The 55,105-nt window shown below is 62.2% G+C and carries 64 protein-coding genes and 1 tRNA gene (2 of these 65 running past the window's edge); 33 read left to right on the forward strand and 32 right to left on the reverse strand.

Features of this window, described 5'->3' with window-relative positions:
* Positions 1-61, reverse strand: partial view of a RidA family protein gene (locus BM045_RS06570; protein ID WP_092181186.1) — the 5' end (the start) only. 320 nt of this gene lie to the left of the window's left edge; the window shows 61 of its 381 coding nt (coding positions 1-61); it begins with the start codon at positions 59-61; the stop codon falls past the left edge of the window.
* A 14-nt stretch (positions 62-75) separates the two neighbouring features.
* Positions 76-160: transfer RNA gene (locus tag BM045_RS06575), tRNA-Leu, on the reverse strand.
* Positions 161-682: 522 nt separating this feature from the next.
* On the opposite strand from BM045_RS06575, the gene BM045_RS06580 reads away from it, so the two are divergent.
* Positions 683-1,228, forward strand: coding sequence for an AAA family ATPase (locus tag BM045_RS06580; RefSeq protein WP_244522914.1), 546 nt, complete (start codon positions 683-685; stop codon positions 1,226-1,228).
* A 5-nt stretch (positions 1,229-1,233) separates the two neighbouring features.
* Here BM045_RS06580 and BM045_RS06585 read toward each other — a convergent pair whose 3' ends face one another.
* Together BM045_RS06585 and BM045_RS18700 are read right to left on the reverse strand one after the other, a co-directional pair.
* Positions 1,234-2,487, reverse strand: coding sequence for a hypothetical protein (locus tag BM045_RS06585; protein ID WP_139198730.1), 1,254 nt, complete (start codon positions 2,485-2,487; stop codon positions 1,234-1,236).
* Positions 2,488-2,493: 6 nt separating this feature from the next.
* Complete coding sequence (locus tag BM045_RS18700) at positions 2,494-2,706, reverse strand: hypothetical protein (protein WP_139198731.1); 213 nt, start codon at positions 2,704-2,706, stop codon at positions 2,494-2,496.
* 178 nt (positions 2,707-2,884) lie between these two features.
* Between BM045_RS18700 and BM045_RS06590 the strand changes: the two genes are divergently transcribed.
* Complete coding sequence (locus BM045_RS06590) at positions 2,885-3,466, forward strand: TetR/AcrR family transcriptional regulator (RefSeq protein ID WP_092181192.1); 582 nt, start codon at positions 2,885-2,887, stop codon at positions 3,464-3,466.
* Positions 3,467-3,554: 88 nt separating this feature from the next.
* Complete coding sequence (locus BM045_RS06595) at positions 3,555-4,532, forward strand: NAD-dependent epimerase/dehydratase family protein (RefSeq protein ID WP_244522915.1); 978 nt, start codon at positions 3,555-3,557, stop codon at positions 4,530-4,532.
* Between the two features lie 9 nt (positions 4,533-4,541).
* On the opposite strand, the gene gpt is transcribed toward BM045_RS06595, so the two are convergent.
* Positions 4,542-5,039, reverse strand: a complete 498-nt coding sequence (gene gpt / locus BM045_RS06600) for a xanthine phosphoribosyltransferase (RefSeq protein ID WP_092181198.1) — start codon at positions 5,037-5,039, stop codon at positions 4,542-4,544.
* Between the two features lie 120 nt (positions 5,040-5,159).
* Positions 5,160-5,930 (reverse strand): competence/damage-inducible protein A, encoded by a 771-nt coding sequence (locus BM045_RS06605; protein ID WP_092183101.1) that lies wholly within the window; start codon positions 5,928-5,930, stop codon positions 5,160-5,162.
* A gap of 122 nt (positions 5,931-6,052) precedes the next feature.
* Between BM045_RS06605 and map the strand changes: the two genes are divergently transcribed.
* The gene (gene map / locus BM045_RS06610; protein ID WP_092181201.1) at positions 6,053-6,886 is read left to right on the forward strand and encodes a type I methionyl aminopeptidase; all 834 of its coding nucleotides are present in this window, start codon (positions 6,053-6,055) and stop codon (positions 6,884-6,886) included.
* Entirely contained in the window at positions 6,886-7,680 is a 795-nt protein-coding gene (gene radC / locus BM045_RS06615; protein WP_092181204.1) for a RadC family protein, read from the forward strand. The genes map and radC overlap by 1 nt, the downstream gene beginning before the upstream one ends.
* Here the strand turns inward: radC and BM045_RS06620 are convergent.
* Complete coding sequence (locus BM045_RS06620; protein WP_092181207.1) at positions 7,672-8,940, reverse strand: GNAT family N-acetyltransferase; 1,269 nt, start codon at positions 8,938-8,940, stop codon at positions 7,672-7,674. The genes radC and BM045_RS06620 overlap by 9 nt on opposite strands.
* Positions 8,941-9,038: 98 nt before the next feature.
* Positions 9,039-9,773 (reverse strand): cytochrome c biogenesis CcdA family protein, encoded by a 735-nt coding sequence (locus BM045_RS06625; protein WP_092181210.1) that lies wholly within the window; start codon positions 9,771-9,773, stop codon positions 9,039-9,041.
* A gap of 317 nt (positions 9,774-10,090) precedes the next feature.
* Here BM045_RS06625 and BM045_RS06630 point away from each other — a divergent pair, with 317 nt between their 5' ends.
* From BM045_RS06630 to BM045_RS06640, 3 genes are read left to right on the forward strand one after another with little or no spacing between them, the layout of a single operon-like run.
* Positions 10,091-10,531, forward strand: a complete 441-nt coding sequence (locus BM045_RS06630) for a hypothetical protein (protein ID WP_139198732.1) — start codon at positions 10,091-10,093, stop codon at positions 10,529-10,531.
* A 36-nt stretch (positions 10,532-10,567) separates the two neighbouring features.
* The gene (locus BM045_RS06635; RefSeq protein ID WP_139198733.1) at positions 10,568-10,918 is read left to right on the forward strand and encodes a hypothetical protein; all 351 of its coding nucleotides are present in this window, start codon (positions 10,568-10,570) and stop codon (positions 10,916-10,918) included.
* A complete protein-coding gene (locus BM045_RS06640; protein ID WP_092181219.1) occupies positions 10,912-11,784 on the forward strand; it encodes a CsgG/HfaB family protein in 873 nt (290 codons plus the stop codon). The genes BM045_RS06635 and BM045_RS06640 overlap by 7 nt, the downstream gene beginning before the upstream one ends.
* A 65-nt stretch (positions 11,785-11,849) precedes the next feature.
* On the opposite strand, the gene BM045_RS06645 is transcribed toward BM045_RS06640, so the two are convergent.
* The 4 genes from BM045_RS06645 to BM045_RS06660 all read right to left on the reverse strand — a co-directional run bounded on the left by BM045_RS06645 (position 11,850) and on the right by BM045_RS06660 (position 15,884).
* Entirely contained in the window at positions 11,850-12,887 is a 1,038-nt protein-coding gene (locus BM045_RS06645; protein ID WP_092181222.1) for a hypothetical protein, read from the reverse strand.
* A gap of 65 nt (positions 12,888-12,952) precedes the next feature.
* The gene (locus BM045_RS06650; RefSeq protein WP_092181225.1) at positions 12,953-13,999 is read right to left on the reverse strand and encodes a hypothetical protein; all 1,047 of its coding nucleotides are present in this window, start codon (positions 13,997-13,999) and stop codon (positions 12,953-12,955) included.
* 712 nt (positions 14,000-14,711) lie between these two features.
* A complete protein-coding gene (locus tag BM045_RS06655; RefSeq protein ID WP_092181228.1) occupies positions 14,712-15,098 on the reverse strand; it encodes a response regulator in 387 nt (128 codons plus the stop codon).
* A gap of 96 nt (positions 15,099-15,194) precedes the next feature.
* Entirely contained in the window at positions 15,195-15,884 is a 690-nt protein-coding gene (locus BM045_RS06660; RefSeq protein ID WP_139198734.1) for a helix-turn-helix transcriptional regulator, read from the reverse strand.
* Positions 15,885-16,087: 203 nt separating this feature from the next.
* On the opposite strand from BM045_RS06660, the gene rpe reads away from it, so the two are divergent.
* Genes rpe through BM045_RS06685 form a run of 5 tightly spaced genes read left to right on the forward strand, consistent with a single transcriptional unit; the run spans position 16,088 to position 19,501 of the window.
* Positions 16,088-16,768, forward strand: a complete 681-nt coding sequence (gene rpe / locus BM045_RS06665) for a ribulose-phosphate 3-epimerase (RefSeq protein WP_092181234.1) — start codon at positions 16,088-16,090, stop codon at positions 16,766-16,768.
* Between the two features lie 30 nt (positions 16,769-16,798).
* Positions 16,799-18,127: an adenylosuccinate lyase gene (gene purB / locus BM045_RS06670; RefSeq protein ID WP_092181237.1), complete on the forward strand. Its 1,329-nt coding sequence runs from the start codon at positions 16,799-16,801 to the stop codon at positions 18,125-18,127.
* Entirely contained in the window at positions 18,124-18,537 is a 414-nt protein-coding gene (locus BM045_RS06675; RefSeq protein WP_092181240.1) for a GNAT family N-acetyltransferase, read from the forward strand. The genes purB and BM045_RS06675 overlap by 4 nt, the downstream gene beginning before the upstream one ends.
* Positions 18,534-19,085, forward strand: coding sequence for an RBBP9/YdeN family alpha/beta hydrolase (locus tag BM045_RS06680; protein ID WP_092181242.1), 552 nt, complete (start codon positions 18,534-18,536; stop codon positions 19,083-19,085). Before BM045_RS06675 ends, BM045_RS06680 begins: the two co-directional genes overlap by 4 nt.
* Entirely contained in the window at positions 19,082-19,501 is a 420-nt protein-coding gene (locus tag BM045_RS06685; RefSeq protein WP_092181245.1) for a GNAT family N-acetyltransferase, read from the forward strand. The genes BM045_RS06680 and BM045_RS06685 overlap by 4 nt, the downstream gene beginning before the upstream one ends.
* Positions 19,502-19,566: 65 nt before the next feature.
* Here BM045_RS06685 and BM045_RS06690 read toward each other — a convergent pair whose 3' ends face one another.
* Positions 19,567-19,890 (reverse strand): DUF1476 domain-containing protein, encoded by a 324-nt coding sequence (locus BM045_RS06690; protein ID WP_092181248.1) that lies wholly within the window; start codon positions 19,888-19,890, stop codon positions 19,567-19,569.
* 222 nt (positions 19,891-20,112) lie between these two features.
* On the opposite strand from BM045_RS06690, the gene purC reads away from it, so the two are divergent.
* A complete protein-coding gene (purC, locus tag BM045_RS06695) occupies positions 20,113-20,877 on the forward strand; it encodes a phosphoribosylaminoimidazolesuccinocarboxamide synthase (protein WP_092181251.1) in 765 nt (254 codons plus the stop codon).
* A 155-nt stretch (positions 20,878-21,032) separates the two neighbouring features.
* Positions 21,033-21,275 carry a phosphoribosylformylglycinamidine synthase subunit PurS gene (gene purS / locus BM045_RS06700; protein ID WP_092181253.1) on the forward strand — a complete coding sequence of 81 codons (243 nt, stop codon included), beginning with the start codon at positions 21,033-21,035 and terminating at the stop codon, positions 21,273-21,275.
* A gap of 153 nt (positions 21,276-21,428) precedes the next feature.
* Here the strand turns inward: purS and BM045_RS06705 are convergent, their stop codons facing one another.
* From BM045_RS06705 to BM045_RS06715, 3 genes are read right to left on the reverse strand one after another with little or no spacing between them, the layout of a single operon-like run.
* Complete coding sequence (locus BM045_RS06705) at positions 21,429-22,883, reverse strand: hypothetical protein (RefSeq protein ID WP_092181256.1); 1,455 nt, start codon at positions 22,881-22,883, stop codon at positions 21,429-21,431.
* The gene (locus tag BM045_RS06710) at positions 22,884-23,573 is read right to left on the reverse strand and encodes a class I SAM-dependent methyltransferase (protein WP_092181259.1); all 690 of its coding nucleotides are present in this window, start codon (positions 23,571-23,573) and stop codon (positions 22,884-22,886) included.
* Positions 23,570-24,553 (reverse strand): glycosyltransferase family 2 protein, encoded by a 984-nt coding sequence (locus tag BM045_RS06715; protein ID WP_092181262.1) that lies wholly within the window; start codon positions 24,551-24,553, stop codon positions 23,570-23,572. Before BM045_RS06715 ends, BM045_RS06710 begins: the two co-directional genes overlap by 4 nt.
* Positions 24,554-24,767: 214 nt before the next feature.
* On the opposite strand from BM045_RS06715, the gene BM045_RS06720 reads away from it, so the two are divergent.
* The 10 genes from BM045_RS06720 to grxD all read left to right on the forward strand — a co-directional run bounded on the left by BM045_RS06720 (position 24,768) and on the right by grxD (position 32,669).
* Positions 24,768-25,841, forward strand: coding sequence for an acyltransferase family protein (locus BM045_RS06720; RefSeq protein ID WP_092181265.1), 1,074 nt, complete (start codon positions 24,768-24,770; stop codon positions 25,839-25,841).
* 202 nt (positions 25,842-26,043) lie between these two features.
* Positions 26,044-26,712, forward strand: a complete 669-nt coding sequence (gene purQ, locus BM045_RS06725; RefSeq protein WP_092181268.1) for a phosphoribosylformylglycinamidine synthase subunit PurQ — start codon at positions 26,044-26,046, stop codon at positions 26,710-26,712.
* On the forward strand, positions 26,712-27,371 hold the full coding sequence (locus tag BM045_RS06730; protein WP_092181271.1) for a Pr6Pr family membrane protein: 660 nt from the start codon (positions 26,712-26,714) through the stop codon (positions 27,369-27,371). The genes purQ and BM045_RS06730 overlap by 1 nt, the downstream gene beginning before the upstream one ends.
* A gap of 41 nt (positions 27,372-27,412) precedes the next feature.
* Positions 27,413-29,647 (forward strand): phosphoribosylformylglycinamidine synthase subunit PurL, encoded by a 2,235-nt coding sequence (gene purL, locus BM045_RS06735; protein WP_092181274.1) that lies wholly within the window; start codon positions 27,413-27,415, stop codon positions 29,645-29,647.
* An 81-nt stretch (positions 29,648-29,728) separates the two neighbouring features.
* Positions 29,729-30,298, forward strand: coding sequence for a hypothetical protein (locus BM045_RS06740; protein ID WP_092181276.1), 570 nt, complete (start codon positions 29,729-29,731; stop codon positions 30,296-30,298).
* An 87-nt stretch (positions 30,299-30,385) separates the two neighbouring features.
* Positions 30,386-30,619 (forward strand): BolA/IbaG family iron-sulfur metabolism protein, encoded by a 234-nt coding sequence (locus BM045_RS06745; protein WP_092181279.1) that lies wholly within the window; start codon positions 30,386-30,388, stop codon positions 30,617-30,619.
* 65 nt (positions 30,620-30,684) lie between these two features.
* Positions 30,685-31,008 (forward strand): DUF6665 family protein, encoded by a 324-nt coding sequence (locus BM045_RS06750; protein WP_092181282.1) that lies wholly within the window; start codon positions 30,685-30,687, stop codon positions 31,006-31,008.
* On the forward strand, positions 31,005-31,634 hold the full coding sequence (locus tag BM045_RS06755) for an HAD family hydrolase (RefSeq protein ID WP_092181285.1): 630 nt from the start codon (positions 31,005-31,007) through the stop codon (positions 31,632-31,634). The genes BM045_RS06750 and BM045_RS06755 overlap by 4 nt, the downstream gene beginning before the upstream one ends.
* A 51-nt stretch (positions 31,635-31,685) precedes the next feature.
* The gene (locus tag BM045_RS06760; RefSeq protein WP_092181288.1) at positions 31,686-32,231 is read left to right on the forward strand and encodes a hypothetical protein; all 546 of its coding nucleotides are present in this window, start codon (positions 31,686-31,688) and stop codon (positions 32,229-32,231) included.
* Between the two features lie 102 nt (positions 32,232-32,333).
* Entirely contained in the window at positions 32,334-32,669 is a 336-nt protein-coding gene (gene grxD, locus BM045_RS06765; RefSeq protein WP_092181291.1) for a Grx4 family monothiol glutaredoxin, read from the forward strand.
* Positions 32,670-32,703: 34 nt separating this feature from the next.
* Here grxD and BM045_RS06770 read toward each other — a convergent pair whose 3' ends face one another.
* Positions 32,704-33,006, reverse strand: a complete 303-nt coding sequence (locus BM045_RS06770; protein WP_092181294.1) for a Dabb family protein — start codon at positions 33,004-33,006, stop codon at positions 32,704-32,706.
* A gap of 148 nt (positions 33,007-33,154) precedes the next feature.
* Here BM045_RS06770 and BM045_RS06775 point away from each other — a divergent pair, with 148 nt between their 5' ends.
* Together BM045_RS06775 and BM045_RS06780 are read left to right on the forward strand one after the other, a co-directional pair.
* Positions 33,155-34,372, forward strand: a complete 1,218-nt coding sequence (locus BM045_RS06775) for an MFS transporter (protein ID WP_348271235.1) — start codon at positions 33,155-33,157, stop codon at positions 34,370-34,372.
* Positions 34,373-34,486: 114 nt separating this feature from the next.
* Positions 34,487-35,740, forward strand: a complete 1,254-nt coding sequence (locus BM045_RS06780; RefSeq protein WP_092183103.1) for a multidrug effflux MFS transporter — start codon at positions 34,487-34,489, stop codon at positions 35,738-35,740.
* 63 nt (positions 35,741-35,803) lie between these two features.
* Here the strand turns inward: BM045_RS06780 and BM045_RS06785 are convergent, their stop codons facing one another.
* Genes BM045_RS06785 through BM045_RS06795 form a run of 3 tightly spaced genes read right to left on the reverse strand, consistent with a single transcriptional unit; the run spans position 35,804 to position 37,112 of the window.
* Positions 35,804-36,427 (reverse strand): ATP-dependent Clp protease proteolytic subunit, encoded by a 624-nt coding sequence (locus tag BM045_RS06785; protein WP_092181300.1) that lies wholly within the window; start codon positions 36,425-36,427, stop codon positions 35,804-35,806.
* A gap of 35 nt (positions 36,428-36,462) precedes the next feature.
* Positions 36,463-36,801, reverse strand: coding sequence for an SRPBCC family protein (locus BM045_RS06790; protein WP_092181303.1), 339 nt, complete (start codon positions 36,799-36,801; stop codon positions 36,463-36,465).
* Positions 36,798-37,112 (reverse strand): ArsR/SmtB family transcription factor, encoded by a 315-nt coding sequence (locus tag BM045_RS06795; protein WP_092181306.1) that lies wholly within the window; start codon positions 37,110-37,112, stop codon positions 36,798-36,800. The genes BM045_RS06790 and BM045_RS06795 overlap by 4 nt, the downstream gene beginning before the upstream one ends.
* Positions 37,113-37,255: 143 nt before the next feature.
* Here BM045_RS06795 and BM045_RS06800 point away from each other — a divergent pair, with 143 nt between their 5' ends.
* Entirely contained in the window at positions 37,256-38,455 is a 1,200-nt protein-coding gene (locus BM045_RS06800) for a pyridoxal-phosphate-dependent aminotransferase family protein (RefSeq protein ID WP_092181309.1), read from the forward strand.
* Here BM045_RS06800 and BM045_RS06805 read toward each other — a convergent pair.
* On the reverse strand, positions 38,445-39,248 hold the full coding sequence (locus tag BM045_RS06805; protein ID WP_092183105.1) for an inositol monophosphatase family protein: 804 nt from the start codon (positions 39,246-39,248) through the stop codon (positions 38,445-38,447). The genes BM045_RS06800 and BM045_RS06805 overlap by 11 nt on opposite strands.
* Positions 39,249-39,259: 11 nt before the next feature.
* Positions 39,260-40,123: a tRNA 2-thiocytidine(32) synthetase TtcA gene (gene ttcA / locus BM045_RS06810; RefSeq protein ID WP_092181312.1), complete on the reverse strand. Its 864-nt coding sequence runs from the start codon at positions 40,121-40,123 to the stop codon at positions 39,260-39,262.
* A gap of 167 nt (positions 40,124-40,290) precedes the next feature.
* On the opposite strand from ttcA, the gene sbmA reads away from it, so the two are divergent.
* The gene (gene sbmA / locus BM045_RS06815) at positions 40,291-41,592 is read left to right on the forward strand and encodes a peptide antibiotic transporter SbmA (protein ID WP_092181315.1); all 1,302 of its coding nucleotides are present in this window, start codon (positions 40,291-40,293) and stop codon (positions 41,590-41,592) included.
* Between the two features lie 113 nt (positions 41,593-41,705).
* Here sbmA and rpsD read toward each other — a convergent pair whose 3' ends face one another.
* From rpsD to BM045_RS06840, 5 genes are all read right to left on the reverse strand, one after another.
* Complete coding sequence (gene rpsD, locus BM045_RS06820; RefSeq protein WP_092181318.1) at positions 41,706-42,323, reverse strand: 30S ribosomal protein S4; 618 nt, start codon at positions 42,321-42,323, stop codon at positions 41,706-41,708.
* A gap of 152 nt (positions 42,324-42,475) precedes the next feature.
* Entirely contained in the window at positions 42,476-43,744 is a 1,269-nt protein-coding gene (locus BM045_RS06825; protein WP_092181321.1) for an MFS transporter, read from the reverse strand.
* 73 nt (positions 43,745-43,817) lie between these two features.
* A complete protein-coding gene (locus BM045_RS06830; protein WP_092181324.1) occupies positions 43,818-44,621 on the reverse strand; it encodes an RNA methyltransferase in 804 nt (267 codons plus the stop codon).
* A gap of 56 nt (positions 44,622-44,677) precedes the next feature.
* A complete protein-coding gene (locus BM045_RS06835; protein ID WP_170848413.1) occupies positions 44,678-45,274 on the reverse strand; it encodes a GNAT family N-acetyltransferase in 597 nt (198 codons plus the stop codon).
* Between the two features lie 113 nt (positions 45,275-45,387).
* The gene (locus BM045_RS06840; protein WP_092181330.1) at positions 45,388-45,969 is read right to left on the reverse strand and encodes a GNAT family N-acetyltransferase; all 582 of its coding nucleotides are present in this window, start codon (positions 45,967-45,969) and stop codon (positions 45,388-45,390) included.
* Positions 45,970-46,063: 94 nt separating this feature from the next.
* On the opposite strand from BM045_RS06840, the gene BM045_RS06845 reads away from it, so the two are divergent.
* Positions 46,064-46,504, forward strand: coding sequence for a GFA family protein (locus tag BM045_RS06845; RefSeq protein WP_170848414.1), 441 nt, complete (start codon positions 46,064-46,066; stop codon positions 46,502-46,504).
* Entirely contained in the window at positions 46,501-46,836 is a 336-nt protein-coding gene (locus BM045_RS06850) for a TfoX/Sxy family protein (protein WP_092181336.1), read from the forward strand. The genes BM045_RS06845 and BM045_RS06850 overlap by 4 nt, the downstream gene beginning before the upstream one ends.
* A gap of 3 nt (positions 46,837-46,839) precedes the next feature.
* Here the strand turns inward: BM045_RS06850 and fabF are convergent, their stop codons facing one another.
* On the reverse strand, positions 46,840-48,126 hold the full coding sequence (fabF, locus tag BM045_RS06855) for a beta-ketoacyl-ACP synthase II (RefSeq protein WP_092181339.1): 1,287 nt from the start codon (positions 48,124-48,126) through the stop codon (positions 46,840-46,842).
* A gap of 179 nt (positions 48,127-48,305) precedes the next feature.
* On the opposite strand from fabF, the gene BM045_RS06860 reads away from it, so the two are divergent.
* Entirely contained in the window at positions 48,306-49,520 is a 1,215-nt protein-coding gene (locus tag BM045_RS06860) for an NADP-dependent isocitrate dehydrogenase (RefSeq protein WP_092181342.1), read from the forward strand.
* 243 nt (positions 49,521-49,763) lie between these two features.
* Entirely contained in the window at positions 49,764-50,888 is a 1,125-nt protein-coding gene (locus tag BM045_RS06865; protein WP_170848415.1) for an OmpP1/FadL family transporter, read from the forward strand.
* Between the two features lie 59 nt (positions 50,889-50,947).
* On the opposite strand, the gene BM045_RS06870 is transcribed toward BM045_RS06865, so the two are convergent.
* The 4 genes from BM045_RS06870 to BM045_RS06885 form a co-directional block, all read right to left on the reverse strand.
* Entirely contained in the window at positions 50,948-52,639 is a 1,692-nt protein-coding gene (locus BM045_RS06870) for a vWA domain-containing protein (protein ID WP_170848416.1), read from the reverse strand.
* A gap of 124 nt (positions 52,640-52,763) precedes the next feature.
* Positions 52,764-53,774 carry a FecCD family ABC transporter permease gene (locus BM045_RS06875; protein ID WP_092183111.1) on the reverse strand — a complete coding sequence of 337 codons (1,011 nt, stop codon included), beginning with the start codon at positions 53,772-53,774 and terminating at the stop codon, positions 52,764-52,766.
* Between the two features lie 55 nt (positions 53,775-53,829).
* Positions 53,830-54,771 carry an ABC transporter substrate-binding protein gene (locus BM045_RS06880; protein WP_092183109.1) on the reverse strand — a complete coding sequence of 314 codons (942 nt, stop codon included), beginning with the start codon at positions 54,769-54,771 and terminating at the stop codon, positions 53,830-53,832.
* A 5-nt stretch (positions 54,772-54,776) separates the two neighbouring features.
* Positions 54,777-55,105, reverse strand: the end of a protein-coding gene (locus BM045_RS06885; RefSeq protein ID WP_092183113.1) for an ABC transporter ATP-binding protein. It continues 499 nt past the right edge of the window; the window shows 329 of its 828 coding nt (coding positions 500-828); its start codon lies beyond the right edge, outside the window; it ends in the stop codon at positions 54,777-54,779.

Consider the following 55,105-nt stretch of genomic DNA (forward strand, 5'->3'; position numbering starts at 1 on the left):
GCACTGCGTCATTGATGGGCGCCGACGAAGGCGCAATTCCGGTCTCGATGCGTTCGATCATTTGGCCTCTTTCGATGGTGCGGGCGACGGGGGTCGAACCCGTACGCCTAGCGGCGAGGGCTTTTAAGGCCCTTGTGTCTACCAGTTTCACCACGCCCGCGTCGCATCGGCGATTAGCATGCTGGCACACCTGTGCCAACGCCGTTCGGCGCGCTATGGACAGCAGAAAACGCCGCCCGGCCCGGAGAGGCGTCGCGGAGACACGAGTAATGGGCGGCCTTTGGACCTACCGAATATATAGAGTGGCCCAAAGGCCGCCCATCACGATCTGAAGTTTCCTCACCGGGTCCGGAACTCGACCAACGCTAGTGTTGCAAGCGTGGTCGCCGACTTTCTGCCCGGCCAAACGGGCGCCCCCGTCTTCAGCCTCCCCGCCCGGCCCTGCGTCGGGGCCGCGTGTATGACGGGAATGGGAGCAGTATGCGGGAGGCTGAAAGGGCGTGGATAGATTTCTGGATTTGTCAGCAGTGGAAAGAGCTTGGCCGCTCCCCGGACCGGAGCGATTTGACGATCTACAGAAAAGACAGCCAGGTGACGGCCGTGGTTCTCCACCGTTTTGAAGCGCCACACGGCCGTTCTTGATTGCTCGCGGGCGCCGTCGTAGACGCCTTGAAGGGGGGGAATGATGCGGATCGCAGTGACAGGGACGCATGGCGTCGGCAAGACGACATTCATCGACGACTTCACAGCCGCTTATCCGGGCTATTACAGCGTGGCGGAGCCCTATTGGCTGCTCGAACAAGGCGTTCCCTTTTCCGATGGCGCGACGATACCCGATCTCGAAAAGCAGCTTGTTGAAAGCTGCAAGCTGATCCTCGGCTATCCTGCTGGCGGGGACGTGATCTTCGACCGCTGCCCGCTCGACTTTCTGGCCTATCTGGAGGTTGTCAGTACCAGTGAAGGCTTCGAGTGGCTGCCGGGTGGCCGAGACCTGGCCAAAATCGGAGAGGCGCTCGCTACGCTCGATGCCGTGATTTTTGTCCCGCTTACCGCCCCCGACGAGATTGCAGTCCAGATCGAACATCCCCGGCTGCGGCGCCAGGTAGACCGTCGCCTCAAAACCATCCTCCGCGACGACGATCTGGGACTATTGCACGACGGACCGCGCATCATCGAGGTCATTGGCACGCGAGCCCAACGAGTGGCCGCGGCCGGCACGTTTCTTTAGCGCCCCTATTTCGTTGGCGTCGCCGACGCATTGATCTGGCTGATACCGGTGGAGAGCAAGGCAATCAGGCGGTCGAGGAGCGAAAAGAAGACGTCGATGCTGTAGCCGACGAGGAAGGCCACGCCGAAGACGTTGAGGCCGATATTGGTAAACTCGGACGTCGAGCCGGAGGGCGCCCAGAACCAGCCGAGAATGACGCCGGCAAAGGCGCCGATGGCGAGGCGATGCAGGATGCGGGGCCAAGAGGGGCTGGGCAGGCGTGGGCTCAGCACCAGCCGCATGTGAAACAGCGCTGCGCCGAGGCCACCATAGAGCGCCGGCAGGATCCACAAGCCGAACATATTGGCGCTGACCTGCAGCTGGTTTTCGAGCGCGTCGAAATTGGGAAAGTCTACCAAGTGAAAGCGCAGGTTGGCGGCGCAGGTCACATACAGCGAGTCGAAAATGTCGAGGATCAAGGTACGGATGATCGGCGGGACCGCAGGGTTCGAATCGACAGCGTTCTGGGCCGTCTGTGCGGCATTCACCAGCTTTGCCGCATCGTTCGCACGAAGACACGGGTTGGGCTGGCTCGCTCCGGCATAGGCGTCGTCCTGGGCCACGGTCGGGGTGACCAGGGGCAGGCTGTAGTGCTGAATGGCGTTGAAATTGGCGACCAGGGCCTGAAATTCGTTGAAGACGGTCTCGACGCGATCGTCGATCGCCTTGATGGAATGAATGTCATTGTGGATAGCCTGCAGCGTGGCTTGCTGCTCGCCTTCCTCGGTGGTGCCACCGATCCGTTCCAGATTTTGCACAATCGTATAGACCGTGGACGTCATCTCGGACCGCACGTTTTCCGTCTGGAATTGTGCCATCTCGGCGATCAGCGTTGTGGTGCGATTATAACCCAGGGTGACCATGGCGGTGAACACCATGATGGCGGCGGTCAGCAGCACGACGATCAGCGTCGGGGCGTCGCCGAGCCCGGCATTGCCGTCGAGCATGACGGCAGGTGGCCGGTTGCGCAGATCATGCAGGTTGACCGGCGCGATCGACAGCACGGTATTGTTGACCGCCGACAGGAGGGCGACGGTTTCTTCGGATTTCCAGCTCTTGTCGGGCGCAGCCTCGAAGCGCGCCACGGCGGTCGGCAGGTCATTGTCCCGCAAAGTGCCGGTCTTGATGCAGTAGAGCGTCAGCAGTTGGGCGTCATCGAGCAGTTGCAGCAAGGGGTCGGCCGGCTGCATCTCTGGGGGCGGCGTCCGAAACGGCCACATGACATGTTATCCCAGCACGCCGGAGGTCGGGCCGGTGGGCGACGGGCAGACGCAGGGCGTCCCCGGATAGCCGGGCGGGTCGGCCCAGCACCAGAATTCGGGCGTCCGGCAGATTGCGCCGGGGACATGGGGCACCTGGGCCATGGTGAACCCTGGCACGAGTAGCCCACCCACGATAACGGCCAACAGGAGACAGCGACGGCTGGTCGATTTGAGCATGATGGCTCTCCCTTCCGCCCGCGAATTGTCCGCCACGCCCTCGGCGCTGTCAATATTTATGCAATGGTATCAATACGTAAGGTCGAATACGCGAGCGGCCCAGGCCACGCCAGCCGTCCACTTGACAGGTCGCCCCAATATTTATAACCATCCGGTCGGAAATAAACGGGGCCGGACCATGGGTAGAACACGCGTCATCGATCAGCAGCAGGTGCTCGACGCCGCCGAACGGGTGGTGGCGCGGGATGGTGCGGCGCGGCTGACGCTGGATGCGGTGGCTGTGGAAGCCGGGATCAGCAAGGCCAGCGTGCTGTATGATTTCAAGTCTAAGCAGGCGCTGGTCGCCGCCCTCGTCAATCGCAGCGTAGCGGCCGACAATGCCTTCAATGCGCAGATGACCGAGCGGCTGGATGGCGCGCCCAATGCAACCATTCGTGGCCGGCTGTTGGCTGCGGCAAAGCCGTTCCCCGATGATTTTCGCGCTGTGGCGCTGAACCTCTGTGCCGCGCTGGCGCAGGATGCGGCGCTGCGCCAGACCATCCAGCGTAACCAGGCCGAGGTGATCGAAACCATTGCCACCAGCTCGGCCAATCCGCGCGGCGCGATGCTGGCCTATCTGGCACTGGAGGGGCTGAAGCTTCTGGAATCGCTCGATTATCACCGCTGGCCCCGAGCGGAGCGGGATCGCATCATCCGCGAGATCAACTGGCTGATCGACGCGGCGCCACGGGACGACCTACCCCTGCCCGATCCGGCCTAACCCTAGTTCACGAACAACCGATCATCTGCCAACCCGACGGAGTTCTTCCGGCGGCGGCGAAGCCATGTCCTCATTCAGGAGACCCAACATGACGCACACCAAGCTCTTCATCACCGGCGGCAGCGGCTATCTCGGCCGCAACCTGATCCGGCACTTTGTCGCCAAAGGCCGCCCGGTCGTCGCTCTCGCCCGCAGCGATGCGGCGGTGGCGACGGTCACCGCGCTTGGCGCCACGCCATGGCGGGGTGACCTGCTGTCACCTGACCTGGCGGATGCCATGGCGGATTGTGCCGAGCTGATCCATGCCGCCGCCGACACCGACCATGGTCGAGCCACCGTGGCACAGCTCGCGGCCAACCGCGATGGCACGGAAAACGTGTTTGCTGCAGCACAGCAGGCCGGGCTGAACCGGGCCGTGCATATCAGCACCGAATCCGTGCTGCTCACCGGGCGGCCGCTGGTCAATGCCACCGAGGAACAGCCAATCCCGCGCCGCGCGGTGGGTGGTTATTCCCGTAGCAAGGCCGAGGCCGAGCGGCTGGCACTGTCGTTCAATGGGGATGGTTTTGCGGTGGTGGCCGTGCGCCCGCGCATGGTCTGGGGCCGCGATGACACGACGGCCATGCCGCAATTGCTGGGCGCGGCACGGTCAGGCCAGCTCGCCTGGATCGACGGCGGCCATTATCGCACTTCGAGCACCCATATCGCCAATCTCTGCGCCGGCGTGGAGCTAGCACTCGCCAAGGGGCGCGGCGGCGAGGTGTATTTTCTGAACGACGGCGAGGCCTGGGAATTCCGCAAGCTGGTCAGCGCCATGCTGGCCGCCAAGGGCGTGGCCGTTCCCGACAAGACCGTGCCGCGTTGGCTGCTGCGCAGCATGGCCATGGTGGGCGACAGGCTGGCCGCGCTGACCAATGGACGCGTCACGCTGCCGATCACGCTGCAGGCCTTTGCCACATCAGCCGTCGAAGTCACGCTGGATATCAGCAAGGCGCGCCAGGAGCTCGGCTATCGACCGGTCATGACGATCGAAGCCGGGCTCGCGGAAATGGCGCAGGAGAACTAACGGAGAGGATCAGTCGGTACCGCCGGAAATCGGCGCGACATAGGCCACGTCGAGATCCCAGGGGAAGAAGATCCAGGTGTCCTGGCTGACTTCGGTGATGAAGGTGTCGACAAGGTCGCGGCCCTTGGGCTTGGCATAGACAGTGGCAAAATGCGCGCCGGGCAGCATTTCGCGGACCACGCGGGCGGTGGAACCGGTGTCGACGAGATCGTCGACGATCAGGATCTTGGCGCCGGACTTGGCGAGGTCGAGCACCTGCTGGCTGATCGGCTTGAGCACCTGGATGCCGCTCTGGCTCTGGTGGTCGTAGCTCTTGACCGCCACGGTTTCGACGGTGCGGATGTTGAGCTCGCGCGCCACGATGGCGGCGGGCACGAGACCACCGCGGGCGATCGCCACCACGGCATCGAAGGTCCCCATGCCGGCGAGGCGCCAGGCCAGGGCCCGGCTATCGCGGTGGAACTGGTCCCAGGTGACGGGGAAGGACTTCTGGTTGGGGTTGCTCAAGATCGTCGCTCCTGCGCGCAGCGCTAGCACGCCGCTGAAAATTCAGAGGTTCGTGCTTAGCAAACCCTTGGCCCTGCGCCAATGTCCCTGCGAAATTATGCCCAGCAAGTGCGGACTTAATCAGTAGACTTCGTCGGGCGGCGTGACGCCGGCCTTCTGATGGGCGGCGGCGACCATGGCACGCACCTTGCCGGCCGCCTCTTCGAGCCGCGCGGGATCGGACGAGCGCAACACCAGCTCGGTCATCACCTTGTCATTGCCCATCTGCGGATAGGAGCCCATTTTCACATCCGGGTATTCGTCCTGCAGCGCGCCAAGCGGACCGCCGACGGTGCCCTCGCCCACCGCCGCCTTGACGGTTACGGAGAGCACCTTTTTGCCCGCTTGCAGCGTCGGCAGGATGGCTTCGAGCATGGCGCGCATGATGATCGGCACGCCGGCCATCACATGCACATTGCCGATGCGGAAACCCGGCGCGGCGCTGACCGAATTGACGATCAGCGTGCCGCCTTCGGGAATGCGCGCCATACGCAAGCGCGCCTCATTGACCTCGGTGCCGGTCTGCTTCCAGCGGGTTTCGAGCATGGCTCGGGCTTCGGCATTGATCGGCAGGGCGACGCCAAAGGCCTTGGCCACAGCATCGGCGGTGATGTCATCATGCGTCGGGCCGATGCCGCCGGTGGTAAAGACATAGGTGTAACGGGCGCGCAGGGCATTGACCGCCGCGACGATGTCGTCGGTCTCGTCGCTCACCACACGCACTTCCCTAAGCTCGATGCCGAGCTCGGTGCAGAATTCGGCGGTGGCGCCGATATTGACGTCCTTGGTGCGGCCCGAAAGGATTTCATCGCCGATCACGATGAGCGCGGCGGTTATGGCGTCTGCAGACATGAGGGTTTCCATCGGCTTGCTGTCCTCCAGCAATGAACCCGCGCGATATCGCCGTCAAGCAAGCGCGGCGCCCTTCCCTTCACGGCTGCGAGCGACTAATTTGGGATCAATTGGAGTCCTGCATGATCACCTATGTCGAAGCCCCCGCCAAAGCCCGCCGCACTGCCGGCGTCATTCCGCTGCATGGCAGCGAGGGTTTTGAGGGCATGCGCAAGGCCAGCGCGCTGACCGCAAGGGCGCTCGACATCATCACCGAATTTGCCGAGCCGGGCGTGCCCACCGCCAAGCTCGACCAGATCGCCTATGAATTTGCCCGCGACAATGGCGCGGTGCCGGCGACGATTTTCTACAAGGGCTATCGCCATTCTCTTTGCACCTCGATCAACCATGTGGTGTGCCACGGCATCCCCGACGAGCGGCCGCTGCGCGACGGCGATATCGTCAATATCGACCTGACGCTGGTGGTGGACGGCTGGCATGGCGACAGCAGCCGCATGTATCCGATCGGCGAGATTTCCCGGAAGGCCGAGCGGCTGATCGAAGTGACCTATGCCAGCCTCGAAGCCGGCCTTGCCGCCGCCAAGCCGGGCAATACCACCGGCGACATCGGCGCCGCCATCCAGGCCGTGGCCGAGGGCGAGCGGATGAGCGTGGTGCGCGATTTCGTCGGCCATGGCGTGGGAAAACTGTTCCACGACGAGCCCAATATCCTGCATTTCGGCCGTGCCGGCACGGGTGTGCCGCTCAAGCCTGGCATGATCTTCACCATCGAGCCGATGATCAACCTGGGCCGGCCGGATGTGAAAATCCTCTCCGACGGCTGGACGGCGGTGACCCGCGACCGGACTCTCTCCAGCCAGTGCGAGCATTCCATCGGCATTACCGAGACGGGCCACGAGATCTTCACCCTCTCGCCGGGCGGACTGTTCAACCCGCTGGCCGCACGAGCCGCCTGATGAGCCAGGGCCCAGACGAACTCGCCGAGGGCCCGTTTGTTATCGAAACCAATTCTGCGACCAGGCCGGTACAAAGTTATACAGAAGTACCCAAGAAACAGGCGAAGCCAAAGAAGGCCAAGTCGGACAATGCCGGCCACCGCGAACGCGTTCGGGAGCGGTTTCTCAAGGTCGGCGGCGATGCGCTGGCAGACTACGAGTTGCTTGAGCTGATGCTGCACATGGTGATCCCACAAAAGGACACCAAGCCTTTGGCCAAGGAACTGCTGCGGGAATTCGGATCATTGTCTGGTGTGTTTGCAGCGAGCCGTTCCCGACTGGAGCAGTTCAACGGCCTTGGCAAAACGACGGTCGCTTACCTCAAGGTCATCCAAGCGACCGCCGCCCGCTTTGCCCGGGACCGGATCGACACCGAACAGCCGATCCTCTCCTCCTGGCCTCAGCTAATCGATTATTGCCGCAGCCAGATGGCTTTCGAGACGGTGGAACAGTTCCGCATCCTGTTTCTCGACAAGAAGAACCGATTGATCGCCGACGAGGTGCAGCAGACCGGTACGGTGGATCACACCCCGGTCTATCCGCGCGAGGTGATCAAGCGGGCGCTGGAGCTTTCGGCTACCGCGCTGATCCTCGTGCACAATCATCCATCGGGGGACCCTGCCCCCTCAGCGGCCGATGTCCGAATGACCAGGGAAATCGCCGATGTCGCCAAGCCGCTGAATATCGTGCTGCACGATCATCTTATCATCGGGAAATCCGGCCACGCCTCGCTGCGCAGCCTGAAGCTACTCTGACGGATCGCTGGGCTTGACCGCGTCGCGCCGCCCGGCGCCGGTGATCTGGTCACCCCAATGCCGGAGGTTGCGGATCCAGGATTTAAGCTTGGGATGCGCCTTGATGGCGGCGCGGGTGCGCTGGAAATTCTGGTGTGCACGAGCGGTTAGCGCACCCAGCGGCGTCAGGCCGATATAGTGCTGCCGCAAGGGCGTCTGCACATTGCACCAATGGCGCTTTTCATCGGTAAAGCCGCTGCCCATGTCAAAGGTGGTAAACCCCTGATCGAACACGGTTTGCATGACATGCAGCAGGCATTGCTTGCCCGGCGAGCCGTGCTGAATCTCGGGATCATCGGTCATCGAGGAGATCAGGCAGAACATTCGCCTATGGTGAACCACATTGTAGCGCACTGCGACGATGTCGCCATTGAGCCGCAGCACATGCAGCCGTACATCGACGCCCGAGCCGGGCTTGGCCGCCTGGTGGTAGAAGCCGATCAGCCGATCATGCACGAAGGGGTCTCGGATACCCATCGCCTCGAAGCGCGCCGAGCGCTGCTGGAACATGGTCTCGATGGCGCAGTCGGTATCGTCGCTGTTGCGCAGCTCGCAAAAGGTGACCTCGCCCATCGCCGCCAGCCGGTCGCCCTGCTGCCGGTCATGCTTGCGGCGCGTTTTGCTACGCTGCAGCGTGTCGCATTCTGCCCAGCTGGAATAATGCGAGCGATACAGCGTCTCGACGGAAATGGTGGAGCCCAATTGGTCGAACAGGCCGGCATGGCCGCCCACTTCTACGGGGATCGAGCGCAGATAGACGACGCCGGCGCCGCTGAGCTTGCTGGTCATCGCCGACCACAGTGCGGCGCGGCCATCGGAGCCCAGCGCAGCGAGGCGGTCCATATCGGCCACCGGCGCATAGCAGCCGGCATTGGCGCCTGGAAACCACGTGAAGATGGGCATGCCATAGACGCGCTTGCGATGCAGCGGCAGCAGCGCAACGGGCTGGCCATCGACCAGGCCGAGCACATAGAATTGCGCGCTTTCCGGCAGTTTCCGGTCGGCAACCCACAGGCGGATGAAATCAAAGCTCTGGCCGGGGGATTCGATCGAGGTCGAAGTCAGCTGCCGCCAGGCCGCCTCGACATCCTCGATGCGGCTGGTGACCAGCACGTCGATCCGGCCATGCAACATTGCCTGCGCCCCTGTCGCCTCGCCACCCAGGCCAGGTGCCTCAAAGGCAATCGCGGCCGATTGAAGAGTATAAATGCTCCCGCTCATGAGGCGCACTCTGGCCGGACGAAGTAAATCAGGCCTGAAGTTCGGCGCCGCAAAATCGGGTTTTTCGGGAAACACCGCGCAAGGTTAAGCGCCAGTTACTAGCCGAAACTGGCAAGAACAGGAAAAGTCTCGAGGAACCAGTAGGATAGCCGGGTGAAATTGCCGGTGAGGAACAATATGCCGGTGATCACCAGCAGCGCGCCCATCACCCGCTCGACGGTGTGGAGGTGCTTCTTAAAGCCCTGGAAGAAGGCGAGGAAAGGCCCGATGGCGATACCGGCCAGAAAAAACGGCACGCCCAGCCCCAGCGAATAGATGCCGAGCAGGCCGGCGCCCTCCCAGGCCGTATCGCGGCTGGCGGCGACCGATAGCACCGCGGCCAGCACCGGCCCGATGCAGGGCGTCCAGCCGATCGCAAAGGCCAGCCCGAGCAAGAAGCCGCCCAATGGCCCACTGGCAACGCCGGGGCCCTGGTGGCGCATCTGCCGATCGAGCAGGCCAATGCGATAGACGCCAATGAAATGCAGGCCCATGGCGATGATCATGATGCCGGCAATCGGCGTCAGGATCGGCAGCGCCTGGCGGAAAGCTTGGCCAAAGGCCGTGGCGGTGGCGCCCAGCGTGATGAAGACGACGGAAAAGCCTGCGATGAAGAACAGCGAGGTCAGCGCCACGCGGCGCTGCAGCGCCGCCGCGCCCCGGCCATCGGCCCGTAGCTGGTCGAAGCTCGCCCCGCTCATATAGGTGAGATAGGGCGGCACCAGCGGCAGCACGCAGGGGCTGAGAAAACTCAGCACACCCGCGCCGAACACCAATGGCCAGGAAAATTCCACGAGGCTGACGCTCCTTGTTGGCGCTGTTCTAGCGCCTGCGCCGGGCAAAGCAATGCACCCGGTGTCGCATCGCCGGTTTGTGAAGCCGGATGCGCGGGCCGCGTTCACATAGGGTTCAACACCATTAGTCGAAACACCTATGATGGGAAATTTTCAAACCGCCTCAACAAATAACCGAAACACAAAGTCGAAATTACGAAGTAAAATACCTAATGTAGAAGTACATATATTTGACGAGATTGAACAGTGTTGCTCAAAAACCCTATTCTTTACAGGACTATAGCGTAGATTCGGAATCAAGATTCGAGGGCCATCTTGTGATTTTCCGACCGACGCTGTTTGCGATTGCCGCGCCCCTCCTCTGCCTGTCAAGTTTTGCCGCGGCACAGGAGCCGGCGGCCCCGGCCTATGACCCAGCACCATTCCTTTCGTCCATGGTGGCGCTGCGCACCGCCGCCGTGACCTGCGAGCCCTTTGTGGCCGCCAGTCCGGCCACGCGCACCGCAGCGATCCCGGCGTTTTTCAAGACGCTCAATCAGGATCTGCCGGATCTGGTCGATGGCGAAACCCAGAAAAGTCTCAACATTTTTGTCGGCGCCCAGGCGGCGCAGCTCTGCCGCGATAAGCTGGACGCGGCCTATGCCGCCTATGGCGCTCAGTCGGCGATTTATCTCAACAGCAAGCCGGCCGACTGGCCGGACCCGCCCGAGATCAGCAATGCCCCATGGTGCAGCTCGGAATATTGCCTCGAGTTCTAGGCGCCATTTGATTGACCATTGACCGAGGAGATCGGTGTGACCAACAAGACAATCCTGCTCGCCGCGCTGTTGCTGGCGTCCTGTACGCCGGCACTGGCCAATGGCCTGGGCGAAAGCCGTTCCTATCAGTTCCGCAGCGACAACCAGCGCCAGGCCAACCTGACGGTGGAGCGCACTCGCCTCGAATTGCTCGACCTGCTCGGCAATGGCACCGGTGGTGGCAGCGGCGGCACCGCGACTGGACAGACCGGCAATACGACCTCGGTCAATGTCAGCGGCTCCAACAATGTGATTTCCATCACCCAGACCAATAACGGCGCCCAGAGCCAAACCCGCGATTGCAACGGCGCCAGTTTCAACGTGACCGGAGGCATGTTCGGATGCTGAAGCTCCTTGGCATGGGCCTTGCCGTCGTCGCCCTGACCGGCTGTACCGCCCTCACCCCGATGACCCGGCCCAAGCCCGAGTTCCACGGGCCGGTGCCGATCGCCAATTCCACCCCGCATGACGAGGCTTTGGTCTGCCTCAGCAAGACCCCCGAAGTGCGCAATTCCGGCATCATGCTGGCCGTGCATACGATTTCCGACCAGACCAACAAGTTCAACACCGACGAGGGCAGCTTTGTGCCGCGCGACGCGGCCGCCATGCTGATCACCGCCCTGCAGAAGGCCGGCATGAAACAGGTCAACCGCACCAATACCGTGGTCAGCGAATGGGAGATTGCCCGCGCCAAGGAGCAATTGCTGGGCGATGGCACGACCACAACGGTCGGCAACCAGACCGTGGAATTCCGTCCCGTCACCAAGGGCAGTATTCGCGGCTCGGATTATGTCATCGATGGCGCGCTGACCCAGCTCGACTTCAACACCTATTCGGGCGGGGCCGAGGCAACGGTGGGCGGCATTGGTGCCGGCGCCCGCGCCTTTGCCCTGACCGCTGCGGCCGATATCCGCGTCACCAATACGCGCACCACGCGGATCGTGCGGGCCGGCTCCTATGCCAAGCAGGCCGTAGGCACCGAAGTGTTTGCCTCTGTGTTCCGCTTCTTCTCCAATGAGATGTTCGACATCAAGATCGGCGACAAATCGCAGGAGGGCCTGCATGCCGGGGTGCGCTGGCTGATGGCCGAAGCGGCCTATGACATTGTGGGCTCGCTGGTAAACCACAATGGCGCCTGCGACAAATACCTGCCCGCCGCGACCCAGGAGGTCCGCGCCGAGGCCAGCGCCAATACCGCCGCGATCAGGCCCTAGACACAGCAAAGGAGGCAGCATGGCTGCCTCCTTGCGAACGGGATAGGCTCATTCTCCAATTGGACCTAACGGTCCACCACCAGCGCATTGCCGGTCTGAGCGCCACCGCCCGAACTGTTGGCCGATTGCGGAAAATCGGCGGTCTGCGCCACAAGGATCGTGGCATCGTCGCCGCCCTCGGCCGGCTGGGTCAGGATGATGACATTGACCGAATTATCCGAGGTCTGGGTGATGCCGCCACCGGTCACCGCATTGCCCTGGGCGTCCAGCACCTCGTTGACGACGCTCTGCGTGCCGACGGAAATCTGCTCCAGCGCGCCGATGCGGCTCGCCATAATGAAATTGGCCATATTGGTGCCATGCTGGGTCACCGATCCAGCCTCGCCTTCGCCCAGCACCACCACATTGTGCACCTTCTGGTCGCCGGCGAAATTGCGCGTCAGGGAATCCACCGTCTCGGAAATCATGATGTTGCCGAAATTCTCGCCGCGCTGCGATATCGCTGCCGAAACGGCCGACATGGCCGCAACCTCCAGCCGGTTATCGACATGCTGGACGGCACCCAGCTCGATGATCTGGCTGGCCGAGCCGATGGCAAGCGTCGCCTCGGCATAGTTGGCCATGTTGATGCCCGACTGGCCGACCGAGCCATAAAGAATGGCGATCTCGGCACTGTTGAGCACCAGCTGTTGTCCATCGGCCCCGAGCAACTGGTCGGCGAATTCGAGGCTGTTGGAGACGGTCGAGCCGGCCAGGTTCTTGCCGCTTTGGCTGATGTCGCCGAAAATATCGACCAATCCAAGGGCCAGCCGATTGTCCACCGACTGCGTACCATCGAAGCGCTGCACGACATTGCGCAGATCGCCCCGATAGACCACGGAATTGATGGCATTCGAGCCGATCTGGGACAGATTGCCGGTCGACGCGAAATTCAGCATCTGGCTCATATAGGCGTCGGTCAGGCTCTCGAGCCGGCCGATATCGATGGCATTCTCGGCGATCTGCGGACCGGTGGCATGCTGGAAGATGCTGGGCAGACCATCCTGCCCGCTTGCCGGTGCGATCAGCGAAGTGGCGATGTAGGCAACAACAAGCCGTCGCATCTTGTGCGCTCCACAGGTTCGAAAAGGGAAAAGAGGCTGCGCCGAAGCGCAGCCTCCAGAGGGGATCAGGGCGTTGGCGTCGGGATGCTGATCGAGTTGGCAATATTGGTTGCCGACTGAACAGTGTTGGTGACGTCGCCCATGGTCGAGAGCAGGTTCTTCGACAGCTGGAACGCATAGGCGTCCTGCTGGATTTCCCAGCCATCATAGCAGGTGCACTTGATGGTCGGATCGATCTCGCCCACCGTAACGCTGTTGATGACATTGGTCGCGGACTGGCCGAAGTCATAAACGTCGGGGTCATAACCGTGGAAGATCGCGGTATTGAGCGCCTGCTGCGGATTGTAGGACACGTCCTGGGTGATGGCGCCCGTCAGCTTTTCGAGGCTGATCAGGTTTGCCGCATTGAGCGCAGCCTGGGTATAGGTCACGTCTTCGGCGTCCCAATCCACGTCGGCACCGATATTGTCGTAACCACCCCAGCCACCGATGATCAGGTTGCTGGCGTTCTGGTCGGCATGAGCCACCTGCTCGATGGTCTTGGACGTGCCGGCCGTAACGGTGTTCACGACATTGGTGGCAGCCTGCTCGAGATCAACGAAAGTGCTGCCATAGGTGCCGATGATCTTGTTCTTGGCGGTCTGGCTACCTTCAGCCGTCTGCTCGACAGCCGTGACGACGTCGCCACTGATCGAGTTCAGGACGTTGGTTGCCGACTGGGTGACATCGGTGAAGTCCGAAGCCCAGCCGTCGCCTTCCAGCTTGTTGAGCGCAAACTGGTAGACATCGCCATACTGATGCACATTGGCCAGGTCGATGGCCGCGGCTTCAGCGTCGCCAACCGAGATCAGGTTGCCGGCATTGATGGCTTCCTGGACGATCGCCGTTGCATCATCGACATCGACGATCAGGTTGATGGCCTTGAACAGGCCCTCAAGCCGCTGGTCGAAGTCAGCTGCATCGGTGCAATAGCTGGTGGTGCACGGAACACCGGGGACCGGAGGGATCGGCGGATGGTAGCCGCCACCGCCGCCGTGATTGCCAGCGTAGGCCGAGCTTGCGCCAAGAACAGTCGTCGTAAGCAAGGCGCCAATAAAGACAGATTTATGCATTTCAGTTTCTCCATTTTCCAAGTTGACGCACTGTCCTCGTCTTTCTTTTGAGACGAGCAACAGCTTCTACACACAAGCGCTTGGCCAATGACGAGCTACCCCGCTCGGAGAAATGACATCTCTCCGACTACACTGTTCCAATACACTTGATAGAGGTCAGCCGACCGCAGCTTGAAGAGGATCGCTCTCCAACTTGAAACTGCGGGACTGAAATTGATTGTTGATCGGCAGGCGGTGCGCAGACAGATCTGTCGCGCAGCTTCGCTCGATTTGGCGACGCCTAGCCCGGTCGGTTAGCGGTGGTCGATGTAGTTCATGCTGCGCGCTCCCTTTGTGTTTTCCGCAGCCTCTTCATGACCACGACTTTGCCACAACTGGGGCAGCCCGTCTAATCACATTTAATATTTGGTTAAGAAATACGTAGTGAAGCGGATTCCCAAGCAAGTAATACGTATGATTCTCGAGGGAAATTACTTATAAAGACCGGATGTTGATCTAAGTAATTATCCATCTATATTCATGTATAGAATCCGGGAATTCTGGATGATTGCCGGCCACGGACCAATGCTGCCCGGCTCAATTGCCAGCTCTTTGCCATAATTTTCCAGACAGGCAGACGCGATTCGGCGCACGGCGAGGAATCGCGCTTAGCGACGAGAAGCAGAGATGAAACGTGGTGATGTTCTGGCTGTGGCAGCCGTATAGCCGCCGGTCAGGCGACCTGGTTGCGCTTGTTCACCAAATCGATCACCACCGCACTCAGCTGACCGGGCCACAGTGGCTTGTTGAGCAGGATGCTGTCGGGCACGCCCTCGGTCTTCCAGGCGGCAGAGCTGTCGCCGGTGATATAGACCACGATGATCTCGGGGCTCTTAAGGCGCGCGTGCCGGGCGACGGCCCAGCCATCGATCGGCGTACCGAGCCTTATGTCGGTCACCAGACAAAAGAACTGTGTCGGATCGCTGTCGATCTCGGCGATGGCGGCGGTGCCGTGCAGGGCCGAGTAGATCTCGAAGCCCGCATCGGTAAATTCGTCCTCGATCTGCAGAACCAGCAGGGCATCGTCTTCGACAAGAAGGGCCACCGGCTGTACCGACATTATGAACTCCGCGTTTCCAAAAATCCGGGGTCTATTCAGGCAGGGCGAACGAGATATTGTTTCAACCCAGTGGGGTAACACATAATACTAGTGTCGTCACATCAAGTTTAGCCGCACGAGGCTGGCCACCGTATGCACCCGATTGCGCGTGCCCAGCTTGCCGGCGACGTTTTCGGTGTGCTGATTGACGGTGCGCTCGGACATGCCGAGGATGCTGGCGGTTTCGGGCGTCGTGTGACCCTGAGCCGTCAACTGCATGACCTGCTTTTCGCGCGGCGTCAGCCGGAAACCCTTGGCATCATTGTCACGCGCATTCTGCCAGGCTGAATACATCAGATGCGCGGCGGTATGCAGCGTTACCAGGCCAGCCTCAGACACCGAAGGCGCGCCGGCGAATTTGACCACGCCGGACAGCTTGGCATGATGCAGGATCGGCACCGCCACGCCTTCCAGCACATCGAGCTCTTCCGCAGCCTGCAGGCAATGCGGATCTTCGGCAAAATAAGATGCATCGAACCGCGACACCGGCGCCCGCTTGGCCAGGGCCGAGGTGAGCGCCACACAACCGACCACGACATGGGTATCGAGCGTTGCTGTCCACTTGGGCCGGCGGCAGGGATCGCTATCAACAACCGAAGCGATCGTTTTGAGGGTCGGGCCGTATTCCAGAATGATCGCCGAGCGGAAACCGTACTCGCCGGCCACCGACTGCAATGCCAGCTCGACATTGGACCGGGCAGCCAGTCCTCTGGCGCTTTCTAGTAAGCTCTGGACCAGTTCGAGCAAGACAACCCCCAGACATAGTCGGGCTAACTTACTGAAGAATCACAAAAGCCCCGCCGACAACTTGGAAGAATATGGTTAACCAAACCTTCCGCCCGCATTTGTTTGGCTGAAAGTGCACCCGCCGCGCAGGGGCCTGCCCTTGCCCCCTGCCCCTTGCCGCCCTATAGCAGCCTCATATCCTTTTCGGCTGAGGTGCCCTGGCCATGACCGCCCGTCCCATCCGCATCGCCCCCTCGATTCTTTCGGCCGATTTCTCCCGGCTCGGTGCGGAGGTGACGGCCATTGTCGATGGCGGCGCCGACTATATCCATGTCGACGTGATGGACGGCCACTTCGTGCCCAATATCAGTTTCGGCGCCGTGGTGATGAAGGCGATCCGCGCCGTTACCGACAAGCCCTTCGACGTGCACCTGATGATCTCGCCGGTTGACGCCTATCTCGGCGAAATCGCCAAGTCTGGCGCCGATATCATCACCGTGCATGCCGAAGCCGGCCCACATCTGCACCGCTCGCTGCAGGCCATCCGCGCCCTGGGCAAGAAGGCCGGCGTGGCGCTCAATCCGGCGACGCCTGTTTCCGCCATCCAGCATGTCATCGACGACGTCGACCTGGTGCTGGTGATGTCGGTCAATCCGGGCTTTGGCGGCCAGAGCTTCATTCCCGAGAGCCTCAATAAACTGCGTCAGGCCAAGGCGCTGATCGGGGCCCGCGACATCGACCTTGAAGTCGATGGCGGCGTCACCGCCGACAATGCCAGGGCCATTGCCGATGCCGGCGCCAATGTTTTCGTCGCCGGCTCGTCGGTCTATGCCGGCAACGACCCCAAAACCTATGCCGCCCGCATTGCCGCCATTCGCGCCGCCGCGACCGGCCGTACTGCCTGAATCAATTTCCGAACCCGAAAGCCTAAGCCCATGATTCCGCGTTACTCCCGCCCCGAAATGGTCTCCATCTGGTCGGCCGAGACCCGCTTCGCCATCTGGTTCGAGATCGAGGCCCATGCCACCACCAAGCTGGCTGAACTCGGCATCGTGCCCAAGGAAAGCGCCCAGAACATCTGGGACGTGATGAATGCCCGCAAGGCCGAGCACGGCGACTATGGCTTTGACGTCGCGCGGATCGACGAGATCGAGCGCACCACCAAGCATGATGTCATCGCCTTCCTGACCCATCTCAGCGAAATCGTCGGTCCCGACGCGCGCTTCGTGCACCAGGGCATGACCTCTTCGGACATCCTCGACACCACGCTGTCGGTGCAGATGGCCCGCGCCGCCGACCTGCTCATTGCCGATGTCGACGCCCTTCTCGCCGCGCTCAAGCGCCGCGCCTATGAGCACAAGGACACCATCACCATCGGTCGCTCGCACGGCATCCATGCCGAGCCGACGACCTTTGGCGTCAAGCTGGCCGAAGCCTATGCCGAGTTCAGCCGCAACCGGCAGCGCCTGGTCAATGCCCGCGCCGAAATCGCCACCGCCGCCATTTCCGGCGCCATCGGCTCCTTCGCCAATATCGACCCGCAGGTCGAAGAATATGTAGCCGAAAAGCTCGGGCTGGCCATCGAGCCCGTCTCGACCCAGGTCATCCCGCGCGACCGCCACGCCATGTTCTTCGCCACGTTGGGTGTGGTCGCCAGCTCGATCGAACGCGTTGCCGTCGAAATCCGCCACCTGCAGCGCACCGAAGTTCTGGAAGCCGAGGAATTCTTCTCCCCCGGCCAGAAGGGTTCTTCGGCCATGCCACACAAGCGCAACCCGGTGCTGACTGAAAACCTCACCGGCTTGGCTCGCCTTGTGCGCGGCATGGTGACCCCGGCCCTGGAAAACGTCGCCCTCTGGCACGAGCGCGACATCTCGCACTCGTCCGTCGAGCGCATGATCGGCCCCGATGCCACCGTCACCCTCGACTTCGCCCTGGCCCGCCTGACCGGCGTCATCGACAAGCTGGTGGTCTATCCGGAAAACATGCGCAAGAACCTCGACCTGCTCGGCGGGTTGCACAATAGCCAGCGCATGCTGCTGGCCCTGACCCAGGCCGGCTATAGCCGCGAGGACAGCTATGCCGCGGTGCAGCGCAATGCCATGAAGGTCTGGGCCATGCAGGGCGACCGCGCCGGCCAGTTCGCGGCCAATCTCAAGGCCGACCCGGAAGTGACCCTGGCAGATGAACAAATCGACGCCATGTTCGATGACGCCTATCACCTCAAGCATGTCGACACGATCTTCAAGCGGGTCTTCGAATGAGCCTGATCTGCGCCCAGGAAACCGGCCTCACCGCTGAAGAATACATTGCCTGCGTCGGCCAGTCGGCGCTTGGTGCCGGCCGGCCGCTCGGCAATACCGAGCGCGTGCAGGCCATGCTGGATAATTCCAACCTGGTCATCACCGTCCGCGACGAAACAGGGCGCCTGGTTGGCCTGTTCCGCGGCATCACCGACTGGAACTGGAACTGCTATTGCGCCGACATGGCGGTGGTAGAATCCAGCCAGGGCCAGGGGATCGGCAAGATGCTGATGGACAAGGCTGCCGAAATTCTCGGCCCCGGCGTTGCCATCAACTTGCTCGCCCTGCCCGGCGCTGTCGGCTTCTACCAGAAGCTTGGCCTCACCCAGACCGACGCGGCCTTCTATCGCGACAGGACGCATCGCACATGAAGATTTCCGAATGCGACATCCTGATCCTGCCCGGCCTGGGTGGTTCCGATCCCGGTCACTGGCAATTGCGCTGGGCCGAGCGCATGTCGACGGCGGCAGTGGTCGAACAGGCCGATTGGGATGAGCCCGAACTCGACGACTGGGTCGATACGATTGATCAGGCCTGTCGCCTGACCACCCGCCCGGTGGTGCTGGTCGCCCATTCGCTTGCGGTGATCGCCGTCGCCCAAGCCGGAGCAAAGCTGCCCGACAATGTCCGCGGCGCCTTCCTCGTGGCGCCGCCCGATATCGAGCTCAGTCCCGATGCGCCGGAAGAAACCTTTGGCTTCCGCCCAATTCCGCGCGATCCACTGCCCTTCCCGTCCTTGCTGGTCGCCTCCAACAACGACCCGCTCTGCAGCATCGACCGCGCCGTCGAATTTGCCACTTGCTGGGGCTCGGACTTCCATCAGGCGGGCGAGGCAGGTCACATCAATCTAGCCTCCGGCCATGGCCCCTGGCCGGAGGGCCTGCTGATGTTCACGCGATTGATGCAGCGGCTGAAATGAACGGCTACGAGCTGGTCATCGGCACACCCTCGGTAGATGACTTCCTGCGCCTGCGCAAAGTCTCAGGCCTGAGCGAAAAGACCCGGCAAGCCGCCGAGCGCGGCCTGCCCAACACCTGGTTTGCCGTGACCATCCGGCATGACGGCCAGGCGGTCGGTATGGGCCGGATCATCGGCGATGGCGGCACCGCCTTCCAGATCACCGACATGGCCGTCGAACCGGCGCATCAAGGCAAGGGCCTCGGCAAGCAGATCATGGCCGCACTGGTCGCCCAGATCCACGCCGAAGCGCCGGCGACCGCCTATATCAGCCTGGTCGCCGACGGCGACGCGCAGCATCTCTATGCCAAATTCGGCTTCGAGCCGGTCATGCCAAGATCCATCGGCATGGCGATGTGGCTGAAGCCCAAAGCCTGACCGGAAAAGCAAAACGCCACGCTGGGAGCGTGGCGTCTCGAAATCATCGCATTGGGGGAAAACGCTCAGCCCTCAGCAGCGATCTGCTCGTTGGCGGTCTGCGCCAGCTGCAGCATCTTCTGGCGAATCACGTCATCGCCGATCGAAACGCCCTTGGCCTTGAGATCGCCGCTCACCTTGCGGAACACGTCTTCGTCGCCGGCTTCCTCGAAATCGGCAGCCACCACTTCAGCCGCATAATTCTTGGCGTCGTCGCCGGTCAGGCTGAGCAGTTCGGCAGCCCAGATGCCCAGGAGCTTGTTGCGGCGGGCTTCCGCCTTGAACTTCTTTTCGGCGTCGAAGGCGTATTTGGCTTCCTGGCCCTTCTGACGATCCTCGAACTGGCTCATGCAACTCTCCCGCTTGGCTTGTGTCTTTATCGCCGCTGTGGCGTTCCAATCGACATAGGGTGTCCGCCCCTTCAAATCAACTTCTGCCGCCCCGCTGCGACCTTATGCACGCAGCACGCAACGCCCATCCACAGCAGCGGCGCGAAAGGGCTTGCCTTTTTGCATGGTTCTGGCGCATGAAGCGGCCAAATTCTCCCCCTTTCCAACGGTCCGGATTCCTTTATGAACCGTCGTCGCAAAATCTACGAGGGCAAGGCCAAGATCCTGTTCGAGGGTCCTGAGCCGGGCACGCTGGTTCAGTATTTCAAGGACGATGCCACGGCCGGCAATGGCGCGCGCCATGAGGTCATCGACGGCAAGGGCGTGCTGAACAACCGGATTTCGGAGTTCATCTTCACCAAGCTGAATGGCCTCGGCATTCCGACGCATTTCCTGCGCCGCATCAACATGCGCGAACAGCTGATCAAGGAAGTGGAAATCATCCCGCTCGAGATCATCGTCCGCAATTATGCGGCCGGCTCGCTGGTCAAGCGCCTCGGCCTCGAGCCCGGCACCCAGCTGCCTCGCTCGATCATCGAGTTCTGCTACAAGGATGACGCGCTCGGCGACCCGATGGTTTCCGAAGAGCATATCACCGCCTTTGGCTGGGCCACACCCGCCGAGCTCGACGACATCATGAGCCTCGCCATCCGCGTCAACGATTTCCTGACCGGCCTGTTCATGGGCGTCGGCATCCAGCTCGTCGACTTCAAGATCGAATGCGGCCGCCTCTATGAGGGCGACCTGATGCGCATCGTGCTGGCCGACGAGATCAGCCCGGACAATTGCCGGCTGTGGGACATCAAGACCCGCAACAAGATGGACAAGGATCGTTTCCGCGAAAACCTCGGCGGTCTGATCGAGAGCTATCGAGAAGTCGCCCAGCGCCTCGGCATCCTGGTCGAAACCGACAATGCGCTGACCACCGGTCCGCGTCTCGTTCAGTAGTCTGGGCTTTAAGGCCCTTCGGAAATTCGCTCTGGTGAATCAGATGCCGTGATTTTCGAGAACCGGAGCGGAGCGTACATTCAGGTACGTGAGCACCGGAAGCGCAGGAGAGTGCGGCAGATGGCCGCCAGAGTAGAATTTACGAAGGGCCTTCGATGAAAGCGCGTGTCACCGTTACCCTTAAGGCTGGTGTGCTTGACCCTCAGGGCCAGGCCATCGAAGGCTCGCTCAACGGCCTCGGCTTTGCCGGTGTTGCATCTGTGCGACAGGGGAAGGTCTTTGACCTGGTACTGGACGGAACCGACGTCGAGGCGGCACGTTCACAGCTCAACAGCATGTGTGAAAAGCTGCTGGCCAATACTGTGATCGAAAACTACGCGGTCGAAATCACAAATTAACGCGTATCGGCGATAACAAAAATCGCGCCCCTTATTGGCGCAGGACCATATAGTCATGCTCAAAACCATTTCCCTCTCGGTCATGTTCATCGCCACCATGGGCCTGCTGTTCGCGGCTTATGCGTCGGTTCCGGTCTGAGCGGCTAGAGCGTATCAGCTCGGTTTGCGCCGCAAGATTTTGAGCGGCATATCAGGCGGTCCGATCTCGGCCAGCAATTCGTAATTGCCGAGCAGAATGGCGATTGCGGCATCATCAGATGCCCAGCCAAGCCAATCGAACATATCGGCATTACCCAGGATGATATCCGGGGGATTGGCCAGCAGGTCATCACGTAAACGACCGCGCTCATAGGTCTCCAGTTCCGCCATTTCCTCGACGACCAGCGGATCAGTGGTGGACATCCCGCGCCGTAGAGCGCCCAACCCGATCCACAGGCATGGCCCCGAATTGACCAATGTGGCGCGCAGGTCGCGATGCAGCGGCGTGGCAATCTCAAGCTGCGGCGTAATATTGGCAATGGTCAGGCCCGGCCCGAGCGGCGCCAGCAGAGCAAACGCCTCCTTGCGCAGGCTATTGCCCTGGATGGCCTGCAGGCCCGGCGCAGCAATAATGAATACTGCCAGTGTTAGCGGAATAATCCCGACGCGACCGCGCGCACTCTTGGTGAGAAAGCTTTGCGCGAAGACCAGGCTGATCAGTAGCTGCACCGGCAGCAGATGATAGACGAAGCCCTTGCCCTGGATCAGATAGACCAGGAAAAACCCCAGCGCTGCCGCGAGATACTGGCCATTGGGCGGCACCAGCATCTGGCGCCGATACAGCAGCAATAGCCCCGCCAGTATCAGCAATATCAACCACACCTGCGGCCCGAACAACAGGAGCAGGATCGGCGCACGATCGGCCAGATAGGCAGACGAGGCAATAGGCAGCATGGTAGTGAAAAAGCTGGAGAACCAAATCCAGACCATAAGCCAATAGGCCACAAGGATCAGCCCGGACAGCACATGCTCGGGGTTGAAGATCGCCCGCCAGCTGCGACCCATGATGGCGCTGTAGCTCGCCACCAGCAGGATCGGCAGCGCGAAATGTGGCTTGATGGTCATGGCCAGCCCGGCAGCGAGGCCGGCTGTTAGGATTTCAAACGGCTGGGGCGCCCGACCGGTACTGCGCAAGGCACTGATGGCGAGGAGCGGTAGCAGCAGGATGACCGCAATATGCTCGCGCTCGGCAAAATTGCTGCCCGGTAGGATGCTCAGGGCAACCATGCTGATCAGCCACCACTCGCTGGTGTTGGACAGGAGCTGTGCGCGTCGGAGGACGCGGGTGCTGAACGCCACCGACAGCAGGGCCGATAGCAGAACGGCGGCAACCAGGATGGGTTCGGCAGCCAAACCGACGGCCTGCGCCAGCACGACGATTGGCACATAGAGCATGGCCGACATCGGCGGATTGAGTTCGTAGATGTCGACATAGAGTTGTTGGCCCGCCAGCATGCGCTCGCTGACGGTAAGGAGCCATGAGGCATCGGCGTTGAGCCCGCCGACCATCTGGATGATGAAGGCGAGCAGCACCGTGGCTGCTATGGCAAAGCGGATGGCAAGCGACACCTAGACGACCCCGACGGCAGCATATTGTGCGCCGAAGGGCAGCTTGGCGAGTGAACGCTCCAGGCGTCTTGCGATTGGCGCCGCCGTGGGTAGGAAGAGGAAGTTCTGCACATCGACCGACGAGAAGCCGGCCGCCAACATTTCGCGCCGCGTCCGGCGCTGCGACAGCAAAACCGCATCGGCATCGAACGGGCAGCGGGCAACGGCCAGCCGGGTCAGCGGATGAAACGGATTGTGCTCGATCACCACGGCTAGGCCACCCGGCCGCACCACGCGGCGCATTTCCTTGAGAAACGCGCCCCATTCAGCGGGCGGCACGTGATGCATGACGCAAACCGTCAGGGCAATATCGAAATGCCCGTCGGCATAGGGCAACCCGTCCGGGCCACTGGTGTCATAGCTGGCAAAGGGATTATCGCGGCGCGCCCGCTCCACCGACTTGTCAGACACATCGCTGCCGGTGATGCTCGCGAACTTGCCATGCAGATGGGGATGTAGCCGCCCTACCCCGCAACCAATATCCAAAAGATCGAGCGCCCTAGGTGTTTCGAAGTGCCGGGCGACAATGTTTTGGAGCAGGTCAGCCTTGGCGGCCATGAAGAAGTCATGCTTGAGGCCCGAGAAGCTGATCGATTGCTCGACGATGGCCTCATAGCCGCTTTGGACCGCGTCGAACTGGGCGTCGCTCACGCGCTGGCTCGCCGGGTTACGCGCGGCGCTACAACGGCTTCTGCCTCAAAGCCGATCTTGCGCGAGACGATATAAAGCGGGCGCCCCTTCACCTCGGCATGAATGCGGCCGACATAGAGGCCGACCACGCCAGTGAGCAGCATGTTGACGCCCGACAGCAGCGAGATCACCACGACGGTGGAGGCCCAGCCATCGACCAGCCCATTGCTCCAGAACAGCGCCCGCAGCAAGGCGTAGCCGCCATAGGCCAGGGACGCCGCCGAAACCACGGCGCCGATCCAGATCGCTAGTCTCAAGGGGGCGTCGGAAAAACTGATGATGGCGCTGGTGGCAAGACTTAGCATCTTGCGCAGCGGATATTTGCTGACGCCCGCCGCCCGCGCCTCGCGTTCATATTGTACCACGGTCTGGCGGAAGCCGATCCAGGCAAACATGCCACGCACATAACGATTGGCTTCCGGCAATTGCAGGAAGGCATCTACCGCCACGCGATCCACCAATCGGAAATCGCCGACATCGCGCGGAATATCGATAGCCGAGAGACGGTTGATCAGCCGGTAGAACAGATGGGCGGTTACACGCTTCAGCGGCGTCTCGGCAGCGCGGGAGATACGCTGCGCATGCACCACCTCGAAACCCTTGCGCCACTCGGCGATCATCGCCAGCACGGTTTCCGGGGGATCCTGCAGGTCGGCATCCATGATGATGACGGCTTTGCCGCGCGCCGCTTCGAGCCCCGCGGTAATGGCAATCTGGTGGCCGAAATTACGCGCCAGCCGCAGATAGCAGTAGCGCTCGTCGCCGCGGGCGAGATTGGCCAAGAAAGTGGGGCTGGAGTCGCTACTGCCGTCATCGACAAAGATTACTTCCGCCGGCTCGCCGACGGCAGCGAGCAGCCGCTCCATCCGTCGCAGCAGCAGCGGGATTACCGCTTCTTCGTTGAAGACCGGAATGACGAAACTGAAGACGGTATCAGCCATTTGGCGCCCCAAAACTGGCTGCAACAATCGCTGTCAAAGCCTAATTCCACTTTAATTTTCGCGGCCTGATGCCAGTCATGGCCCCGGCAAAGCAACGCCGCCTCTTATCCAAACGGTTACCACTCCAGCATCTTGCGGCCAGTTTCACTCAAGCGTTAGCCAGTGGCTCAGACCGCAGCGGCTAGATTGCGCCAAATCTTGCGGAGTGCGTCACATGTCTGTTCCCGTCAAACGCCTCGACTGGGTCGATATGGCCAAGGGCCTGTCGATCTTTCTGGTCGTGATGATGTATGCGGCCTCGAGCGTTGGCGAGGATACCGGCGGGGTCGGCGCGCTGCATTGGGCCATCGCCTTTGCCACGCCGTTCCGCATGCCGGAATTCTTTCTGATTTCCGGACTGTTCCTGGCCGCGGTCATCGACCGCCCCTGGCGCGCCTATGCCGATCGCCGTGTGGTGCACTATCTTTATTTCTACGCGCTCTGGGCGCTGATCCACATCATCTTCAAGGTCGGCCTGCTGTCGATGAACCCAATCGGAGCGCTGGAGCAGATCGCCTGGGCCACGGTCCAGCCCTATGGCGTGCTGTGGTTCATTTACATGCTGGCCGTGGTCAGCGCGGCGACCAAGCTGCTGCATGATCTCAAGGCGCCCGTCTGGGCGGTGTTTGCCGTCGCGGCCATCCTGCAGATGGCGACGATCGAGACTGGCAGCTATGCCGTGGACCAGTTCGCCGAATATTTTGTCTTCTTTTATGCTGGCTATGTGCTGGCGCCGCAGCTGTTCAGGCTGGCGGACTGGGCGGCCGACAATCTCGCGCTGTCGCTGGTCGGCCTCGTGGTCTGGGCCATCATCAACGGCGCCCTGGTGTTCCTTGGCGGCTTCGAGATGCATCCAGTCCACCCCGTGATGGGCTATGCTGGTATGCCGGGTGTGCATCTGGTGCTGGCTCTGGTAGGCACCGCCGCGCTCTGCCTGATCGCCGCCCTGCTTACGCGCCTGAGCTGGATGAACTGGCTGCGCTGGATGGGGGCGCATTCGCTGGTGATCTATGTCGCCTTCGTTTTGCCGCTCGGCATTTCGCGGACGGTGCTCATTCGCCTCGGGGTGGATGACGCCACAGCGCTCACCCTGCTCACCATGGCCGTCGCCATCATCTCGCCGCTGGTGCTGTATTGGATCGTCCAGAGGACCGGTTTCGGCAAGTTCCTGTTCGAGCGGCCGAACTGGGCGCATCTCAAGGGTACGGCCCGGCCGACGCAGGCTACCACCACCGCGCCAGCCGAATAATCCCACCTCTACCCTTCTCCCCCCTGCGGGAGAAGGTGGCGCGCAGCGCCGGATGAGGGGCCTGCGGTGGTGTAGAAAACCCCTCACCCGCCCTTCGGGCACCATCTCCCTCAAGGGGAGAGGGAAAGAGCTGGCAAGCCCTTGCATTTTCACCCAAGACTCATCACAAGACCCTCGCACCCCCCATCGCGAGGACCAGCCGATGAAATCCGCAGTCATCGTCTTCCCCGGCCTTAATCGCGACCGCGACATGATCGCGGCGCTGACCAAGGTTTCCGGCACCGCCCCAGCCACCGTCTGGCATCAGGATGCCGATATTCCCGATGTCGATCTCATCGTCATTCCGGGCGGCTTTTCCTATGGCGATTATCTCCGCTGCGGCGCCATCGCCGCGCGCTCGCCGATCATGGACAAGGTCCGCGCCCACGCTGCCCGCGGCGGCAAGGTGCTGGGCGTCTGCAATGGCTTCCAGATCCTCATCGAGGCAGGCCTGCTGCCCGGCGCGCTGATGCGCAACATGAGCCTCAAGTTCGTCTGCCGAGAGGTGAAGCTCGAGGTGGTCAACGCCGATACCGACTTCACCCGCGGCTATACTAAGGGCGAAGTGTTCCGCTGCCCAGTGGCGCATCATGATGGCAATTTCTTTGCCGATAGCGACACCATTGCCCGCCTTGAAGGCGATGGCCGCGTTGCCTTCCGCTATGCCGAGGGCACCAATCCCAATGGCTCGATCAATGACATCGCCGGCATTTTCAACGAGCAGAAAAACGTGCTCGGCCTGATGCCGCATCCGGAAAACCTGATCGAAGCCGCCCATGGCGGTGACGACGGACGCGCCCTCTTCGCCGGCCTGCTCGGCAAGGCGGCCTGATGCACCAGCCCCGGCCCGTCAGCTCCCGCAAGCTCCTGACCTGGCTCGGGCTGCTGATGGGTGCCGCGGGGCTGATCCTGCAGTTTATCCTGTCGTTCCAGGTGGCCATGGCTGCCGGCCGCGACATTCCCGGCTTTCTCGGGCATTTTTTCGCCTTCTACACCATCCTGACCAATGTCGTCCTGGTGTTGATCTATGCTTCCCAGCTCTGGCCGAAGGCGCCGCTGGCACTGTTCCGCCGCCCGATGGTGCGCGGCTTCATGGCCGCCAATATCGCGCTGGTCGGGCTTTATGTGTTCTTCGTGCTGCGCTTCATCAATCCGCTGAGCGGCATTCCCCTGGTCGCCGACACGATCCTGCATTACGTCTGCCCCACCATCTATGTGCTGTGGTGGCTGCTGACGCTGCGCCATGCGCTGCTGCGCTGGGCAGACCTGCCCGCCATGCTGCTGCCGACGCTGGCCTATTTCGTCTATATTCTGGCGCGCGGTGCGTGGGTGCAGGAGTATCCCTATCCCTTTCTCAATGCGATCAAGCTGGGCTATCCGCAGGTGCTGCTCGGCGCCGTCTATATGGCGGTCGCGCTGGCCGTGCTGTGCCTCGCCACGATCGCCCTCGACAAATCGCTGGGCCGCCGCCGCCTCGTCCCCAGCATTTAGACCGCCCTTTTCTCTGAGCCTCCTTACGGAAACGCTTCTCGATGACCTATCAGAACAACATCACCATCACCCCGCAGCTCGTCGCCGACCACGGCCTCAAGCCCGATGAGTTCGACAAGATTGTTGCCCTGATCGGCCGCCAGCCCAACTATACCGAGCTCGGCATTTTCTCGGCCATGTGGAACGAGCACTGTTCCTACAAGTCCTCCAAGAAGTGGCTGAAAACGCTGCCGACCAGCGGTCCGCGCGTCATCCAGGGCCCTGGTGAAAATGCCGGCGTGGTCGATATCGGCGATGGCCAGGCGATCGTGTTCAAGATGGAATCGCACAACCACCCCAGCTTCATCGAACCCTACCAGGGCGCCGGAACAGGCATGGGCGGCATCCTGCGCGACGTCTTCACCATGGGCGCCCGCCCCGTGGCGGCGATGAACGCCCTGCGCTTCGGTTCGCCCGACCATGAAAAGACCCGTCATCTGGTCTCCGGCGTCGTCGCCGGCATTGGCGGTTATGGCAATGCCTTCGGCGTGCCCACGGTTGGCGGCGAAGTCGAATTCGACGAGCGCTACAATGGCAATATCCTGGTCAATGCCTTTGCCGCCGGCCTCGCCGATACCGACAAGATCTTCTACTCCAAGGCCGAAGGCGTCGGCCTGCCGGTGGTCTATCTTGGCGCCAAGACCGGCCGCGACGGCGTCGGCGGCGCCACCATGGCCTCGGCCGAATTCGGCGACGACATCGAAGAAAAGCGTCCCACCGTCCAGGTCGGCGACCCCTTCACCGAAAAGCGCCTGTTGGAGGCCTGCCTCGAGCTGATGGCCACCGGTGCCGTCATCGCGATCCAGGACATGGGTGCCGCCGGCCTTACCTGCTCGGCTGTCGAAATGGGCGCCAAGGGCGATCTCGGCATCGAGCTCAACCTCGACATGGTGCCGGTGCGCGAAACCGCGATGACGCCCTATGAGATGATGCTGTCTGAAAGCCAGGAGCGCATGCTCATGGTGCTGCATCCCGAAAAGGAAGCCGAGGCCCGCGCGGTTTTCGTCAAATGGGAGTTGGACTTCGCCACCGTCGGCAAGACCACCGACGACCTGCGCTTCCGCGTCATGTGGCAGGGCGAGGAAGTCGCCAATCTGCCGATCAAGGAATTGGGCGACGAAGCCCCCGAATATGATCGCCCATGGATGGCCTCGGCCCCGCCTGCCCCGCTGGCCGCCGGCGACGTGCCGCAGATGGATGTAGCCGATGCGCTGCTCAAGCTGATCGGTGGCCACCAGAGCGCGTCGCGCCGCTGGGTCTATGAGCAGTATGACACGCTGATCCAGGGCAATAGCCTGCAGCGCCCCGGCGGCGATGCCGGTGTGATCCGCGTCGAAGGCCACGAGACCAAGGGCCTCGCCTTCTCCTCCGACGTCACCCCACGCTATTGCGAAGCCGATCCCTATGAGGGCGGCAAGCAGGCCGTGGCCGAATGCTGGCGCAACCTGACCGCCACCGGCGCCGAGCCGCTGGCTGCCACCGACAATCTCAACTTCGGCAATCCCGAGCGCCCCGAAATCATGGGCCAGTTGGTCGGCGCCATCAAGGGCATCGGCGAGGCCTGCCTGGCGCTGGATTTCCCCATCGTCTCGGGCAATGTCTCGCTCTACAACGAAACCAATGGCCGCGGCATCCTGCCGACCCCGACCATTGGCGGCGTTGGCCTGCTCCCCGACTGGAGCCAGATGGCGCGCATCGGCTTTGCCGCTGCCAATCAGGTGATCCTGCTGGTCGGTGCCCCCGCCAACCGTGGTACGCACCTCGGCCAGTCGATCTACCTGCGCGACCTGTTCGGCCGCAAGGATGGCCCGGCGCCGCATGTCGACCTCGCCCATGAGCGCCGCACCGGCGACTTCGTCCGCAAGCTGATCCGCTCGGGCGTCGTGACCGCCTGCCACGATCTCAGCGATGGCGGCCTTGGCCTCGGCTTGGCTGAAATGGCCGTAGCCTCGGGCATTGGCGCCACCGTGACCGACCTGACCGACCAGGACCCGATCCTGCAGTATTTCGGCGAAGACCAGGGCCGTTACCTCGTCACCGTCAACCTCGACCCGCAGGGCGATGACTTGGCAGCACTGTGGAAAGAGGCGGAATCGCTGGGCATTTTTGCGCCCTGGATCGGCACCACCGGCGGCGAAACTCTCGTGCTGGGCGCAGCCCGTCCGGTCGCGGTCGCGGCTCTCAAGTCGGCGCATGAAGGCTGGTTCCCCAGCTATATGGACGGCAAGGCTGCTTGAGGGCGCCATTTGCCTTATGATCGCCGCTCTTTGGAGTGCTTTGGCAGTCCAGGGGCGGCGTTTTTATTGGAGAGTTATGTGATGAAGTTTGCACCGGCCTTTGGCGGCCTTCTGGCCCTCGCTATCAGCATCGCGCCGGTTGCTGCCTTCGCCCAGGAGGTCGGCATCTCCGGCTCGCCCCTGCCCGACCAGCCCTATACGCTGATCTATCCGCAGGTCATGGTGAGCGGCGGTGGCGAAGTGGGTGGCCCGCTGACCATCAATCACCCCACCATGCCGCTGCAATGCGTGCTGGCAGTGATTCCGGTGGAGGACACCAGCTGGACAGCGGAAGGCGCGCTGGCCTCGCTTGACGCAACTGCTGTCGCCGAAGGCTGGAACGACACCCTGCCCGGCTTCACGCTGGGTGCGAGCGTCGTCACCAGCTATCAGAGCAATCCAGCCCTACAATATGAAGGCGCCAGCGCCGGTACCGGTGAAGCCGGCCCGGTGACACTGGTGCATACCGAAACCGTCGATGCCGGCAATGGCTATACGCTCGACTGCTTCTTCCCCACCGAAGTCGCTGCCGACGCCCGTCCGATCGTCGATGCCATCATCGCCAATTTCTCGACCCAGCAGGATGCCCAGCCCGTCGCGGCCATGCCGTAGTCCGGTTCCTGTTGAAGGCTGGCCACCCCCATGCCATATCAGAAGGGTGTTCGGCCTGTTGCCGTTCGGAATTGAGGAGCAGAGCCCATGGCCATGGACGCCAGCGAAATCGAACGCCGGATCAAGGCGGCCCTCCCCGACGCCGATATCGAAATCCGCGACCTGGCCGGTGACGGCGACCATTGGGCGGCCACGGTCAAATCCGAGCAGTTCCGCGGCAAGACCCGCGTGCAGCAGCACAAGCTGGTCTATGATTCCCTGCAAGGCGACATGGGCGGCGCACTGCACGCCCTGGCGCTGCAGACTGTCGTTCCGGACTGATCGGAGCGTTTTCAGCAAAAGTGGGCACCGGTTTTGCGTTTCGAAAACGCGACTAAGGAGGGACCATGTCGCTGCGCGACTCGCTTGATCTGATCAAGATGGTCCGGCCTGATGCTGGCACCGCTGCGATCGATCACGAGATCCTGGCCGAGCGGGCCTCCTCGCTCGGCGCCGCGGAACAGCGCGTCATCAAAGCGGTGAGTGCACTGGCCGCAGCCGCCGGTGATGATCGCGATAGTGCCCTTGCCGAAGCCCGCAAAGTGGTGTGGGAATATTTCGTGCAGCGCGAACTGGTTGGCTTCCGCAAGCATAACGACGTGATTCAGGAACTCAGCATTCCGCGCGAAGTGCTTGCCGGGCTTGGCGCAATCGGCAAGCCGCTGCGGTGAGCCGCGCCGTCATCTTCGATGTCGATGGTGTGCTGATCCATGGCTATCACGCCAATCCGGCGCGGGTGCGCGCCTGGGATGCGACCTTGCTGGCCGATACCGGGGTTGATCCCGAGCGCTTCCGGCAGGAATTCATCTTCGGCCTGTTCATGAGAAAGGTCATGATCGGCCAGATGGCGCTGATTGATGCGCTGGAACGCCGCCTGCCCGGGCTGGGCTACAAGGGTTCGCCCATGGCCTTCGCGCAATATTGGCTGAGCCACGACAGCGTGCTCAACGAGGAGCTGCTCGTCGTGGTGCGAAAGCTCAAGCAGTCGGGCGATTGCCGGCTCTATATCGCCACCAATCAGGAACACCTGCGCGCCAATTGGCTCTGGGGGCACCTCGGTCTCGGTGAACTGTTCGAGGACATGTTCTATGCCGCCCGCATCGGCGTGCAGAAGCCGGACCCGAAATTCTTCGCCTTCATCGAGCACCGCATCGGCCCGCAGACCGAAACGCCGCTGTTCTTCGACGACTCGCCCAAGGTGATTGCCGGCGCGCGAAAATACGGTTGGGAGGCGGTTCAGTTCGAGACCGTCGAGGATTGCACCAGCCATCCCTGGATACAGCAACGCCTTGGCTAGTTGCGAGCCGGGCAAAGTCATGTAAATCCTTCTGCACTCAGGAGGATTTCAATGAAGCAGTTCTACATGCTGGTGGCGGCGCTTCTCGCTCTGTCCGCGACGCCCGCTTTCGCCCAGGCCGAGTGCTATCAGAACGACCAGTTCCTGGTCATCGCCCAGGAACGCCTCAACGAGGTCGGCACCGATTTCATCATCCGCCCGCCGGCCAAGGGCAAGATCGCCTGCCTCTATGAAATCAACGACGATGACGTGGTGCTCAGCAATCCCGGCGATCCGCTGCACTATGAGCAATTGGTCGGCAAATACCTGGTTCTGACGCGCTCCACCGGCCCGGAAGGCGACCTCGTGGTCTATGACCTAACCACGGAGCTCTACACCCCGCTGCTCGACGCCCCCGCCCTCGACGAGATGACCATCACCGAGGACAGCATCACCTATTGGCAGAAACTGATCCTTGGGACGGAGCTGAACTGCTCCAGTTTTTCCGAGAATACCGGCTATGGCCTCGGCTCGATGATCTATGAGGAACGCGTCCTCGACCTTCCCACCCTTACGGTTGCGGCGACGGGCGAAACGCGCTGTGCCAGCACGCAATAGTATCATCGCCATTCTGCGATGCTCTCGACAGCGCTACAGTCCTGTCCTATCTAAGGGCAACAGCAAGCGGACCTTGACCCCGCCTATCGAAAGGTTTTTCCCATGACCGACATCAACGCCTTCATCGACGACAAGGTGAAGAACAACGACGTGTTCCTCTTCATGAAGGGCTCGCCGGACTTCCCCCAGTGCGGGTTCTCTGGCCAGGTCGTGCAGATCCTGAGCTATCTCGGCGTCGAATATGGCAGCGCCAATGTGCTGGAAAGCGCCGAACTGCGCGACGGCATCAAGGCCTATACCAATTGGCCAACCATTCCCCAGCTCTATGTGAAGGGCGAATTCATCGGCGGCGCCGACATCATCCGCGAGATGTTCCAGGCCGGGGAACTCCAGACCCACATGCAGAACGCCGGCATCGCCGTCAAGCAGACCGCCTGATCGCCATCACCCTGCCGAATATGAAAAACCGGGCCTAGCGCCCGGTTTTTTCTTTGGCCGGAAAGTCGGCTGAGAGCCTGATCTCGCGCAGCGGCCGCACCCGCCGCGTCGCCTCGGCATAGGTCGGATGCGCCTTGTAGGCCGCCAGCGCCGCTTCATCGGCGAATTCGCCATAGACCACGACGTCCACCTCATTGGAAATCTGGTCGACCTTGGAATTGCGAGTCACCTCGAAATGGGTGGAATGCGGGATGGTGCCCAGCAATTCCAGGCCCTCGCAGATGGCGTCCACGGTGTCGGGCGATGTGGCGGTGAAGAAGACGATATGGCGGATCAAGGCATGGCTCCAAAACTCAGCGGCCTTGTAGGCTTGATTGACGCATAGGTTAAGTCATCAATCCCCGTGATGGATGCCATTCAGCAATATTGCTTTGCGTGATGATGTCGCAGGCGTAGATAGATCATCCACCCTTTGGATGCTCCCCATGACCACCTCCGCCCTTCGCCCCGCAGTTCCCCTGCTTGTGCTGATCATTGCCGGCTGCGCCATCGCCGCCATCGGCAATGGCGTGCGGACCAGCTTTGGCCTGTTCACCCTCCCCATGACCGCCGATCTCGGTCTCAGCCGCGAGCAATGGGGCATGGCCATGGCCATCCAGAACCTCGCCTGGGGCATTGCCCAGCCTTTCGCCGGCGCCTTTGCCGATCGCGTCGGCACCGGCCGCACCATTGCCGCCGGTGCCGCGCTCTATGCCTTGGGCGTGCTCGGCATGGCCTTTTCGCCCGATGCGGGCCTGATGACCCTGACGGCCGGCGTGATCACCGGCGTCGGCATCGCCGTCTGTTCTTTCTCGGTCGTCATGGCTGCCTTCGGCCGCTCGGTGCCGGCCGAAAAGCGCTCGCTGATCTTTGGCGTCGCCACCGCCGCCTCCTCCTTCGGCCAGTTCGCCTTCGCCCCGATCAGCCAGGGCTTCATCAATGCTTTTGGCTGGCAGTCCGCCCTGCTCTATATGGCGATGGCGCTGCTGCTGATCATCCCACTGAGCTTTGCTTTGCGCGACCGCACTGAAAACACCACCGGCCACGCCGACCTGCCCTTCATGCAGGCATTGGCCCGCGCCTGGGGCCATGGCTCCTATAAGCTGCTGGTGATCGGCTTCTTCGTCTGCGGCTTCCACCTGGCCTTCATCAACGTCCACATGCCGGCCTATCTGGTGCAATGCGGCCTCAGCCCGGAAGTCGGCTCCTGGACCATTGCCGTCATCGGCCTGTTCAATATCGTCGGCTCGCTTTTGGCCGGCTATCTCGGCGGCAAACTGCCCAAGCAACTGCTGCTGGCCACCATCTATTTCCTGCGCGCCATTGCCATCGGGGCGTTCCTTTTGATCCCGGTCAGCGAAATCACCGCCTATGCCTTTGCCGCTGCCATGGGCCTTCTGTGGCTGTCCACCGTGCCGCTGACGGCCGGTCTTGTGAGCCTGTTCTTTGGCGCGCGTTACATGGGCATGCTCTATGGTGTGGCCTTCTTCAGCCACCAGCTCGGCTCTTTTGTTGGCGTCTGGCTAGGCGGTTTCGTCTATGATCAGACCGGCTCCTACAGCCTGGTCTGGTATCTAGGCATCGTGCTCGGCCTGGCTTCGGCCGCTCTCCACATTCCAATCAACGAGCGCAGCGCGCCAAACTTTGCCCTGAAACCGGCCTGATCAAGAAGCATCGGTTTTTGCCGATCAATGCTTGCCAAAGCCGGATTCGAGGTTCATGGTCCGCCGCATAATTCTGGCGCCCGCCTCCTGTGGCGCCTTTTCGAGTCCAATCCCATGTCAGATCATTTCACGCGGGTACTCTCGCGCCCTGAATTCATTGCCCTGATGGCGGCGCTGATGGCCCTCAATGCCATGGCCATCGACATCATGCTGCCCGCCCTGCCCTATATGGGCGAAGCCCTCGGCATCACCTCGGAGAACGAGCGCCAGTTCGTCATTTCCTCCTATATGCTTGGCATGGGCGTCGCCCAGCTGGCCTTTGGCCCGCTCACCGACCGCTTCGGCCGCCGCGCGCCGTTGCTGGCCGGCATGGGCCTCTATGTGATCGCCGCTCTCGTCGCGATCTTTGCCCCGAGCTTCACCGCGCTGCTGGTGTTGCGCGTCATCCAAGGCATGGGCGCCGCCAGCGTGCGCGTCATCTCCACCGCCGTGATCCGCGACCGGTATGAAGGCCGCGCCATGGCCGAAGTCATGTCGCTGGTCTTCATGGTCTTCATGGCCATTCCGATCATCGCCCCCGGCATCGGCCAGGTGATCCTGCTGGTCGGCGACTGGCACAATATCTTCATCTTCATGGGTGGCTTGGCTGCCGTCTTCTGGCTGTGGACCTTCTTCCGCCTGCCCGAGACGCTGCCAGTCGACCAGCGCCGGCCGCTGAGCTTGAAGGCCGTGGTCGATGGCTTCGTCATCGTCTTCACCAACCGCGTCGCTTTCTCCTATGGCCTCGCCGGCACATTCATGTTCGGCGCCCTGTTCGGCTTCATCAGCTCGAGCCAGCAAATCTATGTCGATATCTATGGCCTCGGCGTCTACTTCCCGGTGGCTTTCGCCGGCATGGCGGGCTTGATGGGCGTGTCGTCCTTCACCAATTCCAAGATGGTCAGCCGTCTGGGCATGCGGCGCATGTCACATGGCGCCGTGCTGGTGTTCACCGGCGTCAGCGGCATCTGGTTGCTGCTGGCCCTGACCGGCTTCCTGCCGCTCTGGCTGTTCTTCAGCCTGCTCGCCATCATCATGTTCGCCTTCGGCTGGTCAGCCTCCAACATGAACTCGCTGTCCATGGAGCCGCTGGGCGCCGTCGCCGGTACTGCTGCGGCCGTCTTCGGTTTCATCCAGACCGTCGGTGGCGCGCTGATCGGTGGCTATGTCGGCCAGATGTTCAACGGCACCACCATTCCAGCCGCCACCGGTTACTTCACCATGGGCGCGCTGGCACTGATCTGCATTCTCGTCGCCGAGAATGGCAAGCTGTTCGGCGTCGGTGAACAGAACAGCCACGCCGACATGAGCCACGCCGGCGGGCATTAGGAGCGTTTTCAGCAAAAGTGGCCGCCGGTTTTGCGGTTCGAAAACGCGACCACTAGGACGACACTACTCGATCGCGGCCGGACCCGAAATCTGGCCGCGATCACTGTAGACGTGATCGACCAGTCCCCAGGCCCTGGCCTGCTCGGCGGTCATATATTTGTCCCGCTCCAGCGCGGCTTCGACATCCTCATAGCTCCGCCCGCAATGCTTGGCGTAGATGCCGTTGATCAGCCGCTTGAGCCGCAGGCTTTCCTCGGCATGGATCAGGATATCGGTCACCTTGCCCTGATAGCCGCCGCTCGGCTGGTGCAGCATAATCGAGGCACTCGGCAGGCAGATGCGCTGCCCCGCCTCGCCCGCCGCCAATAGCACCGTCGCTGCCGACGCCGCCATGCCGAGGCACAGCGTGCCCACCGGCGCCTTGATGAACTGCATCGTGTCATACATGGCCAGCGCTGCCGTCACCACGCCGCCGGGTGAGTTGATGTAGAGGTAGATTTCCTTGGCGGAGTTTTCTGCCTCAAGGAACAGCAGCTGCGCATTGACCAGCGAGGCCATGGTGTCCTCGATCTCGCCATTGACGAAGATGATCCGCTCCCGCAGTAGGCGCGAATAGATATCGAAACTCCGCTCGCCGCTGCTGGATTGTTCCACCACCATAGGGACGAGCTGCATCATGTCGCGCATCGGCGATCTCCTGTCAGAATTGAAGCTTGAATTGTTTAGGCGGCCAGCATCAGCGGGCCGACCAGATTGCTGTTCGCGGCGACCGGCACGACCATCGGTGCATGGGTCAGCCTGAACCAGGTGCCGCCATCATCGGTGGCGGACAGCTCGAACGTCACGAGACTGTCTTCGGCACCAAGCACCGCTCCCTGTCCGGCCTCGCGCCAGCGATAGGTGAGACTGACATTCTCCTCGGCCGTCACCACGGCCATGTCGACATCCTGCTCAGGCTTCAGCCAGCGCTTGAGATATTCGGGAATGGTCAGCGCCCGCCAGACCTGTTCCACCGGCGCATCCAGTGCGCATTCAAAGACCAGCTCTTCTGCGTCACTCATTGATCCATCTCCTTGAGCAGGTCCTTGAGATTGTCGATCCTGCTCGGCCAGAAGGCGCGGTATTTTGCCAGCCATTCATGCAGCGGCGCCATGCCCTCGGGCGCCACGCGGTAATGGGCAAACCGCCCTTCGCGCCGTTCGCTGATCAGGCCTGCGCCGCGCAGCACGGCAATATGCTGGCTCATTGCAGGCTGGCTGATGGCAAAGCCTTCGCGCAGCTCGGTGGCTGTCATCTCGGCGGAAGCCAGCCGCTCCAGCACGGCGCGGCGGGTGGGATCGGCCAGGACTTTGAAAATGTCGGTGTCGCTCATGTTTATACATAAGCACAGACTTATGAGTCTATGCAAGCTCCTCGATCAATGGCGGTGATGAGTGCCATTCACGCAAGCCTATTGCCCCGAACCCGCGAGTCTCGTCTGATGCAAACCACCGCCGCCATTACATCGAGAATCTTATGCCCATCACGACCGGCCGTTCCTATCTTGCCATTCCGGGACCGTCCGTCTCGCCCGAGCGCGTGCTCAATGCCATGCATCGCACGGCGCCCAATATCTATGAGGGCGAAATCGTCGATATGACCAAGGGGCTGATTCCAGACCTCAAGCGCGTGGCGCTGACCAGCCAGAATGTCGCCATCTATATCGCCAATGGCCATGGCGCCTGGGAGGCCGCCAATCTCAACATGTTCTCGCGCGGCGACAAAGCGCTGCTGGCCGCCACCGGCCGCTTCGGTCATGGCTGGGCAGAAGCGGCGCGCGCCATGGGCGTCGAGGTGGAGATGATCGACTTTGGCAAGGCGAGCCGCGCTGAGCCTGAGCTTATTGCCGACGCGCTGCGGGCTGACACAAGCCACACCATCAAGGCCGTTCTGGTCACTCATGTCGATACGGCCTCCAGCGCCCGCAATGACATTCCCGCCATTCGCGCCGCCATCGACAGCACTGGCCACCCCGCCATGCTCGCCGTCGACGCCATCGCCTCGCTCGGCTGCGACGAGCTGCGCATGGATGACTGGGGGATCGACGTCCTGGTCGGAGCCAGCCAGAAGGGCCTCATGCTGCCGCCGGGCCTCGGCTTCGTCTGGTTCTCCGACAAGGCGCTGGAGGTGTCAAAGAGCGCAGACTTGGTAACGCCCTATTGGGACTGGAAGCCACGCGGCACCGGAACCGAGTTCTGGCAATATTTCGGCGGCACCGCGCCGACGCATCACCTCTATGGTTTGCGCGAAGCGCTGACCATGATCCTTGACGAGGAAGGGCTGGAGAATGTCTGGGACCGCCACCGCCGGCTGGCGGGCTCGGTCTGGGCCGCCTTCGACGCCTGGGGCCGGGGCAGCACGATCCGGCTCAACATGGCTGACCCGACGTCGCGCGGCTGGTCGGTGACGGCGGCGACCATTCCCAATGGCGGCGCCGGCGCGCTCCGGCGCTGGCTCGAGGCGGAGGCCGGCGTAACGCTGGGCATCGGTCTCGGCATGGCCCTGCCGCATGAGCCGGCCTATCAGGATTTCCTGCGCGTCGGCCACATGGGCCATGTCAACGCGCATATGACATTGGGCGTGCTCGGCACCATGGAGGCCGGCATGCAGGCACTGGGCATCGCGCATGGCCCGGGCGCGCTGGAAGCAGCGGCCGGGGCTTTGCTTAGAACGTAAAGACCTCGCGCCGCAGCTCGTCCCAGGCGGCCTTGTCCACGGCGACCAGCAACCCGCCATCGACATGGCTCGGCAGATAGGGTCCACCATCGAGCCGCGCGGCATAGCCGCCGGCTTCCTGGGCGATCAGCGTCCCGGCCAGGTGATCCCAGGGCATCAGCTTGTTGTAGCAGAGGAACTGGCCATGGCCCGAAACCAGGGTGCGGTATTCGTGTCCGGCGCAGCGGAAGTTCGACAGCAGGCGCAGCTTGTCGGTGTTCTGCAGGATCTGCCCGCGCTTGTCCTTGGGCATATAGGCCACCGAGGCCATGCCAACCATTTCGTCCAGCGGCAGGCGCTCCGCAACAGAGAGCCGAACCGCCTCGCCATTGGGGCGGCGCAGCCAGGCGCCCTTGCCCTTTTCGGCCATGATCCAGTCGTCGCCCATCGGGTCATAAATGATGCCGGCCACAGTCTCGCCACCCGAAACCACCGCAACCATGGTGGCAAACAGCGGCAGGCCAGCGGCGTAATTGGCGGTGCCGTCGATCGGATCGACCACCACGGCAAGGTCGGCCGTCGCCAGACGCCTCAGCAGCGCCGGATCGGCGGCGACCGATTCTTCGCCGACGAACAGCGCATCCGGCAAGAATTCGGCCAGCCGCGCCTTGATGGCTTCTTCGGTTGCCACATCGGCCTCGGTGACCAGATCGATCGCCTCGGTCTTGATCGACACCATGCTGGCATCGAGCCGGCGGAACCGTGGCAGCGCCTCGGCGCGGGCCGCATCGCGCAAAATATTGGCAAGCGCCATCACGTCAAAGCTCACGAGGCAGTCCTCTTGTCGAACAGACCGGCAAAGTCGAACAGTTTGGTGTCGAGCATGTGACTGGCGTTGATATTGCCCAAGGCGCGGATCATGACGTCCTTGCGGCCCGGCATGCGCTTTTCGATGTCATTGAGCATGGCCTTCATCGCATTGCGCTCAAGGCCGTCCTGCGATCCACAGAGGTCGCAGGGGATGATCGGAAAGGCCATGGCGTCGGAAAAGCGCTGCAGGTCCTCTTCGCCGCAATAGATCAGCGGGCGCAGCACTTCGAGGTCGCCCTCGTCATTGAGCAGCCGCGGCGGCATGGCGGCAAGGCGCCCGCCATGGAACATGTTCATGAAGAAGGTTTCGAGGCTGTCGTCGCGATGATGACCCAGCACCAGCGCCGAACAGCCCTCTTCGCGGGCAATGCGATAAAGATTGCCGCGGCGCAAGCGCGAGCACAGCGAGCAATAGGTCGCCCCGGCCGGCAGCTTCTCGGTGACGATGGAATAAGTGTCGCGATATTCGATGCGATGCTCGATGCCGAGGCCGGTAAGGAATTCGGGCAGGATATGCTTGGGGAAGTTGGGCTGCCCCTGGTCGAGATTGCAGACCAAGAGCTCCACCGGCAGCATGCCGCGCCATTTGAGGTCGAGCAGCAGGGCCAGCATGGAGTAGCTGTCCTTGCCGCCGGAGAGCGCGACGAGCCACTTCTCGCCCGGCCGCACCATGCTGAATTTTTCCAGCGCCTCGCGCGTATTGCGGATCAGCCGTTTGCGCAGCTTGTTGAACTCGCCGCTCTTGGGGGCATGCGCATAGATCGCGTGGCCGCCCGTTTCGGCTTCCTCAGCCTCCGGCACTTCCATCACCGCGCTCATCGCGAAACTCTCTTTTCCATCATGGCGTAGCTGATAGCGCGCATGGGCCGATAGGGGAAGGAAAACCGGGCCTCGCCAAGGTTACCAAAGTTTAATTTCCCCCTCTTGCTTTAGGCCAAATTACGACAGCTAGATGACGCTATCCCCCGGCACCCAGGAGACTCGCGGTGTTTCGTTCGTTCTTTCCCAATCCACGTCTGTTCTTCACATCGGCCCTGTGCTGGATCGCTGTCGTCATGGTCGCCTGGTACACTGTCGGCGCCAACCTGCAGGCTGTGCTCAGCCTCGGCCCCTGGCTCGGCGTCCCGGCTACCGAAGCCAATCCAGAACCCTTCTTCTCGTCGGACAAGGTCTGGCTCTACCAATATGTGCTGATGACCGGCTACCTGTTTTGCATTCCCTGGTACTGGGTTGGCGGCAATCGCCGCTGGTACTGGTGGAGCGTGGTGGGCAGCGTCACCATCATCGAGATCGTCTATTTCAACGTCCAGATCAGTGCCTGGCTGAACGACTGGTACGGGGAATTCTACAACCTGATCCAGACCGCCCTGACAACGCCGGGTACCGTAACGCTCGATCAGTTCCTCGGTGAAATCTGGACCGTAGCCTATGTGTTGATCCCTAATATCACCGTCCTGGTCATCAACGCCTTCTTCATTGCGCATTTCCTGTTCCGCTGGCGTCGGGCGATGACTTTCTTCTACCAGAGCCATTGGCAGCACCTGCGCCACATCGAAGGCGCCTCCCAGCGTATCCAGGAAGATACCCAGCGCTTTGCCCAGATTGTGGAGGGGCTGGCCGTCTCGCTCGTGGCCTCGGTAATGACGCTGATCGTCTTCCTGCCCCTGCTGTGGGACCTGTCGTCAAACATCACCGAACTGCCGTTCTTTGGCGCGGTAAACGGCAGCCTGGTCTGGGTGGCACTGGTCTCGTCGGCTTTCGGCACCGTGCTGCTGGCCGCTGTGGGCTGGAAACTGCCGGGTCTCGAGTTCGACAACCAGCGCGTCGAAGCGGCCTTCCGTAAGGAACTGGTCTATGGTGAAGACAACGTCGAGCGTGCCGAGCCGGTGACCGTGCGGCAGTTGTTCATCAACATGCAGCACAATTACTTCCGGCTCTATCGCCACTACCTCTACTTCAACATCGCCCGCTACGCCTATCTGCAAGGCTCGAACTTCGTGCCGCTGATCGCCATGGGGCCGTCCATCGTGGCTGGCACACTGACGCTCGGCCTGTTCCAGCAGGTCAGCAATGCCTTCGGGCAAGTGGAAGACTCGTTCAAATTCCTCGCCAGCTCATGGACCACGATCATTTCGCTGATCTCGGTGTTCAAGCGTCTGCGGGCCTTTGAAGCGAACATTCCCGACAACGCGATCGCCGCCAATGACTATGACGACCCAATCTTCCTGCAGCAGCTGGCCGCTGCCCCGACCAGCGATGCCACGCCGCAGCAGCCTGCGCAGTTCTGACAGCGCCAAACCCTCTCCCCTGCGGGAGAGGGTTTATGCCGCAAGGCCAACACCGCAAAGCAAAAGGGCCGCCCCGAGGAGCGGCCCTTTCCAATTCTGAAATTCGACTTCGCTTAGCGCGAGTAGAATTCGACGACCAGGTTCGGTTCCATCTGGACCGGGTATGGCACATCCGAAAGGCCCGGAACGCGGGCGTAGGTTGCGGTCATCTTGTTGTGGTCGACTTCCACATAGTCAGGAACGTCGCGCTCGGCCAGCTGGGTGGCTTCGATCAGCACGGCGAGCTGACGGGAGCGCTCGCGCACCTCGATCTTGTCGCCAACCTTGACCTGGTAGGACGGGATGTTGACGCGCTTGCCATTGACCAGGATGTGGCCATGCGAAACGAACTGGCGCGCAGCGAACACGGTAGCGACGAACTTGGCGCGGTAGACGATCGCGTCGAGACGCGACTCGAGCAGGCCGATCAGGTTCTCGCCGGTGTCGCCCTTGACGCGAGCAGCTTCGGTGTAGAGCTTCTTGAAGGCCTTCTCGGTGACCGAACCGTAGTAGCCCTTGAGCTTCTGCTTGGCGCGCAGCTGCAGACCGTAGTCCGAGAGCTTGCCCTTGCGGCGCTGGCCGTGCTGGCCGGGGCCATAGGCACGAGCGTTGAGCGGGGACTTCGGACGGCCCCAGATGTTTTCGCCAAGGCGGCGATCGATCTTGTACTTAACTGAATGACGCTTCGACATCGCGTATCCTTTTCACTGTTGAATGGATCGCGCCCTCCTCTGCCATCCCGAAGGATGACCGACAGACCCCAAATATTTGAGAGATCCCGGGTGCGCCTATGGACCAAAGGCCCTGATAGGTGGGCGCGTCATAGGCAATTGCGACAGTTCCGTCAAGCTGAGTCCCGCTCGGCTGTGCCATCGGCCACCATCTTGTGGTCGAGCGAGCGCTGTTCGCGCAGTCCGGGGAAGATGACGCTCCAGATGCCGGCCACCGCAATGGCGCCGAATCCGCCAATCACCACCGCCGCCACCGGGCCGATGAAATGGGCCACCGTGCCGGCGCGGAACTCGCCCAACTCGTTGGAGGCGCCGATGAACACCGAGTTCACGGCATTGACGCGGCCGCGCACTTCCTCGGGGGTCCACAGCTGCATGATGGTCTCGCGAATGGTGACGCTGACCATGTCGGAGGCGCCGACCAGCGCCAGCGCCGGGATGGACACCCAGAGCGTCGTCGAGAAGCCGAACACCACCGTGAAGGCGCCAAACAGCGCAACGAAGACAAAGAGAATGCGGCCGGCGAAATTGCGGATCGGGAAGCGGGTCAGGAACAGCGCCATGACGATGGCGCCAATGCCCGGCGCGGCCCGCAGCAGGCCGTTGGCGATCGAGCCACCATGCAGGATGTCGGTGGCATAGATCGGCAGCATGGCCACCGCCCCGCCCATCAACACGGCGAACATGTCGAGCGAAATGGCGCCCAGCACGACCTTGTTGGAGAAGATGTAGCGGAAGCCACCCAGCAGGGTCTCCATGCTGGTGGCCTGGGTCGATTCGCGCTTGGGCGGGGCTGGGATCAGCAGCACGCTCACCATAGCGCAGCCCAGGAGGATGGCGCCTGTAGCAAAGGGCACGAAAGGGGCAAAGCTATACAGCACACCACCCAGCGCGGGACCGGCGATGGCGGCAAACTGCCAGGCCGAGGCATTGACGGTGATGGCATTGCTCAGCGCTTCAGCCGGCACGAGATTGGGCGCCAGCGACTGTGCCGCCGGGTTCCAGAAGGCCCGGGCCGTGCCCAGCACGATCAGGATAAGGAACAGCGGCCAGACCTCATGCGCCTCGGCTTCGGTGAACAGCAGGAAGCCCACCGCGCACAGCAATTCAACCCCAAGACAGATCGCCATGATGCGGCGGCGGTTGAACCGGTCGGCGGTGAGGCCGGTAACAAGGATCAACAGCAGCGCCGGCAGGAACAGGCAGAGCCCGACGAGACCGACCAGCAGCGGCTCGCGAGTCACCTCGTAGATCTGATAGGCGATCGACACCGACATGATCTGCACTGCGAAGCTGACCAGCAAAGTGGTCAGCCAGAAGAAGCGGAAGCCGGTATAGGTAAAGGCAAGGCGGGATTTGTCGGCGGGTGCGGTCGTGCTCATGGGCTGGCCATCGCACGACACAATGTCGCAGTCAAAGGCGGAATGGGCCCGAAGCGTTCGAAGACGGCGATTCTCAGTCCTTGTTGCTCGCCGGCTTCTGCCGGTTCGGATTGGGCCGCTCGTGCCGGCGATCAATCGACGAAATCACCCCGCGCAGGGTGCGGATTTCCTGGCTGGTGAATTTGCCCCGCTCCAGCATGGTGCGGATATTGTTGATCACGGTCGGCCGCTTGTCGGGGGCGGTGAAAAAGCCCGAGCCATCCAGCGTGGTTTCGAGATGCCCGAAGAGGCCGAGCAATTCCTCGCGCGGGGCGACCTCGGCCATGGCATCGCCAAACGGCAATGTGGTGCCCAGATCGCTGTGCCGGCGCCATTCGTAGGCCATCAGCAGCACGGCTTGGGCGATGTTGAGCGAGGCAAAGGCCGGCTCCACCGGCAGAGTGACGATGCAATCGGCCAGCGCCACTTCTTCGTTGAGCAGGCCCCATTTCTCGCGACCGAACAGCAGGCCGACGCCCTTGCCGGCGCCAATCTGCGCGGCCATGCGCTGGGCGGCCTCATCGGGGCCGATGACTTCCTTTTGCAGGTCGCGCGAGCGTGCCGTGGTGGCCAGCACCAGCGTCAGGTCGGCGATGGCCTCTTCCAGCGTTTCGAAAACCCGCACCCGTTCAATAACGTGATCGGCGCGCGAGGCGGCCGCGACGGCGCGTTCATTCGGCCAGCCATCGCGTGGACGCACCAGGCGCAGGTCCCACAGGCCGAAATTGGCCATGGCGCGGGCGGCCGTGCCGATATTCTCGCCCAGTTGCGGTTCGCAAAGGATCACCGCCGGCGTGGGCTTGAGCTCGATCTTGATGGAGGTGTCGGTTCCGGCCATGGCGCCATTTCCTGAAAGTTCAGGCGCTCATAGCCGGTTTTACCGCGTCAGGGCAATTAGGCGACGCGATGACGGACCGGCAGGTCCTTGACCTTGCTCGACCGCTGCCATTCCCGATCGAGAATGGCGAAATGCAATTCTTCGTCCCATTCGCCCTGGAACAGCGCATGTTCGCGGTAATGGGCTTCAAGACGCATTCCCATCTGCTGCATCAGTTTGATCGAGTGGTGATTGCGGCCGTCGCAGCGGGCGAACACCCGGTGGATGCGATAATGGTCGAAGGCCAAGTCATAGACGGCGCTCAGCGCTTCGCGGGAAAAGCCCTGCCCGGCATAGGCCGGATTGATGCAGAAGCGCACTTCCCCCTGCCCGGCCGTGGCATCGGACCAATGCAGTGACACGTGGCCGATAAGCACCTTGTCGCCCTTGCGAACCATGGCGAGGGTCAGCGTATCCCCGGGGCGCTGCAGGCTGACATGGCTTCGCATGGTGTTGAGCGCGCCAGCCACTTCGGAGGTGTCGCGGGTGCGCGTGAACACATAGCGCTGCACCGAGGGAAGCGCGTGATAGGCACCAAGGCCGTCGATATCGCTGCGTTCAAAGGTGCGAAGGATCAGGCGATCCGTCTCGATGGGCAAAGAAAGTGACGACATGAATGATGCTCCCGACCGCGTGACGACCCGAAGCCATAACGTCGCGCGATTCACGGAAGTTCCTGCCGCAGCGCGAAAAAATCTGCTCCAGCGGAATCGCGGGCAAATGCCGATCAGCTGGGCGTTTGCGCCGCCCGCAGCGTCTGCCATTCCTGCCACAGGATGGCGTAGATGAATTCCTCGTCCCAGCGGCTTTTGAAGATGGCATGTTCGCGAAAATGCGCCTCGCGCCGCATGCCCAGCCGCTCCATCAAGCGCCAGGAAGACTCGTTCCGCACATCGCAGCGCGCCGAAACACGGTGGATGTCACCGGGACCGAAGGCCAAGTCGAGCATGGCATTGGCCGCCTCGGTGGCATAACCGCGGCCCTGATAGTCCGGATCAAAAATCCAGCCGACCTCACCCTGCCGGGCCTCGACGCTGCGCCAGATAAGCGACACCTCGCCGATCAGCACGCCACTGTCGGCCAGTTCGACGCCCAGGATAATCTTGTCACCCTCGGCCTCCAGCGCCACCTGGCCGATGCGCTGCTGCACGGCCAGCGCGCATTCCTCCCGGCTGAGCGAGGTGTCGAACAGATAGCGCGCCACATCCTCGCGCCGCCGGTAGGCAAAAACGGCATCGACGTCGCCGCGAGTAAACGGGCGGAGGGTCAGCCTTTCTGTGCGCAGCGGATAGTTTGGATAAAGCGACATGCCGTCTCCATGGGGCGGCGCACTCTCGCCATTTGGGCCGGCGAAGGCAAGACCGGCCTTGCCGAGGGCAAAACCGCATGCCAGCCTCGGCGCCATGTCCAGTTCCGAACATCCCGTGATCGACCTCACCACGCGCTGCGACTGCGGCGCCATCACGCTGACCGCCAGGGGCCGTGTCGTCTCGATGTTTCAATGCGCCTGCGACAATTGCCAGCGCGTCTCGGGCAGCGGCCATTCCAGCGTGACGCTGCTGCCGACGGACGCCGTGAGCATTGTGGGCACGATGAAAAGCCATTCGCGGCCAGCCGATTCCGGCGCGACCTTCACCCGCCACTTCTGCCCGGAATGCGGCACGACGATTTACGCGCAGAGTTCGCGCGCCCCGGACTTCCGCATCCTGCCAGTCGGGCTGTTCTCGGGCCAGAACGACTGGTTCGTGCCCAACCAGCTGATCTTCAACCGCAGCCACCGCGCCTGGGATCTGGTGGCCGACCACCTGCCCCGCCATGAGCGCTATCGCGAGGCGACGCCATGAGCCTCGCCTCCGAAGACCTCTCCGACCGCATTCGCGACCTGTTGCCACCCATGCTGCCGCTGAGCGAAAAGAAGATGTTCGGTGGCCGCTGCTTCATGCTGGCCGGCAATATGCTGGTCTGCCCGATGAAGGACGGCAGCCTGCTCGTGCGCGTCGGCAAAGAGGGCTATGAGGAAGCCTTGGCCCTTCCCGGCGCGTCAAAAATGGACATGGGCGAGCGCACCATGGCCGGTTTCGTCGCCGTCAGCGGCGATGTACTTGAAGACGAAAACGTCCTCCAAGGTTGGATCGGCAGGGCGCGCGCTTTCGTCGACACCCTGCCGCCCAAATAGTCGTTAGGCTGGCGCCTTGCCGAACACCAGCGCCGCGTTGACGCCGCCAAAGCCGAAGGAATTGGACAAAACATAGTCCACCGCTTTGGCCTTGGGCTGGTTGGCGACGAGGTCGAAAGCCGCCGCTTCATCCATCGGGTCTTCAATGTTGATCGAGGCGGGCAGCAGGTCCTTGAGCAGCGCCTGGACGGAAATCACCGCCTCCATAGCACCCGCAGCACCCAGCATGTGGCCGGTGGCCGACTTGGTCGAGGAAATCGCCAGATCCTTGCCGCGACCCGGGAACACCGCCGCAATGCCGGCCAGTTCGGCCGCATCGCCGACGGCGGTGGAGGTGGCATGGGCATTCACATAGCCGATCTGGCTTTGCTCGATCCCGGCCATGGAAATGGCGTTGCGCATGGCCACCTGTGCCCCAGCCCCATCGGGCGAGCCTGCGGTCAGGTGATAGGCATCGGCCGACGTGCCATAGCCGGCGAGTACCGCCAGAGGCGTGGCACCGCGTTTGCGGGCATGGCTCAGTTTTTCGATGACCAGCACGGCCGCGCCTTCCGAAAGCACGAAGCCATCATGGCCCTTGTCGAACGGACGGGAGGCCTTTTGCGGCGTATCGTTGAAGCTGGTGGCCAGAGCGCGCGAGGCGCCGAAACCGCCCAGCGAAATGGGATCGACCGAACCTTCAGCGCCACCGACCACGGCCACTTCGGCCTCGCCGGTCATGATCAACCGCATGCCATCGCCGATCGCCTGGGCCGACGCCGCACAGGCGGTGACCGGCGTGCCGATCGGACCACGAAAACCATGGAGGATCGACAGCCAGCCGGCCGCCAGATTGGCCAAAAAGCTCGGCACGGTGAAGGGCGACAGGCGCTTGGGGCCCTTGGTCTGGATGATTTCCACCGCACGCGCCATCACCGGCGAACCGCCGACGCCGGAGCCGATGATCGTGGCCGTCGCGGCCTGGTCTTCGGCGCTGGTCGGATGCCAGTTGGCCTGTTCAAGGGCTTCATGCGTCGCGCCGATGGCATATTGGATAAAGACGTCCATCTTCTTGATTTCCTTGCCGTCGATGAAGTCGGCAGGATCAAAGCCATTGGGATCATTCGCCTTGGCGGGCACCAGCCCGGCAATGGTCGCGCCAAAGCCTTCGGTATCGAACCGGTCGTTCTGCACGATGCCGCTCTGGCCGGAGGTGAGGCGGCTCCACATCGTCTCGACCCCGACACCCAGCGGGCTGACGACGCCCATGCCAGTGACAACGATGGGATCGGCAGGATCGGGCTTCAGCATGGGATCTCCTGTGTGCCTGTGGCGGCATGCAAACCGGAGAGGTAGGCGCGGCCGGTCATGGCGTCAACCGGCATGCCCCCTTGCTGTTTGTCCGCTTTGCGCTGTTCCCCCACCGATGCTATACGGGCACCCGAACCTGGCCTTAAGGTCAACAGACGGATTTCAGGGAGATATTTCCGATGAGCAGCAAGATCAAAGTCGCCAACCCGGTCGTCGATCTCGACGGCGATGAGATGACCCGGATCATCTGGCAGGCGATCAAGGACAAGCTGATCCATCCCTATCTCGACCTACCGATCGAATATTACGACCTGTCGGTAGAGAGCCGCGACGCAACCAATGACCAGATCACGGTCGATGCCGCCAAGGCGATCCAGAAGCATGGCGTCGGCATCAAGTGTGCCACCATTACCCCCGACGAGCAGCGCGTCGAAGAGTTCAAGCTAAAGAAGATGTGGAAGTCGCCCAACGGCACCATCCGCAACATCCTCGGCGGCGTGATCTTTCGCGAGCCGATCATCTGCAAGAACGTGCCGCGCCTGGTCCCCGGCTGGACCCAGCCGATCATCGTCGGCCGCCATGCCTTCGGCGACCAGTATCGCGCCACCGACTTCACCTTCCCAGGCAAGGGCACGCTGACCATCAAGTTCACCGGCGAAGACGGTCAGGTCATCGAGCACGAAGTCTACCAGGCGCCCGGCGCCGGCGTCGCCATGGCCATGTACAACCAGGACGATTCGATCCGCGATTTCGCCTATTCGTCCTTCAACTACGGCCTCGCCCGTGGTGTGCCGGTGTATCTGTCGACCAAGAACACCATCCTCAAGGTCTATGACGGGCGCTTCAAGGACATCTTCCAGGAGATCTATGAGGCCGAGTTCAAGGAAAAGTTCGAAGCCAAAAAGATCTGGTACGAGCACCGCCTGATCGACGACATGGTCGCTTCGGCCCTGAAGTGGTCCGGCGGTTACGTCTGGGCCTGCAAGAACTACGACGGCGACGTGCAGTCCGACATCGTCGCCCAGGGCTTCGGCTCGCTCGGCCTGATGACCTCGGTGCTGGCAACGCCCGATGGCAAGATCGTCGAATCCGAAGCCGCCCATGGCACCGTGACCCGTCACTACCGCCAGCACCAGCAGGGCAAGGAAACCTCGACCAACTCCACCGCCTCGATCTTCGCCTGGACCCGTGGCCTCGCCCACCGCGCCAAGCTCGACGACAACGAAGCGCTGAAGAACTTCGCCCTGACGCTGGAAAAGGTCACTGTCGATACGATCGAAGAAGGCAAGATGACCAAGGACCTGTCCCTGCTCGTCGGTCCCGATCAGCCCTGGCTCTCCACCATCGGCTTCCTCGACGCCATCGACCAGAACCTGCAGAAGGCCATGGCATAAGGCCTTAAGGCGTCAATCATTGAGAGGGCCGGAGCATTGCTCCGGCCCTTTTTCTTGACCAGTCAACAATTTCACTGTTGCAGCCAAGCGCCAGTGACACATTTTTGGCTTAATTGCCCCCGGCCCCGATTGACGGTCACACAGGGTTTCGGCCTATGTTGACCCATACGTCAACGACTGCCGGAAAACGGCAGCATGGACGACGCGGCGCAACACGGCCGCTTCATGTTGAGGAGAATTCTATTGGCCCGCAGCCCTATTCGCAGCCTTGCGCTGGCAGCACTTGTCGCAACATCCACCATCGGCGCCGCCCATGCCGGCGGTCTCGAGGCCAATGGCTATAACTGGGACTTGCTGTTTGATCCCGGCACCTATGTCGGCAAGGGTACGGTGACCCAGGTCACCATCAACCATGACATCACGGCCCCCGGCCTTGGCACCATTTCGACATCGCCTGCCCGGACCTACTATAATGTCGCGGCCAAGGCCGACCTGTTCGGGGCTTCGTCCTGCCTGGTCTCCGTCCAGAACCCCTTTGGTTCCGGCACCGATCGCGACGCGGCCTACGCCCGGACGAGCCGCCAGGCGCTCAGCGAACGCATCTGGTCCAATGATGTGGGTCTCACCTGCGCTTATGGCTTTGATGTCGGCTCGGGTGTGTTCAGCGTCATCGGCGGCATTTCGGCCCAGCAGTTGAACTATGACGCCACCATCGCGCGACCCGCCCCGCTGCCGGTCGGCAACGAGCTGGTGACGCTCAGTGGTTCCGGCACCGGCTGGCGCGCCGGCATTGCCTATGAAGTGCCCGAGATCGCCCTGCGCGTGAGCGCCATCTACAATGCGGCGATCGACTACAATCTGACCGGGCGCGCCTATGGCAGCCTGCTGCCGCAGGCGGCGGCAAATGCCAATGCCACCACCCCGCAAAGCATCGAAATCAAGGCCCAGTCCGGCATTGCGCCCGGCTGGCTGGCGCTCGGCAGTGTAAAATGGGTCGACTGGTCTGTTCTCAACACGCTGACCGTCAACAATGCCGTCGCGCCGATCACCACGGTCCTCAATTATGAAGACGGCTGGACGGTTTCGGCCGGCGTTGGCCACCAGCTCACCGACGAGTTGACGGTGCTGGGCAGCCTGACCTGGGACAAGGGTACATCGCGCAAGAACGCCAACGGCGTGCTGCTCAACGGCACGCAGACCGATCGCTGGGGCGCAAGTCTGGGCGCGGCCTACAAGCCTTCGGCCAATTTCGAACTGTCGGGGGGCGTGTCTTATTCGCTGATCGGCGCTGGCAGCAACCTGCAGAATGAAAGCTGGAACACCGGCAGCGTGCTGGCCTTCAGCGTCAGCGCCAAGGCCACGTTCTAGAAACTACGGACGTAAAAACGGGGCCGGAGCATTGCTCCGGCCCCTGCTTTTCGTTTGACCTACTTCTTCTTCCCACCGGCCGGGGCCGCAGCTGCCGCCTCGATCGTCAGTTCGAACCGTTCGCCGGCCTTGATGGTGATCGGCGTTTCCGATTCCACATCGCCCTTCTTGGAATAGACGACATAGTCGCCGGCCTTCAGCGTGGTCTGGTATTCCGGGCCGTAGCCATAGTCGAACGATTTGACATTGCCCGCGATATCCTTGGTCGGGCTGCGGATTTCGACATAGTCGTCACTTGGCGTGGTGATGGCCAGCACGCCAGCGTCGAGCATGACCGGCACATCGGTGCGTTCACCCGTGGTCACGCTGAACGGGATCTCGCCCTCTGTGCCATCGAGCTCATAAGCCATGATATAGTCGCCCGGCGGCAGTTCGAAATCCTGCTCGCCATTATAGCCATAGGCAATCGACTCGCGGGTGCCGTCCAGCGCAGTCTTGGCGTCGAATATCTCCATGAAAATATCGTCCTCAACCTTTGAGCCGGGTGCATATTCCGTAGTGAAGAACACGAGACCTGTCCCCACCACGACATCTTCATCCACCGTATCGCCGGCCTTCAGCTCATAGGTGCGGCTGACCGTGGCCTCGCCGATGGTGACCAGGGCTTCAATGGAACCAGCCGGCACCACGGCGTCGACATCGCCATAGTCATAGGCCAGGTATTCGCCATTGAGCTTGATCTCGGTGGAGGCATCATTGTCGATCTCTGCCCCCTCGCTCGGCAGGGGATGCAGCTTGAGCATCGCGGCATTCAGCACGAAATGCGTTGCAGCGACTTCACCGGCAACGATGGTCACGGGCTGCTCGACCGCGGCATTGCCGTATTCGGCACTGATGATGTAGTCGCCGGGCTCCAGCGTGCCCTTGAAGCGGGCATAATAGTCGGTGCCGATCCACTCGCCCTTGCTGCCATCGGCTTTGACCTCATACCACTGCCAGGTGAGGTTGAGCGGTCCGCCATCCTCGATGTCCGGGCCGCCTTCGGAGAGCGACGCCGTCGGAGTGAAGTTGAACTCAGCCACGGGCTCGGGTTCAGGCTCGGGCGCCGGTTCGGGTTCGGCCTGCACCACCTGGGCCACAGTCGTGGTCAGCGCGCTCACCAGCGCATCGCCGTCCTCGGCCGACAGATACCGTCCACCGGTGTTTTCGGCCAGACAAGCCACCTGCTGGCCCTCTTCATCGGAAAGGCCGAAGCCCAGCACATGGGTGGTGAAATCAATGCCACGGCTTTCGAGGTCCGAGGCCAACGCACAAGGATCGACCTCGCAGGTTTCCAGACCGTCAGTGATCAGGATCACCGTAGCCTTCTGCTCGGTGAACTGCAGGTCTTCGGCGGCCAGCCGCACGGCATCGGAAATCGGCGTCATACCCTTGGGATTGATCGCATCGGCGGCAGCGGTAATGGCGTCAGCGGTGCCGAGTGCCGGCTCGACCAGCATTTCGATGTCGTCGCAATTACCCTTCTCGCGGTGACCATAGGTCATGAAGCCGAGCTCAAGATCGTCCGGCAGCGTGGCCAGCACTTCATGCAGCGTTTCGCGCGCGATGGTGATGCGCGCCTTGCCGTCGATCTGCGCCCACATCGAGCCCGATCCATCCAGCACGATAATGGCGCGCTCGGCCGCCACGGCCGGCAACGCCATGCCGAGCGCCGCGACGGCTCCCAGCACAATATTTCGAACGATCCTCATGAAAAGCCCTCCAGCAACTGCGCCCTCGACTATCGAGGACTGCACAAGTGGAGGCAATTCAAATCATGACGCAGATGACGGCGGGATGAACACTTCATTCAGCGCCTCCGGGAATTTGCAGCAACTATTCGCCGGACTTCCGCCAGCGCATCAGCCCGACGAAGAACAGTCCGCCGATAATGCCGGTGAGCACGCCGATCGGCATGTCCTGCGGTGGCATCAGTGTGCGCGCGGCAATATCGGCCAGCACCAGGAAAATCGCGCCGACCAGCGCCGACAGCGGCAGTACCCGGCGATAGTCGCCACCCACCATCATGCGGACGATATGAGGGATCATTAGACCAACAAAGGCGATGACACCGGAAAAGGCCACGGCCGAGCCGGTCAGCAGGGCACAGATGACGAAAACAGTGAGCCGGAACCGCAGTGCCGGAATGCCGAGCGTCGTGGCGCTTTCGTCGCCCAGCGTCATGGCATTGAGCGAGCGCGCCTTGAGGATCAAATAGCCGCCGCACAGGACCAGCGCCGCCAGCGGAAACGGCAGTTGCTGCCATTGCGCGAGGCCAAGCCCGCCCAGCATCCAGAATACCACCGTGTGGGCAGCGCGCGGATCGCCGAGGAAAATGAAGAGGTTACCGGCGGCGGTGATGATGAAGCTCACCGCCACGCCGGCCAGCACCAGCCGTCCGGCGCTTTGCGACTTGGTCAGGTTGGAAACCGCCAGCACCAGCGCCGTGGCGATCAGAGCGCCGATGAAGGCGAACAGTGGCACGGTGATCAGGCCGAGAAACATGCCGGTATGCAGCAGCACGAGGATCGCCCCGAAGGCCGCACCCGACGAAATGCCCAGCAGGTGCGGGTCGGCCAGTGGATTGCGCGTCACCGACTGCAGCGCCGCGCCGACCACGGCAAGGCTGGCGCCCACAATGGCACCCAGCACGATGCGCGGTAGCCGCACTTCCCAGACAATATTCTCGCGCCCCGAGGTCCAGTCGGCGACCACGCTGCCGGGCGCGAGTTTGGACGCAATAATGCGCCAGACGGTGTCGACGGGAATCGGCACCGCCCCTGCCCCGACCGCCACCGACATGGTGACGACCAGCAGCACGGCCAGCCCCAGGATCAGGGCTGGCATCCAGTGGATCGCAGCATGGCGGCGTCCGGCAACGAGGTGGCGGTGCGACAATCAACTATTCCCGGAAAGCAGCAGCGAGTTGCTTCACCGCCGCGATATTGCGCGGACCAGGCGTTGCCGCGACATATTCGAGAACCACGAAGCGGTCATTGGCCACGGCCGGAATGGCGGCAAAGGCCGGGTTGGACTTCATGAAGTCGATCTTCTGCTCGGCAGTGACGTTGCCATAATTGACGATGACGATCACTTCCGGATTGCGTTCGATCACCGGCTCCCAGCCGATCTCGACCCAGCTCGATTCCACGTCATCCATGATATTGCGGCCACCGGCCGCCTCGATCAGCGCCGTCGGCATGCCGTAGGCGCCGGCGGTGAATGGCTTGTCCTCGCCGCTGTCGTAGACGAACACCGGCACAGGCGTTTCCAGCTTGGGCAGGTCCGACTGGAAATCCTCGAGGTCGATCTGGTAATTCTCGACCAGCAGTTCGGCGCGCTCGGATACGTCGAAAATGGCACCCAGGTTCAGCAGGTCGGTGTAGAGATCTTCCATCGAGGCCTTGGGCTTTTCCATGACATGGATGCAGCTCTCGTTCAGCTCGTAGACGGCGATATCGAAGGCTGCCAAGGACTCCGGCGTCACCTCGCCACCGACGCGCATGCCATAATTCCAGCCGGCGAAGAAGAAGTCGGCATCGGCGCCGAGCAACACTTCCTTGCTCGGATATTCCGGCGACAGCTCCGGCAACTCGGCCACGCCCTGGCGCAGAGTCTCGTCCAAGGTCTTCCAGCCCGACACGCCGGTATAGCCAACCATGCGATCGGTCAGGTCCAGCGCCAGCATCATCTCGGTGAGATTGACGTCATTGGAAATCGCCCGCTGCGGCGAAGCCTCGAATGTCACATCGCGGTCACAGCTTTTGACCGTCACGGGATAGCCGGCAGCAAAGGCCGGGGAACTGGCCGCTGCCAAGGCAGCAAGCACGAAAACAAGACGCATGAAGATCACTCCTGGATCTGGTTGGGGAGATAGAAACTGAGCCGCGGCCGCCCGGTGGCCGGATGAGCATCGAGCAGGGTTTCGACGGCAAAGGCCGAGCGGATGGTGGATTGGGTGAGAACCTCGGCTGGCGCGCCGAGCGCCGCGACCTTGCCCCGATCGAGCAGCAAAACCTGGTCGGCATGAGCGCAGGCCAGCGCAAGATCATGCAGCGAGACAATGACTGTGCAGTTGAGCCCGGCCAGCAGTTCCAGCACTTCGAGCTGGTGGCGAATATCGAGGTGATTGGTCGGCTCGTCCAGAATCAGAAGGTCAGGCTTTTGCAGCAAGGCCC

The organism is Devosia sp. YR412 (assembly GCF_900110945.1).
Lineage (GTDB): Bacteria > Pseudomonadota > Alphaproteobacteria > Rhizobiales > Devosiaceae > Devosia.

Bases quoted from the DNA above. Each gene is read 5' to 3' on its own strand.
- BM045_RS06580 (WP_244522914.1), top strand. From the start codon at position 683: ATGATGCGGATCGCAGTGACAGGGACGCATGGCGTCGGCAAGACGACA.
- BM045_RS06585 (WP_139198730.1), bottom strand. From the start codon at position 2,487: ATGTGGCCGTTTCGGACGCCGCCCCCAGAGATGCAGCCGGCCGACCCC.
- BM045_RS18700 (WP_139198731.1), bottom strand. From the start codon at position 2,706: ATGCTCAAATCGACCAGCCGTCGCTGTCTCCTGTTGGCCGTTATCGTG.
- BM045_RS06590 (WP_092181192.1), top strand. From the start codon at position 2,885: ATGGGTAGAACACGCGTCATCGATCAGCAGCAGGTGCTCGACGCCGCC.
- BM045_RS06595 (WP_244522915.1), top strand. From the start codon at position 3,555: ATGACGCACACCAAGCTCTTCATCACCGGCGGCAGCGGCTATCTCGGC.
- BM045_RS06605 (WP_092183101.1), bottom strand. From the start codon at position 5,930: ATGTCTGCAGACGCCATAACCGCCGCGCTCATCGTGATCGGCGATGAA.
- map (WP_092181201.1), top strand. From the start codon at position 6,053: ATGATCACCTATGTCGAAGCCCCCGCCAAAGCCCGCCGCACTGCCGGC.
- radC (WP_092181204.1), top strand. From the start codon at position 6,886: ATGAGCCAGGGCCCAGACGAACTCGCCGAGGGCCCGTTTGTTATCGAA.
- BM045_RS06620 (WP_092181207.1), bottom strand. From the start codon at position 8,940: ATGAGCGGGAGCATTTATACTCTTCAATCGGCCGCGATTGCCTTTGAG.
- BM045_RS06640 (WP_092181219.1), top strand. From the start codon at position 10,912: ATGCTGAAGCTCCTTGGCATGGGCCTTGCCGTCGTCGCCCTGACCGGC.
- BM045_RS06645 (WP_092181222.1), bottom strand. From the start codon at position 12,887: ATGCGACGGCTTGTTGTTGCCTACATCGCCACTTCGCTGATCGCACCG.
- BM045_RS06650 (WP_092181225.1), bottom strand. From the start codon at position 13,999: ATGCATAAATCTGTCTTTATTGGCGCCTTGCTTACGACGACTGTTCTT.
- BM045_RS06655 (WP_092181228.1), bottom strand. From the start codon at position 15,098: ATGTCGGTACAGCCGGTGGCCCTTCTTGTCGAAGACGATGCCCTGCTG.
- rpe (WP_092181234.1), top strand. From the start codon at position 16,088: ATGACCGCCCGTCCCATCCGCATCGCCCCCTCGATTCTTTCGGCCGAT.
- purB (WP_092181237.1), top strand. From the start codon at position 16,799: ATGATTCCGCGTTACTCCCGCCCCGAAATGGTCTCCATCTGGTCGGCC.
- BM045_RS06675 (WP_092181240.1), top strand. From the start codon at position 18,124: ATGAGCCTGATCTGCGCCCAGGAAACCGGCCTCACCGCTGAAGAATAC.
- BM045_RS06680 (WP_092181242.1), top strand. From the start codon at position 18,534: ATGAAGATTTCCGAATGCGACATCCTGATCCTGCCCGGCCTGGGTGGT.
- BM045_RS06685 (WP_092181245.1), top strand. From the start codon at position 19,082: ATGAACGGCTACGAGCTGGTCATCGGCACACCCTCGGTAGATGACTTC.
- BM045_RS06690 (WP_092181248.1), bottom strand. From the start codon at position 19,890: ATGAGCCAGTTCGAGGATCGTCAGAAGGGCCAGGAAGCCAAATACGCC.
- purC (WP_092181251.1), top strand. From the start codon at position 20,113: ATGAACCGTCGTCGCAAAATCTACGAGGGCAAGGCCAAGATCCTGTTC.
- purS (WP_092181253.1), top strand. From the start codon at position 21,033: ATGAAAGCGCGTGTCACCGTTACCCTTAAGGCTGGTGTGCTTGACCCT.
- BM045_RS06715 (WP_092181262.1), bottom strand. From the start codon at position 24,553: ATGGCTGATACCGTCTTCAGTTTCGTCATTCCGGTCTTCAACGAAGAA.
- BM045_RS06720 (WP_092181265.1), top strand. From the start codon at position 24,768: ATGTCTGTTCCCGTCAAACGCCTCGACTGGGTCGATATGGCCAAGGGC.
- purQ (WP_092181268.1), top strand. From the start codon at position 26,044: ATGAAATCCGCAGTCATCGTCTTCCCCGGCCTTAATCGCGACCGCGAC.
- BM045_RS06730 (WP_092181271.1), top strand. From the start codon at position 26,712: ATGCACCAGCCCCGGCCCGTCAGCTCCCGCAAGCTCCTGACCTGGCTC.
- purL (WP_092181274.1), top strand. From the start codon at position 27,413: ATGACCTATCAGAACAACATCACCATCACCCCGCAGCTCGTCGCCGAC.
- BM045_RS06740 (WP_092181276.1), top strand. From the start codon at position 29,729: ATGAAGTTTGCACCGGCCTTTGGCGGCCTTCTGGCCCTCGCTATCAGC.
- BM045_RS06745 (WP_092181279.1), top strand. From the start codon at position 30,386: ATGGCCATGGACGCCAGCGAAATCGAACGCCGGATCAAGGCGGCCCTC.
- BM045_RS06750 (WP_092181282.1), top strand. From the start codon at position 30,685: ATGTCGCTGCGCGACTCGCTTGATCTGATCAAGATGGTCCGGCCTGAT.
- BM045_RS06760 (WP_092181288.1), top strand. From the start codon at position 31,686: ATGAAGCAGTTCTACATGCTGGTGGCGGCGCTTCTCGCTCTGTCCGCG.
- grxD (WP_092181291.1), top strand. From the start codon at position 32,334: ATGACCGACATCAACGCCTTCATCGACGACAAGGTGAAGAACAACGAC.
- BM045_RS06775 (WP_348271235.1), top strand. From the start codon at position 33,155: ATGACCACCTCCGCCCTTCGCCCCGCAGTTCCCCTGCTTGTGCTGATC.
- BM045_RS06780 (WP_092183103.1), top strand. From the start codon at position 34,487: ATGTCAGATCATTTCACGCGGGTACTCTCGCGCCCTGAATTCATTGCC.
- BM045_RS06785 (WP_092181300.1), bottom strand. From the start codon at position 36,427: ATGCGCGACATGATGCAGCTCGTCCCTATGGTGGTGGAACAATCCAGC.
- BM045_RS06790 (WP_092181303.1), bottom strand. From the start codon at position 36,801: ATGAGTGACGCAGAAGAGCTGGTCTTTGAATGCGCACTGGATGCGCCG.
- BM045_RS06795 (WP_092181306.1), bottom strand. From the start codon at position 37,112: ATGAGCGACACCGACATTTTCAAAGTCCTGGCCGATCCCACCCGCCGC.
- BM045_RS06800 (WP_092181309.1), top strand. From the start codon at position 37,256: ATGCCCATCACGACCGGCCGTTCCTATCTTGCCATTCCGGGACCGTCC.
- BM045_RS06805 (WP_092183105.1), bottom strand. From the start codon at position 39,248: ATGGCGCTTGCCAATATTTTGCGCGATGCGGCCCGCGCCGAGGCGCTG.
- ttcA (WP_092181312.1), bottom strand. From the start codon at position 40,123: ATGAGCGCGGTGATGGAAGTGCCGGAGGCTGAGGAAGCCGAAACGGGC.
- rpsD (WP_092181318.1), bottom strand. From the start codon at position 42,323: ATGTCGAAGCGTCATTCAGTTAAGTACAAGATCGATCGCCGCCTTGGC.
- BM045_RS06825 (WP_092181321.1), bottom strand. From the start codon at position 43,744: ATGAGCACGACCGCACCCGCCGACAAATCCCGCCTTGCCTTTACCTAT.
- BM045_RS06830 (WP_092181324.1), bottom strand. From the start codon at position 44,621: ATGGCCGGAACCGACACCTCCATCAAGATCGAGCTCAAGCCCACGCCG.
- BM045_RS06835 (WP_170848413.1), bottom strand. From the start codon at position 45,274: ATGTCGTCACTTTCTTTGCCCATCGAGACGGATCGCCTGATCCTTCGC.
- BM045_RS06840 (WP_092181330.1), bottom strand. From the start codon at position 45,969: ATGTCGCTTTATCCAAACTATCCGCTGCGCACAGAAAGGCTGACCCTC.
- BM045_RS06845 (WP_170848414.1), top strand. From the start codon at position 46,064: ATGTCCAGTTCCGAACATCCCGTGATCGACCTCACCACGCGCTGCGAC.
- BM045_RS06850 (WP_092181336.1), top strand. From the start codon at position 46,501: ATGAGCCTCGCCTCCGAAGACCTCTCCGACCGCATTCGCGACCTGTTG.
- fabF (WP_092181339.1), bottom strand. From the start codon at position 48,126: ATGCTGAAGCCCGATCCTGCCGATCCCATCGTTGTCACTGGCATGGGC.
- BM045_RS06860 (WP_092181342.1), top strand. From the start codon at position 48,306: ATGAGCAGCAAGATCAAAGTCGCCAACCCGGTCGTCGATCTCGACGGC.
- BM045_RS06870 (WP_170848416.1), bottom strand. From the start codon at position 52,639: ATGAGGATCGTTCGAAATATTGTGCTGGGAGCCGTCGCGGCGCTCGGC.
- BM045_RS06875 (WP_092183111.1), bottom strand. From the start codon at position 53,774: ATGCCAGCCCTGATCCTGGGGCTGGCCGTGCTGCTGGTCGTCACCATG.
- BM045_RS06880 (WP_092183109.1), bottom strand. From the start codon at position 54,771: ATGCGTCTTGTTTTCGTGCTTGCTGCCTTGGCAGCGGCCAGTTCCCCG.